Consider the following 55,336-nt stretch of genomic DNA (forward strand, 5'->3'; position numbering starts at 1 on the left):
CTGCGCAAGGTGCTGCGCAACATCGACCTCGCCGCCGAACTGGGCGCGCAGACCTTCGTCATGTGGGGCGGCCGGGAAGGCTCCGAGTACGACGTCGCCAAGGACGTTCAGGCCGCGCTGGAGCGTTACCGCGAGGCGGTGGACCTGCTCTGCCAGTACGTCATCGACCGCGGCTACGACCTGCGCTTCGCCCTGGAGCCCAAGCCGAACGAGCCGCGCGGCGACATCCTGCTGCCCACCGTCGGGCACGCCCTGGCGTTCATCTCCACCCTCGCCCACCCGGAGCGGGTCGGGCTGAACCCGGAGGTCGGCCACGAGCAGATGGCCGGGCTGAACTTCGCCCACGGCATCGCCCAGGCGCTCTGGCAGGGCAAGCTGTTCCACATCGACCTCAACGGCCAGCGCGGCGTCAAGTACGACCAGGACCTGGTCTTCGGCCACGGCGACCTGCTCAACGCCTTCGCCCTGGTCGACCTGCTGGAGAACGGTGGTACGGCCGGTGGCCCCGGCTACGACGGCCCCCGCCACTTCGACTACAAGCCGTCCCGCACCGAGGACATCGACGGGGTGTGGGCCTCGGCAGCCGCGAACATGAGCACCTACCTGCTGCTCAAGGAGCGGGTCGCGGCGTTCCGGGCCGACCCGGAGGTGGCCGAGGCGCTGGCCGCGAGCAAGGTCGCCGAACTGGGTGTACCGACTCTCGGCGAGGGTGAGGGCTACGCCGAGCTGCTCGCCGACACCACCGCGTTCGAGGAGTTCGACGTCGACGCGGTCGCCGCCAAGGGCTTCGGGTTCGTCCGGCTCAACCAGCTCGCCGTCGAGCACCTGCTCGGCGCGCGCTGAGGCGGTCGGCATGCCGCTCGTCGCCGGGGTGGACTCCTCCACCCAGTCCTGCAAGGTGGTCGTCCGGGACGCGGAGACCGGTGCCCTGGTCCGGCAGGGCCGGGCGCCGCACCCGGACGGCACCGAGGTCGACCCGTCGGCCTGGTGGTCCGCCCTTCAGGCGGCCATCGAGGCCGCGGGCGGGCTGGCCGACGTCGCCGCGGTCTCCGTCGCCGGCCAGCAGCACGGCATGGTCTGCCTGGACGAGGCGGGGCAGGTGATCCGGCCGGCCCTGCTGTGGAACGACACCCGCTCGGCCGACGCCGCCGCGGAACTGGTGGCGGAGGCCGGCGGCGGGCGGTTCTGGGCCGATGCCGTGGGCAGTGTGCCGGTGGCCAGCTTCACCGTCACCAAACTGCGCTGGCTGGCCCGGCATGAGCCGGCCAACGCCGACCGGGTGGCCGCGGTGTGCCTGCCACACGACTGGCTGACCTGGCGGCTGGCCGGTGCGCCCGGCCTGGACGCGCTGCGCACCGACCGCAGCGACGCCAGCGGCACCGGCTACTGGTCGCCGGCCACCGGCGAGTACCGCTTCGACCTGCTGGAGCAGGCCTTCGGTCGGCGACTGCGGGTGCCGACGGTGCTCGGCCCGGCCGAGGCCGCCGGTCACCTCGACCTGACGGCCTTGCCGGGTGCTGGCGCGGTGCCGGGCGCCTCGGGCGGAGCGCTGCTCGGGCCGGGCGCCGGTGACAACGCCGCCGCCGGATTCGGGGTCGGTGCGCGGCCGGGCGACGTGGTGGTCTCGATCGGCACCTCCGGCACCGTGTTCAGCGTCGCGGACACCCCGGCGGCCGACCCGAGTGGCATCGTCGCCGGCTTCGCCGACGTGACCGGTCGGTTCCTGCCGCTGGTCTGCACGCTCAACGCGGCCCGGGTGCTCGACGCCGCGGCCGCGATGCTCGGGGTCGACCTGGACAAGCTGGCCGACCTCGCGCTCTCCGCGCCGGCCGGGGCGGACGGGCTGGTCCTGGTGCCGTACCTGGAGGGTGAGCGCACCCCGAACCTGCCGCTGGCCACCGGGGCGGTGCACGGGCTGACCCTGGGCACCTCGACCCCGGCGCACCTCGCCCGGGCCGCCGTCGAGGGCATGCTCTGCGCCCTCGCCGACGGGCTCGACGCGTTGGCCGCCCACGGTGCGGTGGTGCGTCGGGTGATCCTGGTCGGCGGCGGGGCCCGCTCCGCGGCCGTACGCCGGATCGCGGCGCAGGTCTTCGGCTGCCCGGTGGTCGTCCCGCCGCCCGGCGAGTACGTCGCCGACGGCGCCGCCCGCCAGGCCGCCTGGTTGGCGTTGGGCGGGGCCGAGCCGCCGTCCTGGACGCCGGCCGGCACCGAGGAACACCCGGCCGAACCGGTTCCCGCCATCCGGGAGCGTTACGCCCAGGCCCGGGAGCGCCACCTGGACCGGCTGCCCCAGAGCTGATCAACTTCGGTTCCGGGTCGCCACGTGCTGCGCTAGAGCTGGTGGTGCGGCGGGCGGTGGCACTTCGTGTGGTGGTCGTGATTGCACACCGAAATATTTATTTCAGTGTGCAATCACGACCACCCGAGGTATTGCTTCTGGCCCCGCCTCGGTTGCGGTAGGTGACCCGGTGATCGGCGCGAATGCCGGCCCTGGTTGGCTGCCCGCATGACCTCGAGCACGGGCGGCACCGCGCGGGTGTGGGGCGGAAACGCGGCACACCGGCTGTACAGCGTCGTGGTCTTCGTGCTACTCGCCTCGCTGGACAATGTCGCGATCGGGCTGGTGCCGCCGCTCTACGGCGCGATCGCGGAGTCCTTCGCGGTGCCGCAACGGCTGCTCGGGCTGGTCACCGCGGTCAGCTTCCTGGTCAGCGCGGTGGCGGCGGTCGGCTGGGCGTACTTCGGTGACCGCACGAACCGTAAGCCGCTGCTGATGATCGGTACGCTGATCTGGGCCGTCGGCACCGGCGGCAGCGGGCTGGCCGGGAACTATCCCACCTTCCTGGCCGCGCAGTTGCTCGCCGCGGTGGGCCTGGGTGCGGTCGGCTCGGTCGGTTTCTCGGTGGTCACCGACCTGATCTCGCCTCGTCGGCGGGGCCTGGTGATGAGCTTCTGGGGGCTATCCCAGGGCGCCGGCACGTTGGCCGGCACGTTGGTCGGCGGGTTGCTCGGCGCGACCGACTGGCGCCGGCCGTTCCTGTTGCTCACCGTCGTCGGCCTGGCCGCCACGGCGGCGTACCTGTTCACCTACGACATCCGGCGGGGCCAGAGCGAGCCGCAGCTGGCCGGCGCACTGGCCACCGGCGCCGACTACGACTACCGGATCAGCCGGGCGGACCTGCCCACCGTGCTGGGCCGGCGGACCAACCGCTGGCTCATCCTCCAGGGGCTGACCGCGCAGGCCGCCTTCGGGTCGCTGGTGTGGCTGCCGGTGCTGTTCGCCGAGCGGGCTCAGGACCAGGGCTACTCGATGGCGACCGCGATCGTGGTGGGCAGCGTCTTCGCCACCCTGTTCCAGCTCGGCGGGGTGCTCTCCATCGTCGGCGGCCTGGTCGGCGACGCGCTGCAACGGCGTACGCCGTCGGGCCGGGCCCGGGTCGCCGCGGTCGGCGTGCTGGCCGCGCTGCCGTTCTACCTGGTGCTGTTCTTCGTGCCGATCCGGATCGACGTGCCCGACGGCGCCGGCACCGGTGCGGTGGTGCGGGCCGTGTTGGGCAGCGTCTTCACCGAGCCGACCGTCGGGCTGAGCCTGCTCACCGCGCTGCTCGCGTTGGCGCTGACCTCGGCGAACTCGCCGAACTGGTTCGCGTTGATCGCCGACGCGAACCCGCCCGAGCACCGTGGCACGGTCTACAGCCTGGGCAACCTGGTCAACGGGGTGGGGCGGGCCGCCGGCAACGGCCTGGTCGGGGTGGCCTTCCACGCCCTGCGGGCGGCCTTCCCACCACCGTTGAACTACGCGGTCGGGTTGGCCGCGTTCCAGCTCTTCTTCATCCCGACCGGCATCATGTACTGGCTGGCCGCCCGCAGTTCGGCCAAGGACATCGCCGACGTACGCGACCTCCTCCAGTCCCGCGCCGAGAAGCTGTAGGGAGTAGGGAGGGGCGCCTACCCCTCGACCCAGACGGTGACGTCGGTGGGCACGCGGCCGGACTCGTCGAGCGGCCCGCTGCTGTGCAGCAGCCTTCCGGCGGGCACGTCGACGGGGGCGGCGCCGAAGTTGGTCAGCACCACCACGTCGCCGTTGCGGAAGGTCAGCACCTCGTCGCCGGAGCCGAGCCACCGCAACGTGCCCCGCCCCAGCCCGTGCGTACGCCGCAGCCGCAGCGCCGTCCGGTACATCTCGTACGTGGAGCCGGGCACCTCGCGCTGACGGTCCAGGGCGTACTCCGCCCAGATCGGCGGCTGCGGCAGCCAGCTCGCGTCGGTCGGCCCGAAACCGTACGAGGGTGCGTCGGCCTCCCACGGGATCGGCACCCGGCAGCCGTCCCGGCCCCGTTGGGTACGGGCGCTGCGCTCCCAGGTCGGGTCCTGGCGGGCCTCGTCGGGCATCGTGGTGTGCTCCGGCAGGCCGAGTTCCTCGCCCTGGTACAGGTAGGCCGAGCCGGGCAGCGCGAGCATCAGCAGGGTGGCCGCCCGGGCCCGGCGCAGGCCAGTGGCCGCGTCGGGCTGCTCGTCGCCGATGCCGATGCCGTTGGGACGGGGGGCGCCGATCGGCAGCCCGAGCCGGGAGGCGTGCCGCACCACGTCGTGGTTGGACAGGACCCAGGTGGTAGGGGCGCCGACCGCGTCGGTGGCTGCCAGCGAGCGGGTGATCACCGCGTACTGGGCCGGGGCGGTCCACGCGGCCAGCAGGTACTCGAAGTTGAACGCCTGGTGCATCTCGTCGGGCCGGACGTAGCGGGCCAGCCGCTCGGCCGGCTCCACCCAGGCCTCGGCCACCAGGATCCGCTCGCCGGGGTAGCCGTCCAGCAGCTGCCGCCACTGCCGGTAGACCTCGTGCACGCCGTCCTGGTCCCACATCGGCGGGCGGGGCTTGTCCGCCTCCCGCCCGGAGAGGATCTCCTGCGGCTCCTGCCAGTCGGCCAGGTCGGCCTGCTTGATCAGGCCGTGTGCCACGTCCACCCGGAACCCGTCCACCCCACGGTCCAGCCAGAACCGGAGCACGTCCAGGAACTCCGCCCGGACCTCGGGGTTGTCCCAGTTCAGGTCGGGCTGGGCGGAGTCGAACAGGTGCAGGTACCACTCCCCGTCGGGGAGCCGGGTCCAGGCCGGTCCACCGAAGACGCTCTGCCAGTCGTTCGGCGGTTCGGCGCCGCCCGGTCCCCGACCGTCGCGGAAGACGTAGCGTTGCCGCTCGGCGCTGCCCGGCGCGGCGGCCAGCGCCGCCTGGAACCACCGGTGGGCCGACGAGGTGTGGTTCGGCACCAGGTCGACGATCACCCGCAGCCCACGCGCGTGCGCCTGCTCGATGAGCTGGTCGGCGTCGGCCAGCGTGCCGAACAGCGGCTCGACGTCCCGGTAGTCCGCCACGTCGTACCCGGCGTCGGCCTGCGGCGACGGGTAGAACGGCGAGAGCCAGATCGCGTCGACGCCCAACTCCTGCAGGTGACCCAGGCGGGCGGTGATGCCCGGCAGGTCACCGATGCCGTCGCCGCCGGAGTCGGCGAACGAGCGCGGGTAGATCTGGTAGATCACCGCCTCGGTCCACCAGGCGGTGGTGGTGGAGGCGGCGGGCGGGGCCTGGGGGGTCGGGTTGTCGTTCAGGGTGTACTCCCGTGGTCCGAACCGGGTAGGGCGGCGGGCGACGCTGCTCGCACGTTTTCTCAGTTTGCCCGCGGCGGTGCGGTCGAGTCCCGCACGACCAGCCGAGTGGGCAGGATCACCGGTGATCCGGGGTCGGTCAGGGTGCTCGCTCCGGCCGCCCCTTCGAGCGGGTCGAGCAGCAGTTTCGCGGCCAGCCGGCCCTGTTCCGTCGCGGGCTGGGCGATGGTGCTCAGGCCGAGTACGCCGGAGAGCGCGTGGTCGTCGACCCCGATCAGGCTGACGTCCTGAGGTACGCGCAGGCCAGCGTCGCGCAGCGCGGTCAACGCGCCCATCGCCATCTCGTCGCAGGCGGCGAAGATGGCCGTCGGCGCGTCTCCGCGGCGCAGCAGTTCCTCGGTGGCCCGGGTGCCGCCAGCGATGTCGAACGTGGACTCGACGTCGAGGCTCGGGTCGGGGCGCAACCCGGCCGCCCGGATCGCCTCCTGGTAGCCGCGGCGCCGGTGCAGGTGCGCGGTGAAGGCGAGTTCGTCGTCGGGGTCGCCGGAGATGTGTGCGATCCGCCGATGGCCGAGGTCGAGCAGGTGCCGGGTGGCGGTCCGGGCCGCGGCCAGGTCGTCGATGCGTATGCAGGGCCAGCCCGGCACGTTCGTGCCGGAACTGACGGTCACCCCCGGCAGCCCCAGGGCGGCCAGGGTGCTCAGGTCGGCCGGCCGCAACGGGGTGGCGACCAGCATGACCGCGTCCACCCGCTTGTTCAGGTTCGCGGCGCGCAGCAGGCGCTGCCGGTTCTGCTCCCGCCCGCCGAGGTTGTGCAGCAGCAGGTCGTAGCCGGCCTGGTGGACGAAGTCCTCGACGGCCTCGACGACCACGCCGAAGAACCACCGGGTGATCCGGGGGACCACCACGGCGATCGTGCCGGTGCGCCCGCCGGCCAGGCGCGACGCGTTCGGCGAGACGGCGTACTGCAACTGCTCGGCTGCGGCGAGCACCCGTCGGCGGGTCGCCGCCGACACGGTCGGCAGGCCGCGCAACGCCCGGGAGACGGTGGCCGTGGAGACTCCGGCCAGCCGGGCGACATCGTCGATCCTGGTCACGCCCAACCCCGCTCACGATCCGCGTGGTGCCGCCGCCAGCGGCGGCGGCACCACGGCCGGATCAGCCCTTGACGCTGCCGGCGAGCAGCCCACGAACGAAGTAGCGCTGCAACGACAGGAACACCAGCAGCGGTACGACGATCGAGACGAACGCTCCGGCGGTCAACCGTTGCCATTCGTTGCCCCGGGTACCGGCCAGTTCGGCCAGCCGCACGGTGAGCGGCGCGGTGACATCGCTGCCCCCGGCGAAGATCAGTGCGACCAGCAGGTCGTTCCAGACCCAGAGGAACTGGAAGATGGCGAACGCGGCCAGGGCGGGTGCGACCAGCGGCAGGACGATGCTGCGGAAGATCTTGGGGTGGGTGGCCCCGTCGACCCGGGCCGCCTCCATCAGATCCTTGGGCAGTTGCGAGATGAAGTTGTGCAGCAGGAACACCGCGAACGGCAGCGCGAAGCAGGTGTGGGCGAACCACACCTGGGCGAAGTTCTGTGCGCCGTCGAGGTTCCAGGCGGGCATCAGGGTGACCCCGCCCAGGCTGACTCCGCGAGAGAAGAAGCTGAGCAGCGGCACCAGGGCCATCTGCAACGGCACGATCTGGAGCGCGAAGATGCCGATGTAGAGCCAGTCCCGGCCGCGGAAGTTGATCCAGGCCAGCGCGTACGCGGCCAGGGCGGCGAACGCGAGCGGGAACAGCACCGACGGCAGGGTGATCACCAGCGAGTTGATGAAGTAGTTCGCGAGCTGCCCGGATGAGGCGGACTGCCCGAACAAGACGTCCTGGTAGTTCTGCAGGGTGAACTGCGGATCCCGGAAGGCCGTCCACCAACCGGTGGTCTTCAACTCGGGTTCCGGCCGGAACGAGGAGATGAACAGGCCGAAGGTCGGGATGGTCCAGACCACCGCGATGACGATCGCGACCAGGGTGGCGGTACGGCTGTTCAGCCGCTTGCGTACCCGCGACGCCCGGGTCGATCGCCCGCTGGTGTCCTGGCTGCCGGCGGCGACCGGGGGAGTGGTGGTGGTCATCTCAGCCCTCCCGTCGCTGCTGACGCAGGTTACGGATCTGGAAGATCACGATTGGTACCACCAGGACGAAGAGGAAGACCGCCAGTGCGGAGCCCTGCCCGTTCTGGCCGTACCGGAACGCCTGGTTGTACATCTCGTTGGCGATCACGCTGGTGTCGTAGTTGCCGTTGGTCGTCGTACGCACGATGTCGAAGACCTTCAGCGTGGCGATCGAGATGGTGACCACCACCACGATCAGTGCGGGTCGGATGCTGGGCAGGGTGATCTGCCAGAACATCTGCCAGGGGCTGACCCCGTCGAGGCGGGCCGCCTCCACGATGTCCGCCGGGATGGACTTGATCGCCGCGGAGAGCACCACCATGGCGAAACCGGCCTGGATCCACACCATGATCACGATGAGCAGCAGCGTGTTCAGCGGTGAGTCGAGCAGCCATTGCCGGGGTTCACCGCCGAGGCTGACCACGATCTGGTTGAGCAGACCGATCTGCTCCTGGTCCTCGCCCCGATAGGCGTAGACGAACCGCCAGATGATGCTGGCGCCGACGAACGAGATCGCCATCGGCATGAAGATCAGTGACTTGGCCACCGCCTCCATCCGGGCCTTGTCCACCAGTACGGCGTAGATCAGGCCGATCGCGGTGGCCACCAACGGGACCAGCGTCACCCAGACCAGGGTGTTGAGCAGGACCCGCAGGATCGCCTCCTCGGCGAACATCCAGCGGTAGTTGTCCAGCCCGACCCAGTTCTGGCTGCTGCCGTCCATGAACGACAGCAGGGTGGTCCGGATCGCCGGAACGACCAGACCGATCAGCAGCAGCAGCACCGTGGGCAGCAGGAAGAACAGCGCGAACAACCCGTCACGGGGCTTCGTCCGGCGGGGTAGTGGGGCCCCGTTGGCGGCGGCCAGGACGAGCTGTGCCTCGCGGCGCCGGGCGAAGTGCGCCGGTACGGCGTCGAGAACGAAGAGCAGGCCGCCGACCACCACTGCGAAGGCAACCAACCCCCACAGCAACATCATGAGTTTCGGCGCCTGGTCGGCGAAGTCGAAGTTCATCAACCCTCCCAGGGGTTCTCAAGAGAGCCGGTGGGCCGGCCCGCGGCTGCGGACCGGCCCACCGTTGGAATCACTTCCAGCTGTTCTCGATGCCCTGGAGGACGGTGGCGGTGTCCCGCCCGTTGATCCAGTCGACCATGCCCTTCCAGAAGGTCCCTTGGCCGACGGCCGCGGGCATCAGGTCGGAACCGTCGAACCGGAAGACCGAGCTGTCGTCCTGGAGGATCTCCACGGAGAGCTTGTCGATCGGGTTGCTGACGTTGGCCAGGTCGAGCTTGTTGTTCGCCGACACCCAGTCGCCGATCTTCGCGCGGCTGTTGGCGTGCTCACCGGAGGCCAGGTAGGTCTGCACCGCCTGCACCTCGGGACGGTCGGCGAAGGCCACGACGAACTCGCCGCCACCCAGCACCGGCTTGCCCCGGGCCGGGTCGATGGCCGGGAAGTAGAAGGCGAACACGTCGCCGTCCTCGGCCACCCGGGTGCCCTGCGGCCACTGGTTGGCGTAGAACGACGCCTGCCGGTGCATCGCGCACTTGCCGGCCGTGATCGGCACGCCGGCCTCCTGGAACGCGGTGGTGGCGATGCTGCGCACGCCGCCGAAGCCGCCGTTGACGTACTTCTCGTTCTTCAGGATGGTGCCGGCGCGGTCGAGCGCCTCGGCGACCCGCGGGTCGTTGAACGGGATCTCGTGCGTGGTCCACTGGTCGTAGACCTCGGGGGTCTGCGTACGCAGCATGACGTCTTCGATCCAGTCCGTGGCCGGCCAGCCGGTGGCCTCACCGGACTCGATGCCGGCGCACCACGGCTTGGTGCCGCTGTCGGCGATGGTGTCGCTGAGCTTGATCATCTCGTCCCAGGTGGTCGGGACGGCCCAGCCCTTCTCCTCGAACATCTTCGGGGAGTACCAGACGAACGACTTGACGTTCGAGCCGAGCGGCGCGCCGTAGAAGTTGCCACCCACGGTGCTGTACTTCAGCCAGTCGGCCGGGTAGTTCTGCTCGGCCATCGCCTTGGTGTCGGCGCTGGCGGCCTTGATCTGACCCCGCTCGGCGAACCGCTCGATCAGACCGGGCTGCGGGATGAACGCGATGTCGGGGGCGTTGCCACCGTCGGCACGGACGGGCAGCTGCGCCTCGAACTCACCACTGCCCTCGTGGTCGATGTCGATGCCGGTGCACTCTTCGAACTGCTTCCACGACTCGTCGAGGCGGTCGGCCTCGATGTCCCGGATGGACGAGTAAATACTCACCTTCTTGCCGTCGTGTCCCTGGTACTTCTCGTACGGGGCACATTCGGCCGAATCGGCGTTGTTGTTACCGCTGTTGCTGCTGCTTCCGGTGCCGCACGCGGTGGCGCTGAGCGCCAATCCGATAGCGCCAGCAATCGCGAGGGCCTGGCGTGGCCTGGCAAAGATCGCCATGCCCGTCCTCCTTCCTAGCCGGCGCACCCGTGTTCCTGGCGCCGGTCCGATGGGCGTTTTCACATGTAAGCGCTTGCATCCGGCTGGGTCCACCCCTAGGACGGACACGACCGAGTAACAATCCGGAAACTTGACCGACCGCGATTGGGTGCGCTCCCAGCGCGACACTTGTCGGCGTCGATAAGCAGGGACTTTCCGCCGGAGAGTCGCCGGCGGAAAGAAGAACGTCAGAATCGGAAGCGCTGGATGTGCCGCCCCGAGTCGGTCGGCGCCGCCCACGCCACCCCTGGACCGGCCGGTCCGTGGGTCAGCCGTTCAGCCGCCAGATCGAGAAGTTGAGGGTGGCGGCGAAGGTCACCCAGGCCCAGTAGGGCAGCAGCAGTACCGCCGCGAGCGTGCTGACCCGTCGGAACAGCAGCACCGTCCCGCCGATCGCCAGCCACAGCAGAGTCACCTCGGTGAACGCCAGCCCGTACCAGCCGGCGCCGAAGAAGAGCGGGGTCCAGGCGGCGTTGAGCACCAGTTGCACCACCCAGGCGACCAGCGCCGGGCCGAACCCCGCCCGGCGCCAGGCCAACCAGCCGGTCAGCGCGATCATCACGTAGAGCGCGGTCCAGACCGGCCCGAACAGCCAGGACGGCGGCGCCCAGCCGGGCCGGTCGAGGGTCGCGTACTCGGTCGCGGCACCGGAAACGGCGAGGCTGCCGAGGGCGGCTGCGGCGAACACCGCCGCCGCGAAGCCGGCCAAGGCCCACCACTGCCGAGGGCCGTCGGTGGGCCGGCGGGTCTGCGCCGTGGTCGTCCGCATGAGGGCAGCATCTCCGCCCGCGGGGGTGGGCAAACCTGCACCGCACTGTCGAACCGGCCAGGGCCGGCGGATCGCCGGCCACCATGACAGAGCCGACCATGACGCGCGCAGAGTCGACCCGACGCGCGCAGAGCCGACCATGACGCACGCGGAGCCGACCCGACGCGCGCAGAGTCGACCACGACGCACGCCGGGGTCGCCGCGCCCGGTGGCTCCGGTCGGGAGGACGGAGTTCCGGTCACGACGACCCCGGCGGGTCTGGTTCGGGCGACGCCCTGCGCCGCCACGTCAACTGAAGATGCTGACACCACCCGGGCCGACCAGCAGCCCGACCACGATGAGGACGATGCCCCAGAGGATCTGCCGGCGGAACAGCGCGAGGATGCCGGAGACCACCAGTACCACTGCGAGAATCCAGAGAATCAGCTCCATGGTTGCTGAGTACCCCTTGCCCCGACTGTGGAAACCTGGGTCTGATCGAGGTGATCGCCCAGATAGAAGATGCTGTACGCCTGCTTGATCACCGGGTGGGCCACGTTGCGTACCCGGATGCCGCCCGGGGTGACGCCGCGTTCCGAGCCATGGTGGGCGTGTCCGTGCAGGGCCAGCGCGGTGGGGGCGGTGTCGATCGCCTGCCCCAGCTGGTAGCTGCCGAGAAACGGGTAGATCTCCAACGGCTCGCCGGCGAGCGTGTCCGGCACCGGCGAGTAGTGGGTCAGCGCCACCAGCACGTCGCAGTCCAGCGAACGCAGCGCCGCCGCCAGCCGGTCGGAGCTCTCCGTCGTGGTGCGGACGAACGCCTTCATCTCCGGCTCGCCGAAGTCGCTGGCGCACCGGCCGGCGAAGCCGCCGCCGAAGCCCTTGACCCCGGCCACCCCCAACCGGCCGCCCGGGCAGTCCAGCACCACGCCGTTGCCTTCGAGCACGGTGATGCCCGCATCCTCCAGGGTCCCGATCACCTGGGGTACCTGATCGCACTGGTGGTCGTGGTTGCCGAGCACGGCGATCACCGGTATGCCCAGTCCGCCGAACTCCTGCGCCACGCAGCGCGCCTCTGCCTCGGTGCCGTGCCGGGTCAGGTCGCCGGCGAGTAGCAGGGCGTCGGCCCGGTCGGGCAGTTCCTCCAGCGCCGGCCGGAACCGGCCGACCACGTCCTCGTCCAGATGTACGTCGCCCACGGCGGCGATCCGGATAACCATCGAACCTCCCTCAGGGCAGTTGCTCGATCTCCGTGGGCGCCTGCGTGCGGATCACCCCGATGTCGCTGGTGATCGGCACGTCCGGAAACCGTCCGGCGACCCGGCGCAGGATCTCGTCCCGCCGGTGCGCGCTCTCCACCTCGCCGTAGAGCACGAGGCCGCGTTCCGTGTGCGCCACGGTGATTCCCTGCTCGGCGACGGCCGGATCCTCGGTGAGCAGCCGGTGGATCTCCGCCTCGACGTACTCCTCGGGTGGCCCGGTGCCGGAGTCGCGGTACACGGTCACGGTGTTCCCCTCCCGTCGGCCGTGCCGGCGTACGGCACGACGTCCAGCCTGTCCAGCAGCACCAGGAACGACTCGGCGTACGGCGAGTGCTGCGTGTCCTTGCGTACCCGTTCCCAGTCGATCTGCTCCCGCAACGACCGGGCCAGCGGCAGCCCGCGGGCGAAGTCGCAGTAGTGCTGGGAGAAGCTGAGCAGCTTGTGCACCATCAACTGGGTCGCCGACAGCACCGGCATGTGGATGGCGTCGACCGGCCGCACCACCGTGTCGGCGAAGGTCTCCTCGGTGACGGGCGTCTCGATCGGGCGGTGGATGAGATCCACCATCCGCCCACCGTCGTAGACCTTGACCAGCCAGTCCTCCGGCGGCCGCTCGGCGGTGAAACCGGCGGCCACCAACGCCTCCAGGGCCGCCTCGACGTCCGGCTCGCGGATCAGGAAGTCGACGTCGTGCTCGCTGGAGTGCCCGCCGTGGGCGTAGACCGCGAAGCTGCCGCCGAGCGCGAACGGGATGTCGGCCTGCTTGAGCACGGCGGCGACCTTCTTCAAGGTGTGTAGAAGAGTCTCGTCGTCGCGCTCGGCCATCTCGGCTCTCCTGTCGAGTCGTCGGTGCACCGGTGGGATCCCCGATCGGTACCCGGCATTCCGGTCGTCCACACCTGCCCGACTCGCGGAAGGTCGCGGACAGTAATCAACCCGGACAGAGCGGGCATTGGGGCGGCGCGGGTCGGATAACCTGTGCAAGGTGGCCAGATCGACGGGAGTCCCTCGACCAGCACGGCCGAGTCGAGCAGCCGTGAGCCGTCGTCCCCGACTCCGCACCATCGCCCTGGTGGGCATCGACGGATCGGGCAAGACCACCCAGGCGCAGCGGCTCGCCGCGACACTCACCGAGGCCGGGCGACCGGCCAGGTACCACCGCAACGCCGGTGGCCGGCGCTGGTTGGGACGGGCCGCCCAACGGCTGGGGCGGCCGGATGCCCAGCGGCTGCTCGGGCGCGACGCGATGCTGGTGACGGAGTCCGTGTTGCGGTGGCTGGCCATCGCACTGGCGCTGCTCGGCTGCCTACTGTCCGGCCGGGTGGCGGTGATGGACCGTTACGCCGTCTGCCAGTACGCGAGCCTGCGCGCACACGGTGGGCAGCGCTGGGAGCGCCTGGTGCGGGCCGGGTACCGGCTCTTTCCCCGACCTCAGGTGACCTTCCTGCTGACCGTGGACCCGGCGGAGGCGTACCGGCGGATCGAGCAACGCGGCACCGACCACGAGAGCCTGGAGTACCTGGCCGCGGCCGATCTCGCCTACCACGCGGTGCCGGAGTACCCGACCTTCGTGCCGGTGCGCGCGGACCGGCCGCCGGAGGAGGTGGCTCGGGAGATCCGGGGACACCTGGCCGGCTGGCTTGCCGCCGAGGGCGACCCGGCCGACCGGGACAGCGGGTGCGGCGAGGTGCGGGCCGTGCCGGGCGCGACCGCACTGATCCCGGCCCGCGCCCTGCCATAGACCGGCTCAGGCTCGGCCGTGGACCGGCTCAGGCTCGGCCGTGGACCGGCTCAGGCTCGGCCGTGGACCGGCTCAGGCTCGGCCGTAGACGGGCACGGCCGCACCGCTGGTGGGGGCGGAGTCGTCCGAGGCGAGGAAGCGGATCACCGAGGCGATCTCGGTGGGCGCGACCCAGCGCGAGTGGTCGGCCCCGGGCATGGCGGCCCGGTTGGTCGGCGTGTCGATGACGCTCGGCAGCACGGTGTTGCAGCGCACCCCGACCGCTTTGTACTCCGTGGCCACGGCGGAGGCGAAGGCGAGCACCGCGGCCTTCGCGGTCACATAGCCGGCGACGCCCGGGAAGGGCGCGAGCGCCGCGCGGGCCGCCACGCAGACCACCGCCCCGCCACCGGCGTCGATCAGGTGCGGCAGCGCGGCCCGGGTGACCAGGTGGGTGGGGCGGAGGTTGAGGGCGAGCATGCGGTCGAACTCCTCGACCGGGGTCTCGTGCACCAGGCCGCCGCTGGCGTACCCGCCGACCAGGTTGACCACGGCCCGTAGCGGAGCTGCGGGGTCGCCGGCGGCCACCTGCGTCGCTCGGGCCGCGTCCTGCGGGTCGGTCAGGTCCGCGACCAGCCGGACCGGCGCGTCGGCACCCGGCGGCGCGACCGGGGTCGGCTGCTGCCGCTGCGTGGCGACCACCCGCCAGCCCGCTTCGACGAACGCGGTGGTCACCGCCGCGCCGAGCCCGCCAGTGCTTCCGGTGACCAGCACACTGCGATCCGCCATGTCCACACGCTAGTGCCGCCGTCCGGTCGGTGGGCAGCCGACCCCACCGGACGGGTCCGACCCGGCCCCGCGGAGGAGGTGGCGACGCGGACCGGGTGGCAGGCTGTGCGCATCGTGACCGGAGTGGGTCGGGGAACCCGGTGCAACGGTGCCGTGTTGACGCTGCCCGACTCATGAAAGTAACTTTCATCTGTGGCGATTCGTCCGAATCTTTCCGTGAATCACGAGCCGGGTGGACTGATCGTCCACATCGGCGGGCTGCTTCCGTCGCTGTCGCCGGCCGAGCAGCGGGTGGCCCGGCTGGTGGTCGCCGATCCCGCCGACGCGGCCCGCCGGACCATCACGGACCTCGCCACAGCCGCCGGGACATCGGAGGCGACGGTGATCAGGTTCTGCCGTTCGGTCGGCATGGACGGCTACCCACAGTTGCGGATCCGGCTCGCGGCGGAGGCGGCCCGGCGGGTCGTGCCGCCGGACGCGCGGGTGGTCGGCGGAGACATTCCGGCCGGCGCCGACCTGGCCCAGATCATCGCGACCATCGCGTTCAGCGACGCGCGAGCGGTGGAGGAGACGGCCCAGCAGCTCGATCCGGCGGTCTGCGGGAAGGTGGTGGACGCGATCGTCGGCGCCGGTCGGATCGACGTCTACGGCGCCGGGGCGAGCGGCCTCGTGGCCGCCGACTTCCAGCAGAAGCTGCACCGGATCGGCCGGACCGCCTTCTGCTTCCCGGACGTGCACGCCGCCCTGGCCTCGGCGGCGCTGTCAGGCCGCGGTGACCTCGCCATCGGCATCTCGCACACCGGCGCCACCGCCGAGGTGGTCGAGGTGTTGGCGCAGGCGCGGGCGCGGGGTGCGACGACAGCGGTGCTGACCAACTTCCCCCGCTCGCCGGTGACCGCGTTCGCCGACCACGTGCTCACCACGGCGGCCCGCGAGACCACCTACCGCTCGGGCCCGACCGTCAGCCGGGTCGCCCAGCTCACCGTGGTCGACTGCCTCTTCGTCGCGGTGGCGGCGCGAAACCGTCCCCGGGCCCGCAAGGCCCTGGAGGCCACCGCCGAGGCGATCCGGTCCCGTCGGACCGGCTCCGCTCGAAGGCGGCCATGACGGACGGTTCCGCGCGAACCTGATGACCGAGGTCCGATCCGCTCGGCAGCGGGGGTACCCCGGCGGGCAAGCGGGGGTGCCGCAGCGGGCATAGGACCGGCGCGCGGATTGTTCACCAGGGCGTGGGGTAATACCACCGGCGTGGATGAACCAAGCGGTCCGCGTACGCGTATCTGGCAGTGACCAGGATCGCAGCACGGTGGTGACCCGGGTCGCTGTGCGTAGTGGTCAGGCAGTGTTGCCATGGACCGGGACGGACGGCGATTCGTCGATCCGTCGACCTCACGGGGTGCCTGCCGGTGCGAACCGCAGGCAGGGTGCTGACAGCAAACATGGACCGTGCTCTCAGCTGATTATCAGGCATTCGTGACACTTTCGACCCACGACATGGAATCCCCGACGCGTCTCATCTGTTGTGTAGGTGTCAGCACCGGTGGGCACAGCGGAGGTTACCGGGGAGGGGCTGATGAGCGTGGGGATGGCAAGGAACCGGGCAACCGGCGCGAGCGAGGGGACCGTGGGCAACGTGGACAAGAACATCGGTATGCGAACCGACGAGGTCGCCGAGGAGCGCGACCTGGTCGGAGTCTACCTGCACGAGATCTCCCGGACGCCACTGCTGGACGCCGCCCGGGAGGTCGATCTCTCCAAGGCCATCGAGGCGGGCCTCTACGCCGAGCACCTGCTCGGTGCGGACCGTCTGCCCGACGGGGTGACCCGGGAGGAACTGGGGCAGCTGGTCGCCGACGGTGAGCGGGCCAAGGACCTGTTCATCCGGGCCAACCTGCGGCTGGTGGTGTCGATCGCCCGACGCTACGTCCGTTCCGGGATGCCCATGCTGGACCTGATCCAGGAGGGCAACACCGGCCTGGTCCGGGCGGTAGAGAAGTTCGACTACGAGCGTGGCTACAAGTTCTCCACCTACGCCACCTGGTGGATCCGGCAGGCGATCAGCCGAGCCATCGCCCAGCAGGAGCGCACCGTGCGGCTGCCGGTGCACCTGGTGGAGGACGTCAACCGGATGCGCAACGTGGCTCGCCAGCTCACCCGTGAGCTGGGCGGCGACCCGGAGCCGGAGCAGATCGCGGCGGCCCTCGGAGTCACCGTCGAGCGGGTCAACGAGCTGGTCCGCTGGTCGCAGGACACCGTGTCGCTGGACACGCCGGTCGGCGACGACGGCGACACCAACCTCGGCGACCTGGTCGCCGACAGCGACGCCCCGTCGCCGGAGGAGATCGTCCTCACCGGCCTGGAGCGGCAGCGCATCGAGGGGCTGCTCAACCACCTGGACGACCGGTCCGCCGGCATCATGCGGGCCCGGTACGGGCTCGAGGACGGCCGGGAGCACTCGCTGACCGAGGTGGCCTCGCGGTTCTCGTTGTCCCGCGAGCGGATCCGGCAGCTGGAGATCCAGGCGCTCGGCCGGCTCCGTGAGCTGGCCCGCGCGGAGGGGCTGCAGGCGGCCTGACCTGGTAGGAATGACGACGAACGGCCGGCGTCCGATAGGGGGACGCCGGCCGTTCGCGGCTTCGGCCCGGTGTCGGGCCCCGGGTCAGCGCACCCGGCCGTAGCCGTACGGCGGCATCAGGTCGACGCTGCGCTTCTCCACGTTCCGTCCGAAGGTCGGCGCGTGGATCACCTGCCCGTCGCCCACGTAGATCGCCATGTGCCCCAGACTGCGGTAGAAGACCAGGTCACCCGGGCGCAGTTCGCTCCGGCTGATGTGGGCCACCACCCCCCACTGCATCCGGGTGTTGTGCGGCAGCGACTTGCCCGCCGCCCGCCATGCCGCCGAGGTCAGGCCGGAGCAGTCGTAGTCGTTCGGGCCGGACTGGCCCCAGGCGTACGGCTTGCCGAGGGCGCCGTAGGCGTACCGGACGGCGACCCCGGCCTGGCCGGAGACGGCGGGGGCGTTGTCGGCGTTGCCCGACCGGTTGGCCGGTGCCTCGGTGGCCCGGCCGTACGCCTGCCGGCGCAGCTCGTACAGCTTGTCCAGGTCACGTTCGATGCGCCGCTTCGCGTTGCTCAGTTCCCGGGACTGCGCCGCCTGCTGGCTCAGCGTCACGTCCAGCCGGGTCTTCTCGCCGAGCAGCCGCCGCTGGTCCGCGGTGTGCGCGGCGATGGTCGCCTGGCGTTGCCGGGTCAGCTGGTCCAGCGTGCCGAGCCGGTCGAACACCAGCGCGGAGTCACCGTCGTACAGCAGCGCGTCGATGGTGCCCAGGTTTCCGGTCTTGTACGCGGTGGCGGCCATCTCGCCCACGTCGGCGCGGCTCTGCGCGGCCTGTTGCTCCAGTGGCCCGATGCGCTCCCGGAGCCGCGCCACGGCGGCCTGGTTCTGCTTGATCTTCTCGCGTAGCTCGTTGTGCGCCTCGACCACGCCTTCCAACTCGGCTGACGACTTCTCGATCCGCCGGGTCAACTCGGCGGGGGACGGTTCGGCCCGAGCCACCGTGGCCGGTGCGATCAGCACCAGCGAGAAGGCGGTGACGGTGACGGCGCGCAGCGTGTGTATCAGGGGCGACAAGAGCTCGATGCTCCTCTCCCAGGGCCGGCGCGGGGCTGCTGACGCCGCGCGGACGGCACCGACCCGGTGCCGTCCGGCTGGACGGCGGCCGACCGGGCCGACCCGCCCAAGGTAGTACGGGACAGGAGTCGACCGCAGAGAAAGCCGGGACCAGTGTTGATGCTGAGGCGTGGTCACGTTGGCTACTGGCGGTGAGGGTCCGGCTATATCGGTAGATGCCGGACTGGTCGCTCTCGGCATATGACGCCGGTTGGCTCGGCGTTATAACCGATAAGACGGACTTGGTGCCCTCTTTCCGGCGTGCCCCGTGCCCGGTCGGCGCTACCGGCGGCGCAATCGAGCAGCCCAACTGGCGAGACCGGCACACAATGAGTCGCACAGCCGGGATTCCTGTCGCCCCCGGTCGGCGGGGCGGGCCGGTCGGGCCGACCCGGCACCACCAGCGGTGGGAGGAGGGGCCGTGAATCGTGAGGATGCGACCACCCGACCGCTGCGGTCAGCGCGCGGCGTCGGCGGCGAGCCCAGGCTGCTCTACGCCCGGCCCGGGATCATCGTCACCGTCGACCGGTTCACGGTCGGCAACACCAGCTGGCGGGTGGCCGAGCTGACCCACCTGCACACCACCCGTGGCCCGCACGACCGGGTCGCCCTCCGGGCCGCCCTGGTCTCCGCCGTGGTGATCGGTGGCATCGGGCTGTCGCTCGGGTTCACCGGCGGGTTGCAGCGGCTCACCGCCGGGGCGTACCTCCTGCTCGGTGCCGTGTTCCTGGTGCCGGTGCTGCTCGCCGCCGCCGGGGACCGGTGGCGTCCACCGGCGTACGAGCTGTGGGGGCGGCGCGACGGGGTGGAGGAGCTGCTCTTCAGTAGCGACAACGAGCAGCAGTTCGGCCAGGTGAGCCGGGCGGTGCGCCGGGCACGGGAGAGCCACGGCCAGGGCGGCTGGGAGGATCCGCTGGCCACCGCGCGGGTGTGGCGTCCCCGGCGAGGCAGCTAGCCGGCGACCGGCTCCGGTGCCGGTTCCCGCTGCTGCTGCTCGGCGAGCACCAGGGCACTCACCCGGCGTTCGGCCCAGAAGGAGAGGAACGGAACGGTGCCGGCCAGCATCACCAGGACCATCCGCTTGAGCGGCCAGTTGGCTCGCCGGGACAGGTCGAAGGTGGCGACCAGGTAGAGCATGTACAGGAAGCCGTGCGCCTGGCCGACGGTCTCCACCACGATCGGCTCGCCGAAGCCGTACTTCAGGGGCATCCCGATCACGACCAGCAGGATCAGCACCACACCGACGATCCAGGCGATCACGCGGTAACGGGTGAGGGCAGCACGCACTTCTTCTCGTCCGTCCTTCTGGGCCGGCTCAGCCGGGATAGTCGCCGGGCTTCGCACCCGGATTGGCGTTCAACCATGACAGGTAGCGGTTGTATGCGGCCAGCTCGGCGTCGTCCTCGCCGGATCCGCCGGTGACCCGGGCGACCCGGACCGGTCGGCGGATGCCGGAGCGCGGTCGGTCCGTGCCCACGGGCCCGGCGACGCGGGCCGGCTCGGTGCCGTCGGTCGGCTGGGCGGGAACGTCACCCGATGCCGACCCGCCACTGGCCGAGACCGGCTGCGCCGACACCGTGGCCGGTGCCGCCGATCCGGTGGTGGCCGAAGCGGGTCCGGCGGTGGCCGCCGACGGAGATCCGCGCAGCGTGTGCCGGACCTCCCGCCACCAGACGAAGACGACGAACCCCGCGAAGATCGGCCACTCCACCGCGTAGCCCCAGCTGATGGCGTTGCCCGCGGCGGCGCGGCTGACCTGCCACCAGCCCAGCCCCAGGAAGGTCGTCACCAGCACGACCATGGCCACGTGGCGGGCGATCCACGCCGGGGTCCAGAGCCGCTTCATGCCACGAGGGTACCGAAAGTGGCCTGGCTCTCCGACGCGGCGTCGTAGTCGCGGCGGTGGTTTGGCGGCGGTCGGCCTGGGCATCCGTACAGACGCCAGCTCATGACGGACGAGGGGGCGCGAGATGACGGCATCGGGACGACCGGACGGATTCCCCACCGGCGGCACGGAGGTGAGCCCCGAGCAGCGGATCCCGGAGTGGGGCGACGACCGGGTGGCCACCCCGGCCCTCGACGCCGACCTGCCGGGCATCGATCCGGCCGAACTCGCCGACGAGGACCTCGTCCGCGAGATGCAGAGCCTGCACCGCACCCGGCTGGACACGCTGCGGCACGCCACCGACTCGGCACTCGCCAACCACCTGCGGCGTACGGCCGAACTGGAGACCGAGTACCTCGCCCGGCATCCCGGGCGGGAGGTCGACCCGAGCCGGCTGCGGGACGCGTGATGGCGTACGCGGAGCGCGGCGTCTCCGCGCCACCGGAGGTCGTCTTCAACACGGCGACCGACCCCGACCGGACCGCCGCCTGGCTGCCCGAGCCGCTGCTGTCCGCGTCGCGGGTCGGCGAACCGGACGGGTTCCGGGCCCGGTGGGACGCGCGGGACACGGACTGGTCGGCGGAGCTGCAGGTGGAGCCGGAGGATGCCGGCGGGGCCCGGGTCCGGCTCGACCTGACCGGCGACGGCTCGGCCAGCCGGCTGGCCGACGAGGCACTGGTCAACCTCGCCCGCGAGGTGGCCGACAACCTGCAGGCCGGCTGACCCACCCCCGACCTGGGCGACGGATCGCGGCGTGACCCCGAAGGAGTTCCGGTTGAGCGAGTTGAAGCAGAAGGTGACCCGGCTGCGTCAGGCGTACGCCCCGCACGAGCACCGCCCACTCGGCGGCTACCTGGCGGCGATGGGCGCCTACGCCGGCGTGACCGGGGCGATCGCCGCGCTGGTGAAGGCCACCGGACGTACCGTGCCGGACCGTCCCGCCACCTCCGACGTGGTGCTGTTGTCCATCGCCACGCACAAGCTCAGCCGGCTGCTGAGCAAGGACGCGGTGACCAGCCCGCTTCGCGCCCCCTTCACCCGGTACGACCGCCCGATCGGCAGCGGCGAGGTGATGGAACAGGTGCGCGACTCGGGCAGCCCCACCCGGCACGCCATCGGCGAGCTGCTTAGCTGCCCGTTCTGCCTGGCGGTCTGGGTGGCCACCGGACTGACCGGGGGACTGGTGCTGGCGCCGCGGCTGACCCGGCTGGTCGCCACCGCGTTGACCGCGGTCGCCGCGTCCGACTTCCTCCAGATGGCGTACGCGATGGCCCAGCAGGGCGCGGAGGGCGGCCACCGCAAGGAGGAGTGAGCCTCAGGTACCGCCGACTGGCTCGGCAAGGTCGAGAACAACCGGATCGACGCCGCCGCCCGAGCTGTCGGGCGGCGGCGTCGGCCGTGCTGGGTGGGGGATCAGCGCTGCATGCCGGACCAGCCGCGCGGCGACTCCGGCTCCCGCTCGTCCTGGTCGGCACCGGTCAGGATGTCGTCGTCGACGGCGGTACGTTCGTGTTCGTTGGCGAAGTCCGGCTCGGGCAGCGTGTCCCCGTCCTCCGGAGGTTGGGCGAGCGCGGGCAACCGCTCGTGCTTGTCCTTCTCGGGCTGCGACATCGGGTTCCTCTCCTGGTCGCCGCTGGCGATGCGGTCCCCGCCCGCGCCGGGGCGGGACGGCGGGCTGCCGGCCGGTGCGGGTGGGCGGGTCAGCCAACCGAGCCACCCAGCAGGTCGGTGACCTCGTCCACCGCGTACTCACCCTGTGGCAGCGCGTTCAGCCGGGCGAGCAGCTGCGCCGGCAACTCCGCCGCGACCGCCCGGCGGTAGATGTCGACCTGGCTGATCCGCTCCTGACCGTGGTAGAGGTCGTCGAGCAGTTCGTCCAGCGGCCGGGTGTCCACCTCGTCGACCTGCACCTCGTCCGGTACGGCGGCGACCGTACCGGGCAGGTCGGTGGTGGGCGGGTCGAGCGCGGCGGTGTCCACCACCGGCACATCGGCCAGGATGGCCTCCGGCAGGCGCGCCTGCGTCGTCGGCGCCGTGGGTGTCCCGGTCACGGGTACGTCGTCGGTCACGCCCGTCAGCTACCCGCCGGCCCTGCCACCAAACTCGCACCCCGTCCACGATCCCCCGGGTGCCGCCACAGCCCCCGGCCCCGCGGTGGTGCGGGCCGAGGGCGGGGACCGACGCGGCGGGTGGTCAGGCGGGGGTGGGCAGGGGGTGGGGGTGGGCGGCGCGGCGGGTACGTACGGCGGTGGCGAGGTGAGCGAGGACCTCCTCGGTGGTGTCCCAGCCGATGCACGCGTCGGTGATCGACTGCCCGTAGGTCAGCTCACGGGTGGGGTCGAGGTCCTGCCGCCCGGGTACCAGGAAGCTCTCCAGCATGATCCCGACGATGCCCCGCTGCCCGGCGGCGATCTGCGCGGCCACGTCGGCGGCCACCGTGGGCTGGTTGCGGTGGTCCTTGCCGCTGTTCGCGTGGCTCGCGTCCACCACCAGCCGCTCCGGCAGCCCGGCCGCGCGCACCTGCGTCAGCGCGGCGGCGACCGAGGCCGCGTCGTAGTTGGGTCGCCCGCCGCCGCCGCGCAGCACCAGGTGACCGTCGGCGTTGCCGCGGGTGTGCATGATCGCCGGAGTGCCGGAGACATCGATGCCGGGGAAGACGTGCGGTACGCCGGCCGCCCGGATCGCGTCCACCGCGGTGGCGATGCTGCCGTCGGGGCGGTTCTTCATGCCGATCGGCATGGACAGGCCGGAGGCGAGTTGGCGGTGTACCTGGCTCTCCACGGTGCGTGCCCCGATCGCACCCCAGGCCACCGTGTCCGCGATGTACTGCGGCGTGATCGGGTCGAGGAACTCGCAGCCCACCGGCAGGCCGAGGCGCAGCACGTCGAGCAGCAGCGCGCGGGCCGTGCGCAACCCGGCGTTGACGTCGCCGGAACCGTCCAGCCCGGGGTCGTTGATCAGGCCCTTCCAGCCCACCGTGGAGCGCGGCTTCTCGAAGTAGACCCGCATCACCACCAGCAGGTCGTCGGCGACCCGGGCGGCTGCCTCGCGCAGCCGGTGCGCGTACTCCAGGGCGGCGGCCGGGTCGTGCACCGAGCAGGGGCCGACCACCACCAACAACCGGTCGTCGGCGCGGTCCAGCACCTGGCCGACGGCGCGTCGACCGGCCAGCACGGTCGAGGTCAGCTCGTCGTCCAGGGGCAGCTCGTGGTGCAGCAGGGCCGGGGTGGTCAGCGGTACGACACGGTCGATCCGCTGATCGATGACCCGGTGATTGTCCGGGGTCGGCACGGTGGGCATCCTTCCGCCGACCGCACCCGGGGCCGGTGCCCGGGTCGAGCCGGCTGCTCGTACGCGAAAGGGCAGGAACGAAAGCTCCTGCCCGGCCGGCTCGTGAACGGTGACGTCAGATCATGGTGAAGTCACCGGCTTGCGAGCCGGCTGCCTAAACCATCGATACGACCGCGTCACGTCGGTAAGCGTACCCGACGGTGGGGCGGTGCTCACCCCCTTGTCGGCGACGCCTCGCCCTACGTTCATCTTCATCGATGAAGCTGGCGGTCCGTCCAGCGCCACCGAACATTCTTCTCGCAGCGCGGCACCTCGGGATCGTCCTCCGGTGGCATCACCTACGAGGTGCGCGGCCCGTTCCGCTCCTGAGCGGGTCCGTCGTTTCGCGCGTGCGGGGGAGGCGGTGGGGGTATGGAAGCGGCATGAGCGACGCGAAGAGCGACCAGGAGCGGATCGAGTCCCGGGCCCACCTGCTGCCGGAGGAGGCGGCCGTCGGCAGCGAGGATTCCGAGGCGCAGGCCGACGCGATTCTGACCGAGTCGGACCTGCGGGCGGCCGACCACAACGCCGCACCGGACACGGTGCTGGAGCGGCGTAGCTCGGCGGAGACGGTGACCCCGATCGAGCCGCCGGACTGATCCCCGCCGACGTGCTGGCCGGCACCGGCCGCGTCCCGGCCGTGTCAGCCGCCGGAGATCGGATAGCGTCGGTGCCATGCCCGACAGTGGTTACCCCTGGCCCATCTCGACGACCCGACTGGACAACGGCCTGCGCGTGGTGGTGAGCGAGGACCGCACCGCCCCGGCGGTCGCCGTGAACCTCTGGTACGACGTCGGCTCCCGGCACGAGCCGGCCGGTCAGACCGGCTTCGCCCACCTGTTCGAGCACCTGATGTTCGAGGGCTCGGTGAACGTGGCGAAGACCGAACACATGAAGCTGGTGCAAGGGGCGGGTGGCTCCCTGAACGCCACCACCAACCCGGACCGGACGAACTACTTCGAGACGGTCCCGGCCGAGCACCTGGAGTTGGCGCTCTGGCTGGAGGCCGACCGGATGGGTGGCCTGGTGCCGGCGCTGACCCAGGAGACGCTGGACAACCAGCGTGACGTGGTGAAGAACGAACGCCGCCAGCGGTACGAGAACGTGCCGTACGGCGACGCGTGGCTGCGGCTGCTGCCGCTGCTCTATCCGCCGGGCCACCCGTACCACCACGCCACCATCGGCTCGATGGCCGACCTGAACGCCGCCGACCTGGCCACCTTCCAGGCGTTCCACCAGACCTACTACGCACCGAACAACGCGGTGCTCACCGTGGTCGGTGACACCGGGGTCGAGGAGGTCGTCGCGCTGGCCGAGAAGTACTTCGGCGCCATCCCGGCCCGCGCCGAGATCCCGGTCGCCCCCGACGGTCGGGTGGTCCCGGCCACCGGCGTGCCGACCGAGGAGACGGTGGTCACCGACGTGCCGGCCCCCCGGGTGTACGTCGCGCACCGCACCTACCCGTTCGGTACGCCGAACCACGACGTGGTGACCGTACTGGCCACGGTGCTCGGCAGCGGCCGGGGCAGCCGTCTCTACCAGCGGCTCGCCGACGGCGAGCGGATCGCGCAGCCGGATCTGGTCGGCGCGTACGGGGTGGACCTGGCGCACGCGCCGGCACCGCTGATCGCCACCGCCACGGCCCGGCCCGGGGTGAGCGGGCAACGGCTGGCCGAAGGGTTGGCGGAGGTGGTCGACGAGTTGGCCACCGTGCCGGTCACTCCGACCGAGCTGGACCGGGCCAAGGCGCTGCTGACCACCGCCTGGTGGCGCCAGATGTCGACTGTGGACGGACGGGCGGACGCGCTGGGCCGGTACGCTACCCAGTTCGGCGACCCGGCCACCGTGGCCGACCGGCTGCCGGGCTGGCTCGCGGTCACCGCCGACCAGATCGCCGAGGTGGCCGCCGAGGTACTCACCGCTGCCGACCGGGTGACCCTGACCTACCGCCCCGAGGAGACCCCGTGAGCGCGAGGAGTGAGCGGCGCGGCCCGTTGGGGTGCCGCGACTTGGCAGCGGCGAGCCCCGCAGTCGCGAACGAAAGGTTGGCTCGGTGAGCGCGAGGAGTGAGCGGCGCGGCCCGTTGGGGTGCCGCGACCTGGCAGCAGCGAGCCCCGCAGTCGCGAACGAAAGGTTGGCCCAGTGACTCTCATCGCCGAACGTCCCGGTCCGGGCGCGGCTCGCCCGTACCGGTTTCCGCAGGTGGTCCGCCGGGTCGTGGCGGGCGGCCAGGTGGTCGCCGCGCACCTGCCCGGGCAGAACCTCGCCGTGGCGTTGCTGTTGCTCGACGCGGGCGCCGGCCGGGAGCCGGTGGGCAAGGAGGGGCTCGGCGGAGTGCTCGCCAAGGCGCTGGAGGAGGGCACCGGCCAGCGCGACGCCACCGCCTACGCCCTGGCCATCGAGGCGCTCGGCACCGAGCTGGTGACCGGGCTGGACTGGGACACCTTCCAGGCCAGCGTGCAGGTGCCGGTGGACCGGCTGGGTGCGGCCGTGGAGCTGCTCGCCGAGGCGGTGCGTACGCCGAGACTGGACCCGGACGACGTGCGGCGGGTACGCGACGACGAGGCGACCGCGCTGCGGATGGACTGGGCGAACCCCGGCCCGCGCGCCGACGCGGTGCTGCGGGCCGACCTGTTCGGCGCCGACAACCGGTGGGGCCGCCCGATGTACGGCGACCCGGATTCGGTCGCCGGCCTGGACGTGGAGGACGTCACCGTCTTCCACTCGGAGTGGTTCATCCGCCCCGGCACCCTGGTGGTCGCCGGTGACCTGGACCGGATCGACCTGGACGGGCTCGCCGCGGCGGCCTTCGCCGGTACCGGTGGTGGTCCGGTGGACCGGGGTACGCCGATCGAGGTGCCGCGACACGACAGGCGCCGGATCATCCTGGTGGACCGGCCCGGTTCGGTGCAGTCCACGTTGCGGCTCGGGCACCCGGCGCCGCACCGCGCCCACCCGGACCACGTGCCGATCGCGTTGGCCGGCACGGTGCTCGGCGGCGCGTTCACCTCCCGGCTGAACCATCTGATCCGCGAGGTACGCGGCTACACGTACGGCATCCGGGGCGAGTTCGCCTCGTCTCGCCGGTTCGGCCGGTTCGCGGTCAGTTCCGGGGTGCAGACCGCGGTCACCGCGCCCGCGCTGGTGGAGTCGGTCGGTGAGATCGCCCGGACCCGGGCCGGTGGGGTGACCGAGGACGAGTTGGCGGTGGCCCGCTCCTGGCGGGCCGGCCAGCTTTCGGTCGAACTGCAGAGCCCGCGGGCGATCGCCGGGGCGTTGACCACGCTGGTGGTGCACGACCTGCCGGACGACTACCACGCCCGGCTGCGCGAGTCGCTGCTCGCCGCCGACGTGGCGCAGGTCTCGGCCGCCGCCGCCACCCACCTGCACCCGGAGTCGCTGACCCTGGTGGTGGAGGGAGACGCCGCGCTGATCCGGGACGAACTCGTCGCCACCGGTCTGGGTGAGGTCGTCGACCATCCGGTGGGCTGATCCGCCGGTCGACCGGGGCTATCCCGCCCCGGTCGACCGGGGCCAGCGGGAGCCGACCGCGGTCAGGCAGACCAGCACCGACAGTACGGCGACCGGTGCGCCGGTGCCGTGCGCGGGGATGACCGCCGGGACGTACCGGTCGAAGAAGAGGCTCGCCTCGTCGTACCGCAGGGCCAGCGCCACGGCGGAGCCGGCGGCGGCGAGCCCGGCCAGTGCGCTGAGCACGATCACCGGCCGTCGCCGCTGCGGTGCGGCCAGCAGGGCCCAGAGCGCGGCGGCGTACAGCACGGCGACGGCGGTGGCGTGCCAGGGCCAGCCGGGGAACCGGTCGAGCCCCATCGTCAGCGCGCCGTAGTGGGCCCAGGGCAGCAGCACGATCGCCAGCAGGTTGCCGGCGGCGGCCACGAGCACGGCGGCACCGGCGAGAGTGACCCGGACGCTCGATTCCATGGCGGGTCGCAGTCTACTGAATCGGGGACGGCGGCGCGGTTCCGGACCGGGCCGCCGATGTGATGTCGGTCGCCGTGCCGGTGGGGCCGGGCTGAGATGTTGCGGCCGGGGAAGGCGCGGCGGCGTCGATCTTCCGGGTCGACGGCCGGTTCGCCGGGCGGCTGTCCCGGCGCGGGGCGGCGCGGACCTCGCCGCGACCACCCCGAGCGGTGGGAAAGCGTTCCCGTTCGACCCGTTCGGCTCGGTAGCCTCGCGGGCATGAGGATCGGCATTGTGGGCGCGACCGGCCAGGTCGGTGGCGTCATGCGGCAGGTGTTGGCGGACCGGGAGTTCCCGGCCGAGCAGGTGCGGTTCTTCGCGTCGGCGCGTTCGGCCGGGCGTACGCTGCCGTGGCGCGGCGAGGAGGTCACCGTCGAGGACGCGGCCACCGCCGACTACTCGGGGCTGGACATCGTGCTCTTCTCCGCCGGCAAGGGCAGCGCGAAGGAGCTGGCGCCACGGGTGGCCGCCGCCGGTGCGGTGGTCATCGACAACTCGTCGGCCTTCCGGATGGACCCGGCGGTGCCGCTGGTCGTCGCCGAGGTCAACCCGCACGCCGCCGCGCGCCGTCCGCGGGGCATCATCGCCAACCCGAACTGCACGACGATGGCCGCGATGCCGGTGTTGCGGCCGTTGCACGCCGAGGCGGAACTGGTCGGCCTGGTCGTCTCGACGTACCAGGCGGTCTCGGGTGCCGGGCTGTCCGGCGTCGCCGAGCTGGACGAGCAGGTACGCAAGGTGGCCGAGGACGCGGCCGGGCTCACCTTCGACGGTGCCGCGGTGGAGTTCCCCGCCCCCCGCTCGTTCGCCCGGCCCATCGCGTTCAACGTGCTCCCGCTGGCCGGTTCGATCGTCGACGATGGTTCGGCGGAGACCGACGAGGAGCAGAAGCTGCGCAACGAGAGCCGTAAGATCCTGGAGATCCCGGGTCTGAAGGTCTCCGGCACCTGCGTCCGGGTGCCGGTCTTCACCGGGCACTCGTTGCAGATCAACGCCCGGTTCGCCCGGCCGATCAGCCCGCAGCGGGCACACCAACTGCTCGACGGCGCCCCGGGCGTGGCGTTGACTGACGTGCCGACGCCGTTGCAGGCCGCCGGGCAGGATCCGACGTACGTGGGCCGGATCCGCGCCGACGAGACCGTCGAGCACGGCCTGGCCCTGTTCTGCTCCAACGACAACCTGCGCAAGGGCGCGGCACTCAACGCGGTGCAGCTCGCCGAGCTGGTGGCCGCCGAACGCTGACCCGGGAGGATCTCGTGACCGACGACCAGAACCGATCGGCGCTGCTCGACCTCGTCGCCGACCGTTCCCTCGGGGTGCTGGCCACCCTGAAGCGGGACGGCCGACCGCAACTGTCCAATGTGATCTACGGCTTCGACCGAGCCGACGAGCTGATCCGCGTGTCGGTGACCGACGGCCGGGCGAAGACCGCGAACCTGCGCCGCGACCCACGCGCCAGCCTCCACGTCAGCAGCGCGGACGGCTGGGCGTACGCGGTGGTGGAGGGGCAGGCCGAGCTGACCCCGGTGGCGGTGGAACCGGACGACCCGACCGTTTCCGAACTGGTCGAGCTGTACCGGTCGATCCGGGGTGCGGAACACCCGGACTGGGACGACTACCGCCGGGCCATGGTGGCCGACCGCCGGGTGGTGCTGCGGCTGCCCGTGGAGCGGGTCTACGGCCTCCCAGCACAGGGCTGACCCGCGCCCCGCGGCCGGGGTGCCCACCGGTCGGCCGGCGTCACCGGTCGGGTCGGGCGGCTCGGCGTTACTGGTCGGAGCCGTCGGGTAGACACGTGGTTGCCCTACACCGAGAGGGAGGCACCATGACAACGGTCGGAGAGTTCATGACGACCCGGTTGGTGACCATGGACGGCAACGACACCCTCGTCGCGGCGGCCCAGGAGATGCGTGACTCCGCGATCGGCGACGTGGTGGTGACCGACGGCGACAACGTGGTCGGCATCCTCACGGACCGGGACATCACGGTCCGCGGGGTGGCGGGGAACCTGGACCCGAACACCACCCGGCTCAACCAGCTCACCACCAAGGACGTGATCACCGTCAGTCAGTACGACGACGCGGTGGCCGCCGCCGACCTGATGCGGACGTACGCCGTGCGGCGGTTGCCGGTGATCGAGGACGGCCGGCTGATCGGCCTGGTGTCCATGGGTGACCTGGCCGTCGAGCGGGAGCCGCAGTCGGTGCTCGCCGACATCAGCGCCGACAACCCGAACAACTGATCCACCCGGCGGAGGCCGGCTTCCCGGGAGACGGGGAGCCGGCCTCCGCGCGTCCGTGGTCGGGCGCGGGACCACGGTCCGCTCACCCGATCCAGGCGAGGTTGACCGCCTGGCGGGTGGGGATCCTGCTCGGACGCGAAGGCCGGTCGGAGAGCGGACGTACGCCTCCGGTGGGCCGGGACCGGATCGACGGGAGGGGAGGGCCCGATGGCGGACGCGACCACTCGGTTCTTCGAGGATCTCGACCATCGGGGGTACGACCCCCTGCTGGCGAAGCTGTCCGGAACCCTGCGCTTCGACCTGCACGAGGGACCGCAGACCATGCACTGGCTGGTGCGCATCGAGCGGGGCGAGATCCAGGTCAGCCGGCAGGACATGGAGGCGGACACGGTCATCGGCACCAGCCCGGCGATGTTCGAGGAACTGGTCACCGGGCGCGAGAACGGGCTGGCGGCGCTGCTGCGGGGGGACATGACGGTCACCGGCGACGCGCGGCTGATCGTGCAGCTGGAACGCATCTTTCCCGGGCCGCCGTACACCGAGGGCCCCCGTCGCTACCGTAAGGAGGTGCGCTGATGGCGCCGAGCCACACCGTACGGATCCTGGACGGCAACACCTTCGTCGTGTCCGAGGCCACCGGGGACATCGAGGCGACCCCGACCGAGCCGACCGGACTGTTCTCCATCGACACCCGCTTCCTGTCCAAGTGGGTGCTCACGGTCAACGGAGAGCGGCTCAACGCGCTCTCCTACGACGACCTCCAGTACTACGAGTCGCGCTTCTTCCTGGTGCCGGGCCTGGCCACGCACTACGTCGACGCGAAGCTGTCGATCATCCGGGAGCGGGCGGTCGGCGGGAGCTTCCGGGAGAGCATCACCATCCTCAACCACGACGAGAAGGCGGTCGACCTGGAGATCCGGATGGAGGCCGCCGCCGACTTCGCCGACCTGTTCGAGGTCAAGGACGAGATCCTGAACAAGAAGGGCGAGGTGTACGCCGAGGCGGACGCCGACCAGCTCCGGCTCGGCTACCGGCGGGGCAACTTCCGGCGGGAGACCCTCATCTCGTCCTCCGAGCCGGCCCGGTACGACCGCAACGGCTTCTCCTACACCGTCCACCTCGAACCGAACGAGCAGTGGGACACCAACATCGACGTACACACCCAGGCGCTCGGCCCCGGCGGACGGGACCTGCGTATCGGGCTGCGGGTGCACGGCACCGAGCGGCTCGCGCTGCAGCACGACCTGGAGGAGTGGATCGCCAAGGCACCGAAGGTGAACAGCGAGCACGACCAGGTGGCGGCGACCTACCGGCAGTGCATCGTGGACCTGGCCGCCCTGCGCTTCGCGCCGCTGTCGCTCGGCGGTCAGACGCTGCCTGCCGCCGGCCTGCCCTGGTTCATGACCATGTTCGGCCGGGACAGCATCCTCACCTGCCTGCAGACGCTGCCGTTCACCCCCGAGCTGAGCGCGACCACGCTGCGGATCCTCGGCGCCCTACAGGGCACCCGGTTCGACGACTTCCGCGAGGAGGACCCGGGCCGGATCCTGCACGAGATGCGCTACGGCGAGAGCGCCGCGTTCGAGGAGCAGCCGCACTCGCCGTACTACGGCTCGGTGGACGCCACCCCGCTGTTCGTGGTGCTGCTCGACGAGTACGAGCGGTGGAGCGGTGACGCCGCCCTGGTCAAGGAGTTGGAGCAGGAGTGCCGTCGGGCGCTGCGCTGGATCGACGACTACGCCGACCTGGTCGGTAACGGCTACATCTGGTACGAGCGGCGCAACACCGACACCGGCCTGGAGAACCAGTGCTGGAAGGACTCCTGGGACTCCATCTCGTACGCCGACGGCGCCCTGCCGCCGTTCCCGCGGGCCACCTGCGAGGTACAGGGGTACGCGTACGACGCGAAGGTCCGCGCGGCGCGGCTGGCCCGCGAGTTCTGGGACGACCCCGGGTACGCCGACCAGTTGGAGCGGGAGGCAGCCGAGCTGAAGGAGCGGTTCAACCGGGACTGGTGGGTCGCCGACCGGGGCTTCTACGCGCTCGCGCTCGACCCGGACGGGCGGCAGTGCGACGTGCTCAGCTCCAACATCGGGCACCTGCTGTGGAGCGGGATCGTCGCCGACGACCGGGCCGAGCAGATCGCCGCGCACCTGGTGGGGGACCGGCTCTTCACCGGCTGGGGGGTGCGGACCCTGGCCGAGGGCGAGGTCAGGTACAACCCCATCGGGTACCACAACGGCACGGTCTGGCCCTTCGACACCTCCTTCTGTGCCTGGGGGCTGCGCAGGTACGGCTTCGCCGAGGAGGCGGCCACGGTGGCGAACGGAATCCTGGAGGCCGCGCGGTACTTCGACGGGCGGCTGCCGGAGGCGTTCGGCGGCTATCCGCGGGAGCAGACGAAGTTCCCGGTGGAGTATCCGACGGCGTGCAGCCCGCAGGCCTGGTCGACCGGGGCGCCGCTGCTGTTGCTGCGGACGATGCTGGGCCTGGAACCGCACGAGGGGCACCTGGCGGTGGAGCCGCGGCTGCCGGTGGGCATGGGCCGGATCGAGGTGTTGGACATCCCGGGCCGCTGGGGTCGGGTGGACGCCTTCGCCCGTGGCCGGCTCGACCTGCACAAACTCGCCGAGTGACGGCCGACGCACACGCCCCTACTGGCGCGTAACCTACTCGGGGTAAAGTTGCCGGATGCCGGAACTCGTGTATCCGCCCGTGATCGCCGCCGCCAGGACGATGTTCCGGGTTCTCGACCTGAAGCTCGCCGTCGAGGGCTCCCACCACGTACCGCGTACCGGCGGTGCGGTGCTGGCCAGCAACCACGTCAGCTACCTGGACTTCATCTTCTGTGGGCTCGGGGCGTTGGAGTCCCGGCGGCGGGTCCGGTTCATGGCGAAGGACGCGGTGTTCCGGCACCGGGTGTCGGGGCCGCTGATGCGCGGGATGCGGCACATCCCGGTGGACCGGGCCGCCGGTGCCCAGTCGTACGCCGCCGCAGTGACCGCGTTGCGGGCCGGCGAGGTGGTCGGGGTCTTCCCGGAGGCGACCATCAGCCGTTCCTTCACCGTGAAGGAACTCAAGAGTGGCAGCACCCGGATGGCCCGCGAGGCGGGCGTCCCGGTGCTGCCGGTGGCGCTCTGGGGTACCCAACGGCTGTGGACCAAGGGCCGGCCGCGCACCCTCACCCGGCGGCACACGCCGATCACCATCCTGGTCGGGGAGCCGATGGAGCCGGCCGACTATCCGGACGCCAACGCGATGAGCGGCGAGCTGAAGTCGCGGTTGCAGGCGCTGGTCGACCGGGCCCAGCGGCAGTACCCGGACCAGCCCACCGACCCGGCGGACCGGTGGTGGCTGCCGGCCCACCTCGGCGGCGACGCACCGACCCCGGAGCAGGCCGTCGCGCTCGACGCCGCGGACCGCCGCACCCACACCGGGTGACGGCGCGGTGGCCCCTACCGCTGGCCGGAGACCGCGCCGTAGGGCGGCTCGTCGGCGTGCCGGGGCCGGTAGTAGTCGTCGCGGGAGTGGAACTCGACCGGCAGCGACCCGGGCAGCACCACCCGCCCCGGGCCGGGGCCCGGCGCCACGAGGGCGAGCCGCGACAGCGCGTCCCGCTCCGGCGGGGACAAGTCCACCAGTTCGGGTCGGGTCAGCCGGAACGTGGCCACGGCCCGACGGATCTCCTGGGCCAGCTGCTCGATCTGCCCGGCCGGGCCGAGCAGCGCGAGCGCCGGTTGTTGGATGGTGCGCAGCGCGTCGCAGACCACCAGCAGCCGCGCGGGACCGCCCTCGGTGGCCGGCGACAACTCCAGCCGGGACGGCCACTGCCACCTGATCTGCCCGCTCACCAACGCCGACGTCCGGCTGTTGCGGCGGTGGCGGGCGCCGACGAGGGCCAGCTGGGAGCCGGTGCCGACGTACGCCAGCCGGTGGTCGGTGACGGTCAACGTGACCGCCGCGGGCAGCGCCCACCGGTGCCGGGCCTCGGTCGGCCCGAGCAGGTAGCCCGCCACGTCCAGGCGGTGCCGGCCGAGTGTCCGCTCGCCGCTCTCCGGCACCAGTTCGTGCCGCCGGTCCAGGACCGGGCCGCCGTCGTCCTCCACCGCGTCGAACCGATGCGGGGCGATGAAGAACGGGGACGCGTCATCGTGCATCGTCACGAACCTCCGGTGCAGACGGCATCTGCGTACGAGCGTCGCCCAGCCGGACCCGTGGTGTCATGACGCCCGTTAGGGGGTCGGCCAATCGGCCGACGCGTGCGACCGGTAGATACCGATCTCCTCCGGTCGGATGAGACCGTCCTCGATCGCCCGGGCGAGCAGCGCCGCCTTCGTGGCGGCCGGCCGACCCGCCCGGCTGTACTTGATCCTCGCCCGGTCGACGTACTGCTTCACGGTGTGCTCGCTGATCCGCATCCGCCGCGCCACCGACGCCTTGGACATCGACTGGAACCACAACAGCAGCGCCTCACGTTCCTTGTCGGACAACATCGGCCGATCCGGCCGGGAGTCACCGACCATCGCACCGGCCAACGCCGGCGCCACGTACGGGCGGTCACTCGCCGCCTCCAACACGGTCGCCACGCAGTGTTCCCGACCCTCGTGTTTGGCCAGGAACGCCACCGCGCCGGCGTCCAGCGCGGCGAGGATCGTCGGCGGATCCGAATGCTCCGAGTAGACCACCACCCGACGCCCGGCGGCACTCAACTCGGCCAGCTTGTCCAGTACGACCCGACCGTGCAGGCGCAGGTCGAGCAGGACCACGTCGGCGTGCGGGGCGGCCCGCAGCACCGTGTCGGGGTCGTCCCCGGTGGCCAGTACGGTCAACCGCGGCTCGGTGGCCAGCCAGGCACGCACCCCGTCGATGACCACCGGATGGTCGTCCACGATCGCCACACCGATGGGCCGGGCCGGCCTCATCGATGCCAGCGCGTCTGCGTCCATCTGATCTTCCCGTCCCGTTCGTCGAGGTGCTCCACCTGCCCGTCACGGCCCTCCGCGGGCGGCCCGACCACCTCCGGACCTGTCCGGTCGGGGGTGACCAGGCTGATCACCACCTCGTCCGGGCCGGCGACGATGGTCAGCCGAGCCCAGTCCCGCGCGTCGGCGAGGGTGGCGGTGAGCGGATCGGCCAGGCCCCGGCGGATCTGCACCGGCAGCGGTGGCGGTGTGCCAATTGTGACCAGGTCGATCGGCAGGCCGTTGCGCTCGGCCAGGTCGGCCGCGGCCCGCAGTTCGTGCAGCAGCGGATGCGGCACGTCGTCGGATTCGGCGATCAACCGGCGCAGCCGCGTCGCGGCGCGTACGCACCGCCGCTGTACCTCCGGATCGGCCGGGTCGGCCCGCCCCTGCGCCAGTTCGGTGAGCACGTCGGTGGCGGCCCCGCTGACCAGGGCGAGCCGGTCATGCCGCTCGCTGCGGGCGCGCTCGGCGGCCTCCCGCTCGGCCAGCATGGCGTTGGCCGCCGCGGCGCTGGCGGCCCGGTCCCGCGACGACACCGCCAGCGCCAGCGCCCCGGTGAAGACCGCCACCGGCAGCGACGACGTGCCGTAGAGGGCCATCCCGGCGCGGGCCAGGTCGGCGGCACCGGTCGCCCCGTACAGCGCGACGGCGGTCAGCGCGATGCCCGCGTGCGCGGCCAGCAGCGCGAGTAGCCAGCGCACCGGCCGACCCCAGAGCACCACCAGGAAGAACCACGCCAGGGTGCCCCAGACCCAGTTGGCGGGGCTGAACAACTGCGGTCGGCCCACCGCGGCGAAGACCGCCACGTCGACCGCCAGCAGCAGCCCGGCCATCGGCAGCGCCGGCAGCGCGGTGTCCCGCAGCAGCCGTACCCCGGCGAACGCCCCGACGGCTGCCACCAGCAGCCAACCGCCGATCACCACCTGCGGTACGGCCAGCTCCGTGCGGTAGCCCAGCACGGCCGGTAGGCCGATCGCCAGGTGCCAGACCAGCGCGATGGTGACCGCCACGATCCGGGCGCCTCGGTCCGAGATGCGTGCCACCGCGGCCGCCGCCCGGCCGGCGCGGACCTCCGCGGTCGCCGCTCGGCCGGCGCGGACCTCCGCGGTCGCCGCTCGGCCGGTGTCCGTCCGTGGGGTGGGGACGATGCCGCGCGAGGTCGGTAACCGGGGCAGGTGGGTGAGTTCCGGTTCAGCCGACATCCGACCACTCCAACCGGATCCGGGTGCCGTGTCCGGGCGCGGAGTCCACCTCGGCCCGCCCGGCGACCGCCGCCATCCGGCCGTGGATCGACTCGCGTAGGCCGTACCGGTGCTCGGGGACGGTGGCCGGGTCGAAGCCGGGACCGTCGTCGCGCACCTCGACCACGACGCTGCCGCGTGTGATCCGCAGGCGCAGCGTGGTGGTGGCGCCGGGTGCGTGCCGGGCGACGTTGGACAGTGCCGCGTGGGCGCTCTCCGCGATCGCCTCGGCCACCGGCGCCGGGACCACGCCAGGCGGCAGGTCGGCGTTGACGGGCAGGGCGGGCAGCCGGGCCAACACCTCCCGCAGCCGCTCGTCCAGCCGCACGGAGGTGTCGGTCGGCATCGACCGGGCCTCGGCCAGGACCGCGAGGGTACGCAGGTCGGCGGCGCAGCGCTCGCGTAATGCCGTCGACGGGCCGGCGACCGCGCCCTGCCCGACCATGGTCAGCGTGGCCAACACCGTGTCGTGCAGGTCGCGGTTCTGTTGCCGCTCCGCCGCCCGGGCGGTCCGGGCGACCAATGCCGCGCGGGAGGCGCGTTGGTTCGCCAGGAAGGCGGCATCGGCCCGCGCCATGCGGCGGCGCATCACCGCGGTCATCATCGCCGTGCAGGCGGTCTGCGCCAGCAGGGTCGCGGCGTGGGCGCTCGCCTCGGCGGGGTGCCCGGCCGTGTGGGCACCGACGGCGTAGGCGGCGGTGACCAGCAACCCCGCCGGGATGGACCAGCGTGCCGGGGCGGTGGCCTGCGCGTTGATCACGGTGGTGCTGGCCAGTACCGCGATCCAACTGGCCTCGCCGGGCAGTACCTCCGGCGCCACCAGGACCGGGATCGCCAGGCAGGTGACGCCGGTGAGCAGTACGTCCCCGATGACCAGCGCGGCGCCGATGCCGTGCCGCCAGGCGCGCAGCGCGTACCAGACGGACCACGCGGTCAGCACCGCGACCGCCGGTACCAGCAGCTCGGTGCGTACCGGCGGGGTACGCACGGCGAGCGCCACCCCCGCGCCGACCAGCCCGCAGGAGATCCGCAGCAGCGCCGGCAGCCGGGTGAAGATGAACGCGAACGCCCCGGCCGCCGGCCGTTCCACCGCGCCGCTCGGCGACACGGTCAGGGTGGGCAGGGCCAGCATCGGGAACGCGTCCTTTGTGACAAACGACCCGATCCGGGTACGCGCTGGGAAATCGACGTCGGAGAATAACATGAGCAGCGGCCGCCGGTTACGTTCGGTGCCGGGCGCGTTGCCGCCGGGCGCGCCGGATCCGGCTCGCGAGTGTCGCCGGGGCTCGTCGACCGCAGCCGTACCGGCCGCCGCGCCGAAGCCTTGCCGGCCCTTCTGAGCAGCGGATTCGCTGTCTACGTGCGGCGGCGCGTCCGACTCTCGTCGGCCCGGCTCGGGCGGCTGCCCGGGTGCTTCGCCATCGTGCGACTCGGACGGATCGCCGCTACCGACAGGGGTCGCCGCCTCCCGCTCGTGGTGGTCGACCTGGGCCGCCCAGTGGTTCCCGCCGGTCGCAAGTGGGCCGGGAATGCCGTAACATAGATCGATCGATGTCGATTTAATGGGAGGTGGCATGAGGATCCGACTCGCGATCGGAGTCGCACTCACCGCCGGTCTGGTCGCCGGCAGCGTCGGCCTCGGCGGACTCGCCGGTGCGGTGCCGAACGCCGAACGCCAGCCCGGTGGTGCCGGGAACGCGGCACCCGGACCGCTGGCCGTGGGCGACTTCGACTTCACCCGGCCGGAGACCGTCGCCACCGGGCTCCAGGTCCCGTGGGGGATGGACTTCCTGCCCGACGGCAGCGCCCTGGTGGCCCAACGGCCCACCGGTCAGGTCGTCCGGGTCCGCCCGGGACAGCAGCCCGAAACGGTCGCCCAGATCTCCGGCGTGACCCCCACCAGCGAAGGTGGTCTGCTCGGCCTCGCCGTCTCACCGAGCTACGCCCAGGACGGCTGGATCTACGTCTACTTCACCACCGCGACCGACAACCGCATCGCCCGGTTCCGGCTCACCGCCCCGCAGACCCAGCAACCGATCCTCACCGGGCTGACCCGAGCGGCCATCCACAACGGAGGCCGGATCGCCTTCGGCCCAGACGGGCTGCTCTACGTCGGCGTCGGCGACGCCGGACAGACCGCCACGGCACAGGATCCGCAGAGCCGCAGCGGCAAGATCCTGCGGATCCGGCCGGACGGCACCGTGCCACCGGACAACCCGATCGCGGGCTCACCGGTCTACAGCCTCGGCCACCGACACGTGCAGGGGTTGGCCTGGGACGCCCAGGGCCGACTATATGCCACCGAGTTCGGACAGAACACCTGGGACGAGGTCAACCTGATCGTCGCAGGCGGCAACTACGGCTGGCCCACCGTGGAGGGACGCGCCGGTGACCCCCGCTTCCGCGATCCGCTGCTCACCTGGACCCCCGCCGAGGCATCACCGAGCGGCGCCACCATCGCCGGCGACCGACTCTTCGTGGCCAGCCTGCGCGGCAACCGACTGTGGAACGTGCCGCTGACCGGCACCGGGGCGGTGGGCACCCCGACCGCCGAACTCGTCGGCGCGTACGGCCGGCTGCGCACCGTGGAGTACGGCCCGGACGGCTGGCTCTGGGTAGCCACCAGCAACCGCGACGGTCGGGGCACGCCCGCCGCCGCCGACGACCGCATCCTGCGCTTCCCGCCCCGCGACGCCAACACGCCGCCTCCCACCACGCCGCCTCCCACCAGCCCGCCTCCCACCAGCCCGCCGCCCACCGCTGGCCCGGCGGCCTGCACGGTGAACTGGACGGCCAACCAGTGGAACACCGGCTTCACCGCCGAGGTGGGCGTCACCAATGGCGGTGCCCCGTTGAACGGCTGGACCCTGACCTGGTCGTTCGGCGGTAACCAGCAGGTCACCGGCGGCTGGAACGCACAGGTCACTCAGTCCGGGCGGACCGTGACCGCGCGCAACGCCGCCTGGAACGCCGCCCTACCGACCAACGGCACGGCCAGCTTCGGCTTCCAGGCCACCTACTCCGGCACCAACAACCGCCCCACCGACTTCCGCCTCAACAACATCCCCTGCCAAACCGCCGTCTGACCCGCGACCCGCCCCCAATCCTGGCCGGTTCCCGTTCGATGAAAGCTGTTCGATGAAAGCGGGAACCGGCCAAGCTCGACGCGCTGCGGCACCCGGTAGGCCGGGCAGCGGCCGTGACCCCGGTCGAGTCGCGGGGTGGGAGTTCGGCACCGTGAGTGATGTGTCCGAGGTCTGTTGTCTCCAGGACGGTGATTTCATGCTGAAATAAAAATTTCAGCATGAAATCACGCCAAACCGAGGACCTGTCTCCGGCACGGCTCACGAGGATCCAGCAGGCGATCGTCGAGCGTGGCAGGCAGCACGAACAGCCCTACCGAGGCAGCCAGGAGAGGGAAAGTGGATGTGCGCCCGGCAGGATTCGAACCTGCGGCCTTGGGATTAGAAGTCCCCTGCTCTATCCGCTGAGCTACGGGCGCAACGTGGTATCGCGCGAGAAGGGTACCGCCGCCCGGGCCTCGCGCGACGGAATGGGTGGCCGGGTCAGCGTCGCACGCGGCGTCGATGTCGTGCACCCGGTTACTCGGGGCTGTCGGCCGTGTTCAGGCGGTCGCGTCGGCCGCCTCGGGGTTGGCCGCCGGTGCGCCGTGAGCCGGGCGGCGGGCGGCGGGTACGGCCAGGTTGGTGGGTGCGGCCGGGTTGGTGGGTGCGGCCGGGTTGGTGGGTGCGGCCGGGTTGGTGGGTGCGGCCGGGTCGGTGGGGGTCGGTCCGGCGCCGAGGAAGGCGTCCGCCCAGCGCCCCACCTCGGTGAAGACCCTCTCCCGTACGCCGGGGCCGGAGAGCGTCAGATCGTGCAGGCCGCCGTCGAAGCGGGTCACCGTGACGTGCTGACCGAGGCGGGGCGCCCAGCGGACCATGTGCTCCACGTCGAGTACGGCGTCGGCGAGGGCCGCCGATTCGTGCCATCGGGTGCCCCGGAAAGACCGGGTTGAGCAGGCGAGCAGCACCGGCACCGGGATGTCCAGCCCGGCCCGCAGCCGCCGCTGGCCGGTGCGGACGGCGTCCAGCCAGCCGGCCCGTACCGGGAAGCCGGCGAGCGGTTTCCAGGCCAGGTCGTACGTCCATTCGCCGCGATGGTCGGCGTGGATGCTCTCGCCGTACACCGTGCCCAGCCCGAACGGCAGGACGCGGTGCGGCGCCCGACGGCCCAGGCGCGCGACGGCGGCCGCGAGGGGTCGTCGGACGAACCAGGGGGCGTTGAGGTCGAAGAAGGGGCTGTTGAGGAAGATGCCGTCGACCAGGCCGGCGTCGCGCCGGGCGTGTGCCCAGAGCGAGACGATCAGGCCGCCGGTTGAGTGCCCCATGGCCAGCAGCGTGTCGTGTCCGTCCTCGGCGCGGACGAGCTGCGCGGCGGCGTCCAACTCGGGAAAGTAGTCACCGAGGTCGCGGCAGAAGTTGGGGGTCTGGTGCGGCAGCAGGCTCCGGCCGTACTTGCGTAGATCCAGCGCGTAGAAGTCCCAGCCGCGGGCGGCGAAGAAGTCGGCCAGATGGGTCTGGAAGAAGTAGTCGACGAAGCCGTGCACGTACAGCACGGCCCGCCGGCTCGGGCGTTCGGCCCGGCGGCGGACCAGGGTGGCCACCACCTGGCCCTCGTCGTCGCTGCCCAGGTCGATGGTGTGCCGCTCGTACGGCGAGCCCAGCAGGTCCGGTTCCACGTCGCCGACGGTACGCCGCCAAGCTACCGCAGGGTAGCCCCCGCCTGACTGAGGGACGGGGGCCACCGCGCGGCAGGTCAGTCGCCGTGGGCGTCGCGGTCGGTCGGCTCGTGCGAGGTCGCGGCCCGGCCTCGATCCGGACCGTACGGGGAGATCTGGTCGACCGGTACCGTGCGGTGCTCCTGCTTGGTCGAGGAGCCGCCACCCGGGACCGGACCGTCGCTGTCCTGGACCAGCCGGGTCTCGCCGCTGCGACGCATCTCCGGTTGCTGCACGTTCGGCATGCCGATCACCTCTCGTCGGTCGTGGCGGCGGCCAGCTCCTCGACCGAGGCCGACTCGCCGGGCGGGGTGGTGACCCGCAGGTGCTTGTTGTTGCGCGGCTCCTGGCGGGTCTTCGAGTCGTTGAGCTTGCGGCGCATGTCGTCCCGGGCGTCGTGGAGCGCCGCGCGTAGGTCCTCCTCTGCCGAGGTGGTGACGATCTTCTGCCGACCGGCGATCCAGCACTCCAGGGTGACGCGTTGACCGCGCGACTCCCGGTCCTTCACCGACAGTTCGAGTTCGGTGGAGTCGGCGTCGAAGGTCGCCAGGCGGGCGTCGAGGGTGGCGAACTGGGCCACGATCCAGTCCCAGTCGGCCTGCGCGAAGCCGGCACCGAGTCGCAGACACTTCGCCACGGTGGCCGGGTTCTCGCTCATCGCCGCACCTGACCGGGGACGCGGGCGGAACAAGCGATGCTCATCATCATGATCGCTGACCTTTCGTTCGACGTCACAGGTGCGGTTGACGAATCCGTACCCAGGTGGGCCGGCCCGGAACCTGACGGTTTCCTGTGCGTACCGATCGTCCGACGGCGGGCGTGGCGGGGGCAGGGCCGGTCGGCCTAGCACACCGGGACCTTGATCAGGCGTTCGTCCACAGGCCGTCCGGTTGTCCACAGGTACGGCCGACGGGGCGGCCCGAGCCGGCCGACGGAGCGGAGGCTGGGCGGCGAGTCGGCTCAGGTAGCTGCCCGGATTCCCACTGGAGGAACGATGTTCGATACCTACGTGACGATTGTCGGCAACGTGCTGACCGCGCCGGAGTGGCGGCGCACCACGCAGAGCAACACCCTGGTGGCCAACTTCAAGGTCGCCTCGACCGCCCGGCGGCTCGACCGGGACAGCGGCCGCTGGGTGGACGGGAACAGCCTGCGGGTGCGCGTGAACTGCTGGCGCAAGCTCGCCGAGGGGGTGGCCGCCTCGGTGATGGTCGGTGACCCGGTGGTGGTCTGCGGGCGCCTCTACACCCGGGACTGGACCGACGACGCCGGCAACCACCGCACCCTCTACGAACTGGAGGCGGTCGCGGTCGGCCACGACCTGTCCCGGGGCCGCGGCCGGTTCCTGCGCAACCGGCCGAGCATGAGCACCAGCGCCGTCTCCGACCCCGAGGCCGAGCAGCGGGTGCACGGCGAGCCGACCGAGGCGGTGCCGGACGACGAGGCGCCCGCCCGGCCCGACCACGGTGGGCTCGACGACGACTTCGAGTTGCCCGGCTTCGCCCCGGCGCGGGGTGGCCTGGGGTCGGACCTGCTCCCACCGGACCCGTTCGACGACGGCACCGACCCGGGCTCGGATGAGCTTGCCCCGGTGCGGGACGAGTTCGACGCCCTCGACGCGGCGGCGTCGGCGCCCGGCGAGGAGCCGTCGAGTCTGCCAGATGAGCCGTCGGGGCCGGATGGGTCGTCGGGGCTGTCGGGTGAGTCGTCGGGGCGTCCGGAGGTATCGGGGGCGGGCGCCGGGGCGACCGGACCGGGCCGTCGGCGGGGTCGCCCGCGGCTGCCCCAGCCGGCCTGACCGGCCGTGACACGTACCGCACCACACCACCACCGGCCTCGGCCGGCGCGCCGGTCGAGGTGCCGGGCTCCGCTAGGCTGCCGGCCGGAGGTGGTGTGGTGCGGTACGCGGGTGCGGCAGCGAACGCGGCGGGACTCGTCGCCGGGTACGCGCTGGACGTGTGGCTCGGCGATCCGCGCCGTGGGCACCCGGTCGCCGGCTTCGGCCGGGCCGCCACCGCCCTGGAACGCCGCCTCTACCGACCCGACCGGCTGGCCGGAGCCGCCTTCACCACGCTCGCCGTCGGCGGGCCGGTGCTGGTCGGGGCCGCCGCCGCGTTCGGTACCCGGCGTCGGCCGCTGGCCCGCGCGGCGCTGGTCGCCGCCGGCACCTGGGCGGTGCTCGGCGGACGCAGCCTGCGCCACGAGGCGAAGGTGATGGGTGCGACGCTGCGTGCCGGTGACCTACCGGCCGCCCGCCAGCGGCTCGGGCACCTCTGCGGACGCGACCCGTCGACGCTGGACGAGACCGAGTTGGCCCGGGCGACGGTGGAGTCGGTCGCGGAGAACACCTCGGACGCGGTGGTCGCCCCGCTGTTCTGGGGTGCGGTCGCCGGGCTGCCCGGGCTGCTGGGCTACCGCGCGGTGAACACCCTCGACGCGATGGTGGGCCACCGGTCGGCCCGCTACGCCCGGTTCGGCACCCCGGCCGCCCGCCTCGACGACCTGCTCAACCTGGTACCGGCGCGGCTGACCGGCCTGTTGACCGTCGCCGTCGCTCCGGTCGGTCGCGGCGACCGGGCCCGGGCCTGGCGGGTGTGGCGGCGCGACCGGGCCGACCATCCCAGCCCCAACGCCGGGCAGTGCGAGGCGGCGATGGCCGGGGCGCTCGGGGTGCGGCTCGGTGGGCACAACGTCTACTTCGGCCGCTCGGAGGTACGCCCGTTCCTCGGCGATGGGCCCCGCCCCGAGGCGCGCCACCTCGGCCGGGCCGCCAAGATCTCCGGTGCCGTCGGGCTGGCGGCGCTCGGGCTCGCGGCGCTTCACCCGCTGACCGTCGGCCGGCTGGCCGGCGCCGTCGCCCGTCGGGCCACCCGGGCCGCCGTCGCCCGTCGGGCCACCCGGACGATCCCGGCCCGGAGCGTCACCGGACCGGTCGTGGTCGCGGGTACCACCCGGCCGAACGCCCGGCCCACCGGCGGGCGCGAATGATCGGCGACCGGCGATGACCGGTGGTCTGCTGGTCGCCGGCACCACCTCGGACGCCGGCAAGAGCGTGCTCACCGCCGGCATCTGCCGCTGGCTGCACCGTCAGGGCGTGAAGGTGGCGCCGTTCAAGGCGCAGAACATGTCCAACAACTCCGCCGTCGTCGTCGGCGCCGACGGCCGGGGTGGCGAGATCGGCCGCGCCCAGGCGATGCAGGCGGCGGCCTGCGGACTCGCCCCGGAGCTGCGGTTCAACCCGGTGCTGCTCAAGCCGGGCAGCGACCTGAGCAGTCAGGTGGTGTTGCTGGGCGAGGCGGTCGACACGATGACCGCCGACACGTTCCGGTCGTTGCGGCCCCGGCTGGCCGAGACTGCCTACGCCGCGTTGGCGGAGCTGCGTGCCGCGTACGACGTGGTGATCTGTGAAGGCGCCGGCAGCCCCGCGGAGATCAACCTGCGCGACGGCGACTACGTGAACATGGGCCTGGCCCGGCACGCCGGGCTGCCGACGATCGTGGTCGGTGACATCGACCGGGGCGGCGTGTTCGCCGCCATGTTCGGCACCCTGGCCCTGCTCGACCCCGCCGACCAGGCGCTGATCGCCGGCTTCGTGGTGAACAAGTTCCGCGGTGACCGCCGGCTGCTCGATCCGGGGTTGGCGGCGTTGCACCAGCTCACCGGCCGCCAGACGTACGGCGTGCTGCCCTGGGCGCTGGACCTGTGGCTGGACGCCGAGGACTCGCTGGCGTACGGCCGGGTGCTCGGCCGACCCGCCGCCCCGCACGGCACCGAGTGGCTCGACGTGGCGGTGGTCCGGCTGCCCCGGATCAGCAACGCCACCGACGTGGAGGCGCTCGCCACCGAACCGGGGGTGCGGGTGCGGCTGACCGTCGAACCCGCCGAGTTGGCCGCCGCCGACCTGATCGTGCTGCCCGGTTCCAAGTCGACCGTGGCCGACCTGGCCTGGCTGCGGGAGACCGGCCTGGCCGACGCGATCACCAGCCATGTGGCGCGGGGCCGACCCCTGCTCGGCATCTGCGGCGGCTTCCAGATGCTGGCCCGCGCCGTCCACGACCCGGTGGAGAGCCGTCGCGGCACCGTACCCGGCCTCGGACTGCTCCCCGTGGAGATCACCTTCGCGGCGCGCAAGACCGTCCGGTCGGCGACCGGCACGGCCGAGGGTGACGTGCCGGTGCACGGCTACGAGATCCACCACGGGTACGTGTCGACCGCCGACCCGCGGCTGCCCCCGCTGCTGCGGTACCTCGACGGTGCCGCGGAGGGCGCGATGCACGGGGTGGTGCACGGCACCCACTGGCATGGCGCGTTCGAGTCCGACGAGTTCCGACGCCGGTTCCTCACCCGGACGGCCGCGCTGGCCGGGCGTACCGGCTTCCGGGTCGCGCCGGGCACGTCCTTCGCCGCCGCCCGTGAACGTACCCTCGACCTGCTCGGTGACCTGGTCGAGGAGCACCTCGACACGGCGGCGCTGTGGCGGCTGATCGAGTCCGGTCCGCCGGTCGGCCTGCCGTTCGTCCCACCCGGCGTCGCACCGGGTTGACCGGTACGCCCGGCGCCGGGGTTCAGCGGCGGACGTCCGCCGGCTGGTCGGTGAAGGGCAGTCCCGCCGACCGCCACGCCTCCACCCCGCCGATCATGTCGGTGGCCCGGTGCAGCCCGAGGGCGCGCAGGCTCGCCGCGGCGAGGCTGGAACTGTAGCCCTGGCGGCACACCACGACGACCTCGATGTCGTACCCGGTGGCCTCGGGGATGCGCCAGTCGCTGGCCGGGTCGAGCCGCCACTCCAGCACCGTGCGGTCGATCACGATCACGCCGGGCAGTTCGCCCTGCTCCCGTCGCTGCACGTCGGTGCGGGTGTCGATGACCAGCGCACCCCGGGTGGCGGCCTGCACCGTCTCCTGTGGGGTCAACCGGGTCATGCCCGCACGGGCTTGTTCCAGCAACGCCTCGACGCCGGGACTCATCACGGAATGGGACACGGCCCGATCATGCCGCCCGGGCCGGGTGCCCACGGCCGGAAGCGGTGCGGGACAACCCGATCGGTAACGTGGGTGTCCGTGGTGGCGGTCTTCGAGGCGTACGCCGAGCTGGCGCGCCGGGTGCTGAGCCGGCCGGCCCGGCTGGGGCGTACCCGCCTGGTGGCGGTCGACGGCCCGAGCGGCGCCGGCAAGACCGCCTTCGCCGCGCGGCTGGCCGACGCCTTCGTCACTGTGGGTGCCGGTCGTCCGCCGGTGGTGCACACCGACGACCTGCTCGACGGTTGGGATGACCAGTTCACCTTCTGGACCCGTCTGGAGTCCTCGGTGCTGGCCCCGGTACGCGCCGGCCGGGCCGGCGCCTACCACCGCTACAGCTGGGTGCGACGTCGCTTCCTGCCCGCCCCGGTGCCGGTGCCGGTGTCGCCGGTGCTGATCGTGGAGGGGGTCAGCACCGCGCGCGCCGCGGCCGGACCCGACCTGACCCTGGCGGTCTTCGTCACCGCCCCGCCGCCGCTGCGGCTGACCCGGGCGGTGGCCCGCGACGGCCCGGCGATCCTGCCCGCGCTGCGCCGCTGGCACGCCGCCGAGGCGGAACACTTCACCGCCGACGGCACCGCCGCCCGGGTCGACCTGGTGGTGGACGGGGCGCCGACGCTGCCGCACGACCCCGCGCACTACTACCTGCGCTCGTCCGGAGTCGGTGGTGCCGATGTCGGCCCTGGGTAAGGCCGGAATACGATGCCGGTCATGACCACACCGATCATGACCGAGGCCGAGCTGCGGGCCGCCGTCGAGCGGGAACTACCGGGCGTCCGGGCCGACCTGGAGCGCCTCGTCCGCATCCCCGGCATCGCCTTCGAGGGCTTCGACCACGCGCACGTGGAGCGCTCCGCCGAGGCGGTGGCCGAGCTGCTGCGGGGCTGTGGTCTCGACGTGGAGATCGTGCGCGCGGGCGGTCAGCCGGCGGTGATCGGCCGGAAGCCGGCGCCACCCGGCGCGCCCACGGTCATGCTCTACGCCCACCACGACGTGCAGCCGGTGGGCGACCGGTCGCTGTGGGAGTCCGACCCGTTCGAGCCCGTCGAGCGCGACGGGCGGCTGTACGGGCGGGGCGCCGCCGACGACAAGGCCGGCATCATGGCGCACGTCGCCGCGCTGCGTGCCTTCGGCGACCGGCTGCCGGTCGGCGTGGTGCTCTTCGTCGAGGGGGAGGAGGAGTACGGCTCCGACTCGCTGGAGCGGCTGCTCGTCGAACACCGAGACAAGATCGCCTCGGACGTGATCGTGATCGCCGACTCGGCCAACTGGGACGTCGGCGTACCGGCGCTGACCACGTCGCTGCGCGGCATCGTCAACTGCTTCGTGCGGGTGCGCACCCTGGAGCACGCGGTGCACAGCGGGATGTTCGGCGGTGCGGTGCCCGACGCGCTGACCACCCTGGTCCGGCTGCTCGCCACGTTGCACGACGACGCCGGGGACGTCGCGGTGGCGGGACTGGTCGGCCGGGAGGCGGCCAGCGTCGACTACCCGCAGGACCGGTTCCGCGCCGAGGCCGGGCTGGCCGAGGGGGTCCAGCTGATCGGTACCGGCCGGATCACCGACCGGCTCTGGACCAAGCCGGCGCTGGCCGTGCTCGGCATCGACGCCCCGGCCACCGGCGAGGCGCCGAACGCGCTGGTCCCGACCGCGAAGGCCAAGCTGAGCGTACGGCTGGCGCCGGGCGACGACCCGAAGCGGGCGTACGCGGCGCTGCGCGAGCACCTGGAGCGGTACGCGCCCTGGGGATCCCAGGTCGAGGTCACCTTCGAACACGACGGCGCCCCGTGCGTCATCGACGCGACCGGGCCGGTGTTCGACGCGGCCCGGTCGGCCTTCCGGGCCGCCTGGGACGGCACCGAGCCGGTGGACATCGGGGTCGGCGGTTCGATTCCGTTCATCGCCACCTTCCAGGAGATGTTCCCGCAGGCGGCGATCCTGGTGACCGGGGTGGAGGATCCGCACGCCCGGGCGCACGGGCCGAACGAGAGCCTGCACCTCGGCGAGTTCGCCCGGGTCTGCCTGGCCGAGGCGTTGTTGCTGGCCAGGGTGGCCGAGGTCGGTCGCGGATGAACCCGTAACTTCGCGCGAATGGTGGCCGTTTCCGGTGTGTCGGACGCGGGGCTGTTGTAGCCTCTCGAACATGCGTACGAACGAGGAGATGGCCCGCCTGGAGGCCGCCGTCAGCGCTCTGGGAGACATCGACGTCTCCGCGTGGCCCGAGGACACGCTCAAGGCACAGCTCGGTGAGCTGTCCGCCGCCCTGGTCGCCCTGGACACGTCGCTGTCCCGCATCGCCGAGGGCGTTCGCGCCCGCGGTCTGCGCGTCGAGGAACCGGTCCCGGCCTGACGCCGGCCATCCGCGTCCGGCGTGCGTTGTCGGAGGTGGCTGGCAGGATTGGGCCGTGCGATTCCTCGACCTGGCGGCCACCTCCGCGGCCGTCGGCGCCACCGGCGGCCGGCGGGCCAAGGTCGAGCTGCTCGCCGACGCGCTGCGCCGGCTCGAACCGGCCGAGGTCGCGGCGGGTGCCGGCTGGCTCGCCGGTGAGCTGCGCCAACGGCAGACCGGCGTCGGCTGGGCGAGCCTGCGTGAGTTGCCGCCACCGGCGAGCGAGCCGACCCTGACGGTCGGTGCCGTCGACGCGGCGATCGACGAGATCGCCGCGGTGGGCGGTGCCGGGTCGCAGGCCCGCCGCCGGGCCCTGGTGCACCGCCTCTACGCCGCCGCGACCGCCGACGAGCAGCACCTGCTGACCGGGCTCTTCCTCGGCGAGTTGCGGCACGGCGCCCAGGCGGGGCTGCTGGCCGACGCGATCGCCCGGGCCGCCGGGGTGCCGGTCGCCGCGGTCCGTCGGGCGTTGCTGCTCGCCGGTGACCTGCGGCAGGTGGCGGTGGCCGGGCTTGCCGGTGGGGCCGCCGCGCTGGCCGAGTTCGGGCTACGGGTCGGTCGACCGTTGGCGCCGATGCTGGCGCAGAGCGCGTCGACGGTCGACGAGGCGCTGGCCGCCACGGGCATCCCGGCGGTGGTCGACGTCAAGCTCGACGGCATCCGCATCCAGGTGCACCGCAGCGGAGCCGACGTCGCCGTGTTCACCCGCAGCCTGGACGACATCACCGCGCGGCTGCCCGCGGTGGTCGCCGCGGTGCGCGCCCTGCCGGCCCGCGAGTTGGTCCTCGACGGCGAGGCCATCGGGCTGGACGAGACCGGGCGTCCCCTGCCCTTCCAACAGACGTCCAGCGCCGCCGCCCGGCGCGGCGGGTCGAGCCGCGCCGGTCCGGCCGCTGCCGGCGTGCCCGCGCTCGCCCCGGCGGTACGCGCCGCCGCCGCTCGCCCCGGCGAGACGGTGCTCGCGCCGTACTTCTTCGACCTGCTGCACCTCGACGGGACGGATCTGATCGACCTGCCCGGACGGCAGCGGTGGGCGGCGCTCGGCGACACCGTCGACGCCGCCCTGCTGGTGGGGCGGATGGAGGCGGACGGGCCGGAGCGGGCCGGCGAGGCGTTCGCCGCCGCCCTCGACGCCGGCCAGGAGGGCGTGGTGGTCAAGGATCCCGACGCCCCGTACGACGCGGGTCGACGCGGCGCGGCCTGGGTGAAGGTGAAGCCCCGGCACACCCTCGACCTGGTGGTGCTCGCCGTGGAGTGGGGCAGCGGCCGGCGTACCGGTTGGCTCTCCAACCTGCACCTGGGGGCGCGTGACCCGGGTACCGGTGGTTTCGTGATGCTCGGCAAGACCTTCAAGGGGCTCACCGACGAGCTGCTGCGCTGGCAGACCGAACGCTTCCTCGGCCTCGCGGTGCAGCGCGGCGACCGGGTGGTGCGGGTCCGGCCCGAGCAGGTGGTCGAGATCGCGTTCGACGGGGTGCAGACCAGCTCGCGCTATCCCGGTGGGGTGGCGCTGCGCTTCGCGCGGGTGGTGCGCTACCGCGAGGACAAGTCCGCCGTCGAGGCCGACACCATCGACACCGTCCGCACCATCCACGCCGGTCGCCCGCCGGGCTAACCCGGTCTTCTCGGCCGGTGCGGGGCGGGCGCGGTCAGGCGGGGGAGGGGTCGGCGGCCCGGTCGCGGGGACGGTCGTCGGTCAGCCCGGCCCGGCGGCGGGCCTCCCGGCGGGCGACCCAGCCGTACCCGAACAGCGTCATCGCCCCGAAGATCCACCACTGGACCACGTAGCCCAGGTTCTGCCAGTTGTTGGTGTGGCCCACCGGCACCGCCTTGAACACCGGGTCGGCCGCCGGGGTCTGCTCGTCGAGCAGCACGTACGCCCCGTGCACCGGGTACGGCAGTTGCGGGGCGAGCTGGGGTAGGGCGACCCGGCGGCTCTCCAACCGGCCCTCGCGTCGGGACACCTTGGCGTCGCCACTCTCGCTGGCGTGCACCCGGCCCTCGACGGTCACCTCACCGGTCGGCGTCGCCGGCACGTCCGGCTGGGCCAGCGCGCCGCCGGGCGCCGGTGGAATCCAGCCCCGGTCCACCAGGACCGCCGTGCCGTCGGCCAGCACCAGCGGGGTGAGCACCTCGAAGCCGACCTTGCTCTCCACCGTGCGGCCCCGGACCAGGACGATGTTGTCGGTGTCGTACCGGCCGGTCACGGTGACCCGGGTGAAGGTCCGCTCCTCGGCCGGCGCCGGCCCGACCGTGCCGGCGCCACCGGTCGGGGTGGGCAGCGCCTCACGCAGCGGCACCGGGTCCATCCGCAGGCCGGCGTCGATCCGTTCGTTGACCGCGGTACGACCGTGGTAGCGGTCCAACTGCCAGTTGCCGAGCAGCACCATCACCATGGCGGCGAGCAGAGTCAGTGCGAAGATGCCCAGCCAGCGCGGCGTCAGCAGGAACCGGTACACGCCACGAGGCTACCCGGTCGACCGTCGCCACTGCCCCGCGGTGCGTCGGCGTCGGTGGCGGGTCGCCCCGCTCGCCGGGGGGCCGTCGGTGGCGCAGCGTACGCACGTCGGGGCGGTCCGCACCGGCGCGCCCGGGCCGGGCTGGAACGGGTACCGGGCGGTGCGTGCCGGTCGTTCGGTTCGGCTATCGTCACGCGGGCGGAGCGCGCCGACGGTCGGCACGCCGTCCGCTCGCGAGGAGTCGATGATGACCGTCGTGCCGCGTCTGGTGCTCAGCGCCCCCTCCTCCGGGCACGGCAAGAACGCGTTGGCGATCGGCCTGCTCGCCGCGTTCGCCGACCGGGGTCTCGACGTGGCCGGTTTCAAGGTCGGTCCGGACCAGGTCGACGCGGCGTACCTCGGCCTCGCCGCCGGCCGACCCGGGCGCAGCCTGGACCCGCGGCTGCTGGGCACCGAGCGGCTCGCCCCGCTGTTGCAGCACGGCGCGGCCGGCGCCGGCCTCGCCGTGGTGCAGGGCAGCATGGGCCTGTACGACAGCCTCACCGGTCGCTGCGAGACCGAGTCGACCGCCGCGGTGGCCACCGCGCTGCGCAGCCCGGTGGTGCTCGTGGTCGACGTGGCGGCGATGGGTCAGTCGGTGGCCGCGCTGGTGCACGGCTTCCGGGCGTACGACGAGCAGCTGTGGATCGGTGGGGTGATCCTCAACCGGGTCGCCTCCTCCCGGCACGAGGCGCTGCTGCGCGAGGCGCTCGACGACATCGGCGTGCCGGTGTACGGCGCGCTGCGGCGCCAGGACCTGCCGGCCGTGCTGCCGTCCCGGCGGCACGGGGTGGTGCCCGTGCTCGCCGGCTCCGCCGAGGCCACCCGCGCGGTCCGCCGGCTGGGTGAGGCGGTCACCGCCACCGTCGACCTGGAGCGGCTGCTCGGGCTGGCCCGTTCCGCACCGGCGTTGGACGTGGCGCCGTGGTCGCCGCAGCCGGTGGTGGGTGCCGACGGTGCCGGGCCGCTGCCGCCGGGTGCGGTCCGGCCGGTGGTCGCGGTGGCCGGTGGGCCGGGCGGCAGCTTCAGCCACGTCGAGACCATCGAGTTGCTGCGGGCCGCCGGTGCGGAGGTGGTGACGTTCGATCCGCTCGCCGACGAGGCGCTGCCGGCCGGCACCCGGGCGTTGGTGGTCGGCGGGGCGCTACCCGAGTCGTACGTCGAGCAGCTCTCCGCCAACCGGCGGCTCTGCATCGCCGTCGCCGAGCTGGCCCGGACCGGCCGCCCGGTGGTCGCCGAGGGCGCCGGCCTGCTCTGGCTGGCCCGGGAGGTGGACGGGCTGCCGATGTGTGGGGTGCTCGACGCCATCGGCAGCCTCCGGGACGGGCTGGTCGTCGGTTACCGGGAGGCGACCGCCGAGAGCGACAGTGTGGTCGCAGTCCGGGGCGAGGTGGTCACCGGGCACAAGGAGCACCGGGCGGTGCTCACTCCCCGGGGTGGGCCGCGCCCGGCCTGGAACTGGCCGGGCGGGGCACCCGAGGGCTTCGTCTGGCGCGGGGTGCACGCCTCGCAGTTGGTTCCGCACTGGGCCGCGTACCCACAGATCGCGGCGCGCCTGGTGGCGGCCGCGGCGGCCGGACCCGCCGCCGGGTCGGTCGCCACCGCGGGCGGGGTGGGAACGGTCTCGACCGGGCCGGGACCGGGGTCGGGCGTCCCGGTGGCGGCCGAGGGGCCGGCAGCCGACGTGCCGGTGGCCGGTCCGGCCGGCACCGGTCCCGCCTGAACGGGCCCGCCGGCCCGTCCGGTGTCAGCGGACGGACCGGCGGTTCGGCGACCTCGGGCCGGTGGCGGCGGTGCGCCGCCGGTCAGCCGACTATCCGGTCCGAGGGTGGGATGAAGTCCCGGACGGGTTTGCCCTTGAGGGCGTCGCGGAGGGTGTTCGAGACCGCGGCGATCGGGATCTGCGACTGGCCGTCGCCGACCGCGTTGAACGGGTTGTCGGGGTCGGAGATGAAGCTCGCCGCCGCGAGTTCCGGGGTGTAGCCGACGAACCAGGCCGACCGGGTGCTGTCCGTGGTACCGGTCTTGCCGGCCACCGGGCGGCCCACCGTGCCGCGTACGCTGTCCGCCGTCGACCAGCCACCGCAGCCGCCCTTGGCCGGGGTGTCGCCGGTGGGGCAGCGGGCGGCGTCGGTCGCGGCCCGGGCGGCGTCGGCGCTGACCACCTGGCGGCAGCGCGGCTTGGCGACCTCCCGTTCGATGCCGCCCGGGGTCTTGAAGGTCGCCGGGGTGCCGTCCCGGTTGTAGATCGCGGCGACCGGCATCGCCTCGCAGTACCGGCCGTCGGCGGCGATCGCGGCGTACGCGTTGGCCATCTCCAGCGGGGTGGCGTCGGAGACGCCCAGGGTGAACGCGCCCCACTTGTTGGCCTTCGCCGGTGAGGCGTGGTCCCGGTCCACGTCGGTACGCCAGCGCAGCCCCAGCTGCTCGGCGAGCCGGACGGCCTTCTCCGCCCCGACCTGCTCCTCCAACCAGACGAAGTAGGTGTTCACCGACTTGCCGAAGCCGGACCACATGGTCTGCATGCCGCTCATCGCGCCGCTGGCGTTGGAGGGCTGCCAGCCGTCGTAGATCTCCGACCGGTAGGAGTGCGGTGCGTTGAAGGTGGTGTTCAGCGTCATGCCGGCGTCCAGGGCGGCCAGCATCGGGAACATCTTGAACGTCGATCCGGCCTGGTAACCGGGCAGGTCGCCGCCGCCCATCAGGGGCGCCACCGTGTTCGGGTAGTTGGCCCGTACGTTCGGCCCGGCCTCCGGGTTGGAGCTGAGCGGGTTCTCGTTGACCTGTAGGGAGTAGGTCCGGTTGACCGCCATCGCCTTCACCCGTCCGGTGCCGGGCTCGGAGACCACGATCCCGTTGGCGAACGGGCTGCCGGTGTTGCCCTTGGTGCCGACGTTCTCCTCGGCCGCCGCCTGGATCTTCGGGTCCATGCTGAGCACGATCCGGTAGCCGCCCCGGCGCAGCTTGTCCAGCCGTTCCAGGCGGTTGTCGCCGAAGGCGGGTTGGGCGCTCCACCAGTTCTTCAGGTAGTCGCAGAGGAAGCCCCAGCTGTTCCACTTCTCCGGCACCGAGGCGCAGTCGTTCGGCGGGTAGGTCAACCGCAGCCGGATCGGCTCGGTCTTCGCCGCCGCGACCGAGTCCGGTGACAGATAGCCGAGCCGGGTCATGTTGTCCAGCACGTAGTTGCGTCGGGCGGTGGCCTCCTTCTGGTCCGAGCTGGCCGGGTCGTACTGGGAGGGGGACTTCACCAGGCCGGCGAGGGTGGCCGCCTCGACCGGGGTGAGTTCCTTCGGGGTCTTGGAGAAGAAGATCTCGCTGGCGGCGTAGATGCCGTACGCCCGGTGCCCGAAGTACGCCGAGTTGAGGTAGCGCTCCAGCACCTCCTCCTTGCTCAGCTCCTTCTCCAGGTCGACCGCCATCCGCATCTCCTTCACCTTGCGGATCGGGGTCTGCGCGGTGGCCTCCTGTACCTCCTTCGGGGTGGTGGCGCTGTCCCGCAGCGCCATCCGGACGTACTGCATGGTGAGCGTGGAGGCGCCCTGCGAGACGCCGCTGGACCGGGCGTTGGCCACGAAGGCGCGGGCGACGCCCTTCGGGTCCACACCGTGGTGCTGGTAGAAGCGGTTGTCCTCGGCGGCGACGATTGCCTGCTGCATGTTCGGCGAGATGTCCGACAGCTTGGTGTACTGCCGGTACTCCTCGAAGAACATGGTCAGCACGGTCTTGCCGTCGGGCGCGTACAGGTAGGAGGTCTCGGCGGGCAGGGCGGTGGCGAGCAGCCGGGTCTTGCTCTCCACGGCGTGCGCGGTGGCCTTGGCGCCGATGCCGGTCACGGCGACCACGGGGTACGCCACGGCGGCGACCACGATCCCGGCGATCAGTCCGGCACGCAGGAGAGGAACGAGACGACCAGCGGCAGCAAGGGGTTTGGTACTCACCATGTTAAGTTATGACATTTCCGATTCGTCCATGAGAAATACTCATGAAGTGATCGGTGGTGATGCGGGCCACCCCGCGGGCGACTGTCCCCCGCGCCGCCTTCCCGGCAGGATCGCGGTCATGCATGCTCCGCCGACCGTCGGCGCGTCGCCGGCCCCGGACCGGAGGCGCGCACCAGCCACCGAGCCGGACCTCACCCATCACGGTGACGCGGAGGTCGGCGCGGGGCTGGTCGACCTCGCCGTCAACGTGCGGCGCGCCCCGATGCCCGATTGGCTCGCCGAACCGATCACGGCGGCGCTGACCGACCTGGCGGCGTACCCGGATCCCGCGCCGGCCCGGGCCGCCGTCGCCGCCCGGCACGGCCGCCCACCGGGCGAGGTGCTGCTGACCGCCGGTGCCGCCGAAGGGTTCGTGCTGCTCGCCCAGGCGCTGCGCGGGGCCCACCGACCGGTGGTGGTGCACCCGCAGTTCACCGAGCCGGAGGCGGCGCTGCGGGCCGCCGGACACCCGGTGCAACGGGTGCTGCTCGACGCGGCCGACGACTTCCGGCTGCGCCCGGACCGGATACCCGCCGACGCCGACCTGGTCATGATCGGCAACCCGACCAACCCCACCTCGGTGCTGCACCCCGCCGCC

55 protein-coding genes, 1 tRNA gene and 2 pseudogenes (2 of these 58 running past the window's edge) are annotated in these 55,336 nt (G+C 72.5%); 29 read left to right on the forward strand and 29 right to left on the reverse strand.

The features are described 5' to 3' along the window. The 3 genes from xylA to D2L64_RS19210 all read left to right on the forward strand — a co-directional run. Positions 1 to 843 carry the 3' portion of a xylose isomerase gene (gene xylA, locus D2L64_RS19200; protein WP_119578494.1) on the forward strand. The gene continues 345 nt to the left of window position 1, outside the view, so 843 of the gene's 1,188 nt are visible here — the last part of the coding sequence; its start codon lies off the left edge, out of view; the stop codon is at positions 841 to 843. Between the two features lie 10 nt (positions 844 to 853). Next, a complete protein-coding gene (gene xylB / locus D2L64_RS19205; RefSeq protein ID WP_119578496.1) occupies positions 854 to 2,302 on the forward strand; it encodes a xylulokinase in 1,449 nt (482 codons plus the stop codon). A gap of 207 nt (positions 2,303 to 2,509) precedes the next feature. Further along, positions 2,510 to 3,934, forward strand: coding sequence for an MFS transporter (locus D2L64_RS19210; RefSeq protein ID WP_119578498.1), 1,425 nt, complete (start codon positions 2,510 to 2,512; stop codon positions 3,932 to 3,934). Positions 3,935 to 3,951: 17 nt separating this feature from the next. Here the strand turns inward: D2L64_RS19210 and D2L64_RS19215 are convergent, their stop codons facing one another. From D2L64_RS19215 to D2L64_RS19255, 10 genes are all read right to left on the reverse strand, one after another. Next, a complete protein-coding gene (locus D2L64_RS19215; RefSeq protein ID WP_119578596.1) occupies positions 3,952 to 5,610 on the reverse strand; it encodes a glycoside hydrolase family 13 protein in 1,659 nt (552 codons plus the stop codon). A 59-nt stretch (positions 5,611 to 5,669) separates the two neighbouring features. Beyond that, on the reverse strand, positions 5,670 to 6,704 hold the full coding sequence (locus tag D2L64_RS19220) for a LacI family DNA-binding transcriptional regulator (RefSeq protein WP_119578500.1): 1,035 nt from the start codon (positions 6,702 to 6,704) through the stop codon (positions 5,670 to 5,672). A 61-nt stretch (positions 6,705 to 6,765) separates the two neighbouring features. Continuing rightward, positions 6,766 to 7,731: a carbohydrate ABC transporter permease gene (locus D2L64_RS19225; protein WP_119578502.1), complete on the reverse strand. Its 966-nt coding sequence runs from the start codon at positions 7,729 to 7,731 to the stop codon at positions 6,766 to 6,768. A 1-nt stretch (position 7,732) separates the two neighbouring features. Beyond that, positions 7,733 to 8,785: a carbohydrate ABC transporter permease gene (locus D2L64_RS19230; protein WP_119578504.1), complete on the reverse strand. Its 1,053-nt coding sequence runs from the start codon at positions 8,783 to 8,785 to the stop codon at positions 7,733 to 7,735. Between the two features lie 70 nt (positions 8,786 to 8,855). Further along, positions 8,856 to 10,205, reverse strand: coding sequence for an ABC transporter substrate-binding protein (locus D2L64_RS19235; RefSeq protein ID WP_119578506.1), 1,350 nt, complete (start codon positions 10,203 to 10,205; stop codon positions 8,856 to 8,858). Positions 10,206 to 10,512: 307 nt separating this feature from the next. Then, on the reverse strand, positions 10,513 to 11,013 hold the full coding sequence (locus D2L64_RS19240; protein WP_119578508.1) for a TspO/MBR family protein: 501 nt from the start codon (positions 11,011 to 11,013) through the stop codon (positions 10,513 to 10,515). Positions 11,014 to 11,301: 288 nt separating this feature from the next. Then, on the reverse strand, positions 11,302 to 11,445 hold the full coding sequence (locus tag D2L64_RS27615) for a GPGG-motif small membrane protein (protein ID WP_162854360.1): 144 nt from the start codon (positions 11,443 to 11,445) through the stop codon (positions 11,302 to 11,304). Next, positions 11,436 to 12,212, reverse strand: coding sequence for a metallophosphoesterase family protein (locus tag D2L64_RS19245; RefSeq protein WP_119578510.1), 777 nt, complete (start codon positions 12,210 to 12,212; stop codon positions 11,436 to 11,438). The genes D2L64_RS27615 and D2L64_RS19245 overlap by 10 nt, the downstream gene beginning before the upstream one ends. Before the next feature lie 10 nt (positions 12,213 to 12,222). Then, a complete protein-coding gene (locus D2L64_RS19250) occupies positions 12,223 to 12,498 on the reverse strand; it encodes a hypothetical protein (RefSeq protein WP_407663141.1) in 276 nt (91 codons plus the stop codon). Further along, a complete protein-coding gene (locus tag D2L64_RS19255) occupies positions 12,495 to 13,334 on the reverse strand; it encodes a nucleotidyltransferase family protein (protein ID WP_325049918.1) in 840 nt (279 codons plus the stop codon). Before D2L64_RS19255 ends, D2L64_RS19250 begins: the two co-directional genes overlap by 4 nt. Between D2L64_RS19255 and D2L64_RS19260 the strand changes: the two genes are divergently transcribed. After that, entirely contained in the window at positions 13,291 to 13,995 is a 705-nt protein-coding gene (locus D2L64_RS19260; protein ID WP_233559041.1) for a dTMP kinase, read from the forward strand. The genes D2L64_RS19255 and D2L64_RS19260 overlap by 44 nt on opposite strands. 72 nt (positions 13,996 to 14,067) lie before the next feature. On the opposite strand, the gene D2L64_RS19265 is transcribed toward D2L64_RS19260, so the two are convergent. Next, entirely contained in the window at positions 14,068 to 14,763 is a 696-nt protein-coding gene (locus D2L64_RS19265; RefSeq protein WP_119578602.1) for an SDR family NAD(P)-dependent oxidoreductase, read from the reverse strand. A 216-nt stretch (positions 14,764 to 14,979) separates the two neighbouring features. Between D2L64_RS19265 and D2L64_RS19270 the strand changes: the two genes are divergently transcribed. Further along, complete coding sequence (locus tag D2L64_RS19270; RefSeq protein WP_407663142.1) at positions 14,980 to 15,870, forward strand: MurR/RpiR family transcriptional regulator; 891 nt, start codon at positions 14,980 to 14,982, stop codon at positions 15,868 to 15,870. A gap of 478 nt (positions 15,871 to 16,348) precedes the next feature. Further along, entirely contained in the window at positions 16,349 to 17,338 is a 990-nt protein-coding gene (locus D2L64_RS19275; RefSeq protein ID WP_199714637.1) for a sigma-70 family RNA polymerase sigma factor, read from the forward strand. Between the two features lie 84 nt (positions 17,339 to 17,422). On the opposite strand, the gene D2L64_RS19280 is transcribed toward D2L64_RS19275, so the two are convergent. Continuing rightward, positions 17,423 to 18,394 carry a C40 family peptidase gene (locus tag D2L64_RS19280; RefSeq protein ID WP_119578518.1) on the reverse strand — a complete coding sequence of 324 codons (972 nt, stop codon included), beginning with the start codon at positions 18,392 to 18,394 and terminating at the stop codon, positions 17,423 to 17,425. Between the two features lie 460 nt (positions 18,395 to 18,854). On the opposite strand from D2L64_RS19280, the gene D2L64_RS19285 reads away from it, so the two are divergent. Next, complete coding sequence (locus D2L64_RS19285; RefSeq protein ID WP_199714623.1) at positions 18,855 to 19,388, forward strand: DUF6232 family protein; 534 nt, start codon at positions 18,855 to 18,857, stop codon at positions 19,386 to 19,388. Here D2L64_RS19285 and D2L64_RS19290 read toward each other — a convergent pair. Both D2L64_RS19290 and D2L64_RS19295 read right to left on the reverse strand, forming a co-directional pair. Continuing rightward, a complete protein-coding gene (locus D2L64_RS19290) occupies positions 19,385 to 19,720 on the reverse strand; it encodes a DUF3817 domain-containing protein (RefSeq protein ID WP_119578520.1) in 336 nt (111 codons plus the stop codon). The genes D2L64_RS19285 and D2L64_RS19290 overlap by 4 nt on opposite strands. A 28-nt stretch (positions 19,721 to 19,748) precedes the next feature. Then, positions 19,749 to 20,279: a hypothetical protein gene (locus tag D2L64_RS19295; protein ID WP_119578522.1), complete on the reverse strand. Its 531-nt coding sequence runs from the start codon at positions 20,277 to 20,279 to the stop codon at positions 19,749 to 19,751. 124 nt (positions 20,280 to 20,403) lie between these two features. On the opposite strand from D2L64_RS19295, the gene D2L64_RS19300 reads away from it, so the two are divergent. Genes D2L64_RS19300 through D2L64_RS19310 form a run of 3 tightly spaced genes read left to right on the forward strand, consistent with a single transcriptional unit; the run spans position 20,404 to position 21,630 of the window. Beyond that, positions 20,404 to 20,727 carry a DUF6158 family protein gene (locus tag D2L64_RS19300; RefSeq protein ID WP_119578524.1) on the forward strand — a complete coding sequence of 108 codons (324 nt, stop codon included), beginning with the start codon at positions 20,404 to 20,406 and terminating at the stop codon, positions 20,725 to 20,727. Beyond that, a complete protein-coding gene (locus D2L64_RS19305) occupies positions 20,727 to 21,041 on the forward strand; it encodes an SRPBCC family protein (RefSeq protein WP_119578526.1) in 315 nt (104 codons plus the stop codon). The genes D2L64_RS19300 and D2L64_RS19305 overlap by 1 nt, the downstream gene beginning before the upstream one ends. 52 nt (positions 21,042 to 21,093) lie before the next feature. Next, positions 21,094 to 21,630, forward strand: coding sequence for a DUF1360 domain-containing protein (locus D2L64_RS19310; RefSeq protein WP_119578606.1), 537 nt, complete (start codon positions 21,094 to 21,096; stop codon positions 21,628 to 21,630). 101 nt (positions 21,631 to 21,731) lie between these two features. Here the strand turns inward: D2L64_RS19310 and D2L64_RS19315 are convergent, their stop codons facing one another. From D2L64_RS19315 to D2L64_RS19325, 3 genes are all read right to left on the reverse strand, one after another. Continuing rightward, positions 21,732 to 21,929 carry a glycosyltransferase family protein gene (locus tag D2L64_RS19315; RefSeq protein WP_119578528.1) on the reverse strand — a complete coding sequence of 66 codons (198 nt, stop codon included), beginning with the start codon at positions 21,927 to 21,929 and terminating at the stop codon, positions 21,732 to 21,734. Positions 21,930 to 22,018: 89 nt separating this feature from the next. Then, positions 22,019 to 22,261: a hypothetical protein gene (locus D2L64_RS19320; protein ID WP_119578608.1), complete on the reverse strand. Its 243-nt coding sequence runs from the start codon at positions 22,259 to 22,261 to the stop codon at positions 22,019 to 22,021. 250 nt (positions 22,262 to 22,511) lie between these two features. Continuing rightward, on the reverse strand, positions 22,512 to 23,618 hold the full coding sequence (locus D2L64_RS19325; RefSeq protein WP_119578530.1) for a 3-deoxy-7-phosphoheptulonate synthase: 1,107 nt from the start codon (positions 23,616 to 23,618) through the stop codon (positions 22,512 to 22,514). A 413-nt stretch (positions 23,619 to 24,031) separates the two neighbouring features. Between D2L64_RS19325 and D2L64_RS19330 the strand changes: the two genes are divergently transcribed. The 3 genes from D2L64_RS19330 to D2L64_RS19340 all read left to right on the forward strand — a co-directional run bounded on the left by D2L64_RS19330 (position 24,032) and on the right by D2L64_RS19340 (position 27,140). Then, positions 24,032 to 24,247 carry a hypothetical protein gene (locus tag D2L64_RS19330; protein ID WP_119578532.1) on the forward strand — a complete coding sequence of 72 codons (216 nt, stop codon included), beginning with the start codon at positions 24,032 to 24,034 and terminating at the stop codon, positions 24,245 to 24,247. Positions 24,248 to 24,323: 76 nt separating this feature from the next. Continuing rightward, complete coding sequence (locus D2L64_RS19335) at positions 24,324 to 25,616, forward strand: M16 family metallopeptidase (protein WP_119578534.1); 1,293 nt, start codon at positions 24,324 to 24,326, stop codon at positions 25,614 to 25,616. 174 nt (positions 25,617 to 25,790) lie between these two features. Then, complete coding sequence (locus D2L64_RS19340; protein ID WP_119578536.1) at positions 25,791 to 27,140, forward strand: M16 family metallopeptidase; 1,350 nt, start codon at positions 25,791 to 25,793, stop codon at positions 27,138 to 27,140. A gap of 18 nt (positions 27,141 to 27,158) precedes the next feature. Here D2L64_RS19340 and D2L64_RS19345 read toward each other — a convergent pair whose 3' ends face one another. Further along, entirely contained in the window at positions 27,159 to 27,590 is a 432-nt protein-coding gene (locus D2L64_RS19345; RefSeq protein WP_119578538.1) for a hypothetical protein, read from the reverse strand. Between the two features lie 258 nt (positions 27,591 to 27,848). On the opposite strand from D2L64_RS19345, the gene D2L64_RS19350 reads away from it, so the two are divergent. The 6 genes from D2L64_RS19350 to D2L64_RS19375 all read left to right on the forward strand — a co-directional run bounded on the left by D2L64_RS19350 (position 27,849) and on the right by D2L64_RS19375 (position 33,312). Continuing rightward, a complete protein-coding gene (locus tag D2L64_RS19350; RefSeq protein WP_119578540.1) occupies positions 27,849 to 28,871 on the forward strand; it encodes an aspartate-semialdehyde dehydrogenase in 1,023 nt (340 codons plus the stop codon). A gap of 14 nt (positions 28,872 to 28,885) precedes the next feature. Next, entirely contained in the window at positions 28,886 to 29,329 is a 444-nt protein-coding gene (locus D2L64_RS19355) for a PPOX class F420-dependent oxidoreductase (protein WP_119578542.1), read from the forward strand. A gap of 125 nt (positions 29,330 to 29,454) precedes the next feature. Continuing rightward, on the forward strand, positions 29,455 to 29,871 hold the full coding sequence (locus D2L64_RS19360; RefSeq protein WP_119578544.1) for a CBS domain-containing protein: 417 nt from the start codon (positions 29,455 to 29,457) through the stop codon (positions 29,869 to 29,871). Between the two features lie 207 nt (positions 29,872 to 30,078). Next, positions 30,079 to 30,447, forward strand: a complete 369-nt coding sequence (locus D2L64_RS19365) for an SCP2 sterol-binding domain-containing protein (RefSeq protein ID WP_119578546.1) — start codon at positions 30,079 to 30,081, stop codon at positions 30,445 to 30,447. After that, the gene (locus D2L64_RS19370) at positions 30,447 to 32,507 is read left to right on the forward strand and encodes an amylo-alpha-1,6-glucosidase (RefSeq protein WP_119578548.1); all 2,061 of its coding nucleotides are present in this window, start codon (positions 30,447 to 30,449) and stop codon (positions 32,505 to 32,507) included. The genes D2L64_RS19365 and D2L64_RS19370 overlap by 1 nt, the downstream gene beginning before the upstream one ends. A gap of 55 nt (positions 32,508 to 32,562) precedes the next feature. After that, positions 32,563 to 33,312 carry a lysophospholipid acyltransferase family protein gene (locus D2L64_RS19375; RefSeq protein ID WP_119578550.1) on the forward strand — a complete coding sequence of 250 codons (750 nt, stop codon included), beginning with the start codon at positions 32,563 to 32,565 and terminating at the stop codon, positions 33,310 to 33,312. Positions 33,313 to 33,326: 14 nt separating this feature from the next. Here the strand turns inward: D2L64_RS19375 and D2L64_RS19380 are convergent, their stop codons facing one another. From D2L64_RS19380 to D2L64_RS19395, 4 genes are all read right to left on the reverse strand, one after another. Further along, a complete protein-coding gene (locus tag D2L64_RS19380) occupies positions 33,327 to 34,028 on the reverse strand; it encodes a hypothetical protein (RefSeq protein ID WP_119578552.1) in 702 nt (233 codons plus the stop codon). A gap of 75 nt (positions 34,029 to 34,103) precedes the next feature. Beyond that, a complete protein-coding gene (locus D2L64_RS19385) occupies positions 34,104 to 34,817 on the reverse strand; it encodes a response regulator (protein WP_119578554.1) in 714 nt (237 codons plus the stop codon). Then, on the reverse strand, positions 34,790 to 36,037 hold the full coding sequence (locus D2L64_RS19390; protein ID WP_233559042.1) for a hypothetical protein: 1,248 nt from the start codon (positions 36,035 to 36,037) through the stop codon (positions 34,790 to 34,792). Before D2L64_RS19390 ends, D2L64_RS19385 begins: the two co-directional genes overlap by 28 nt. Then, a complete protein-coding gene (locus D2L64_RS19395) occupies positions 36,027 to 37,208 on the reverse strand; it encodes a sensor histidine kinase (protein ID WP_119578556.1) in 1,182 nt (393 codons plus the stop codon). The genes D2L64_RS19390 and D2L64_RS19395 overlap by 11 nt, the downstream gene beginning before the upstream one ends. Positions 37,209 to 37,650: 442 nt before the next feature. On the opposite strand from D2L64_RS19395, the gene D2L64_RS19400 reads away from it, so the two are divergent. Beyond that, positions 37,651 to 39,162 carry a PQQ-dependent sugar dehydrogenase gene (locus D2L64_RS19400; RefSeq protein ID WP_199714625.1) on the forward strand — a complete coding sequence of 504 codons (1,512 nt, stop codon included), beginning with the start codon at positions 37,651 to 37,653 and terminating at the stop codon, positions 39,160 to 39,162. 343 nt (positions 39,163 to 39,505) lie between these two features. Here the strand turns inward: D2L64_RS19400 and D2L64_RS19405 are convergent. The 4 genes and pseudogenes from D2L64_RS19405 to D2L64_RS19420 form a co-directional block, all read right to left on the reverse strand. After that, positions 39,506 to 39,578: transfer RNA gene (locus tag D2L64_RS19405), tRNA-Arg, on the reverse strand. A gap of 210 nt (positions 39,579 to 39,788) precedes the next feature. Then, positions 39,789 to 40,814 (reverse strand): annotated as a pseudogene (locus D2L64_RS19410) (alpha/beta hydrolase); the annotation flags it as partial. Between the two features lie 77 nt (positions 40,815 to 40,891). After that, positions 40,892 to 41,098, reverse strand: coding sequence for a hypothetical protein (locus tag D2L64_RS19415; RefSeq protein ID WP_147376264.1), 207 nt, complete (start codon positions 41,096 to 41,098; stop codon positions 40,892 to 40,894). A gap of 5 nt (positions 41,099 to 41,103) precedes the next feature. After that, the gene (locus D2L64_RS19420; RefSeq protein WP_119578560.1) at positions 41,104 to 41,511 is read right to left on the reverse strand and encodes an HPF/RaiA family ribosome-associated protein; all 408 of its coding nucleotides are present in this window, start codon (positions 41,509 to 41,511) and stop codon (positions 41,104 to 41,106) included. Positions 41,512 to 41,847: 336 nt separating this feature from the next. Here D2L64_RS19420 and ssb point away from each other — a divergent pair, with 336 nt between their 5' ends. The 3 genes from ssb to D2L64_RS19435 all read left to right on the forward strand — a co-directional run bounded on the left by ssb (position 41,848) and on the right by D2L64_RS19435 (position 45,396). Continuing rightward, entirely contained in the window at positions 41,848 to 42,651 is an 804-nt protein-coding gene (gene ssb / locus D2L64_RS19425; RefSeq protein ID WP_119578562.1) for a single-stranded DNA-binding protein, read from the forward strand. Positions 42,652 to 42,749: 98 nt separating this feature from the next. Next, positions 42,750 to 43,841, forward strand: a complete 1,092-nt coding sequence (locus D2L64_RS19430; RefSeq protein WP_119578614.1) for a cobalamin biosynthesis protein — start codon at positions 42,750 to 42,752, stop codon at positions 43,839 to 43,841. 13 nt (positions 43,842 to 43,854) lie between these two features. After that, a complete protein-coding gene (locus D2L64_RS19435) occupies positions 43,855 to 45,396 on the forward strand; it encodes a cobyric acid synthase (RefSeq protein ID WP_119578564.1) in 1,542 nt (513 codons plus the stop codon). A 22-nt stretch (positions 45,397 to 45,418) separates the two neighbouring features. Here the strand turns inward: D2L64_RS19435 and D2L64_RS19440 are convergent, their stop codons facing one another. After that, positions 45,419 to 45,820, reverse strand: a complete 402-nt coding sequence (locus D2L64_RS19440; protein ID WP_119578566.1) for a rhodanese-like domain-containing protein — start codon at positions 45,818 to 45,820, stop codon at positions 45,419 to 45,421. A gap of 6 nt (positions 45,821 to 45,826) precedes the next feature. On the opposite strand from D2L64_RS19440, the pseudogene D2L64_RS19445 reads away from it, so the two are divergent. The 4 genes and pseudogenes from D2L64_RS19445 to D2L64_RS19460 form a co-directional block, all read left to right on the forward strand. Beyond that, positions 45,827 to 46,605, forward strand: a pseudogene (locus tag D2L64_RS19445) (uridine kinase family protein); the annotation flags it as partial. After that, complete coding sequence (locus tag D2L64_RS19450) at positions 46,598 to 47,944, forward strand: dipeptidase (protein WP_199714638.1); 1,347 nt, start codon at positions 46,598 to 46,600, stop codon at positions 47,942 to 47,944. The pseudogene D2L64_RS19445 and the gene D2L64_RS19450, both read left to right, overlap by 8 nt. Before the next feature lie 70 nt (positions 47,945 to 48,014). Beyond that, the gene (locus D2L64_RS19455; protein ID WP_119578570.1) at positions 48,015 to 48,221 is read left to right on the forward strand and encodes a hypothetical protein; all 207 of its coding nucleotides are present in this window, start codon (positions 48,015 to 48,017) and stop codon (positions 48,219 to 48,221) included. Between the two features lie 55 nt (positions 48,222 to 48,276). Continuing rightward, complete coding sequence (locus D2L64_RS19460) at positions 48,277 to 49,875, forward strand: ATP-dependent DNA ligase (protein ID WP_119578572.1); 1,599 nt, start codon at positions 48,277 to 48,279, stop codon at positions 49,873 to 49,875. 34 nt (positions 49,876 to 49,909) lie between these two features. Here the strand turns inward: D2L64_RS19460 and D2L64_RS19465 are convergent, their stop codons facing one another. Further along, positions 49,910 to 50,719, reverse strand: a complete 810-nt coding sequence (locus tag D2L64_RS19465) for an SURF1 family cytochrome oxidase biogenesis protein (protein ID WP_119578574.1) — start codon at positions 50,717 to 50,719, stop codon at positions 49,910 to 49,912. Positions 50,720 to 50,966: 247 nt separating this feature from the next. Between D2L64_RS19465 and D2L64_RS19470 the strand changes: the two genes are divergently transcribed. Then, complete coding sequence (locus D2L64_RS19470; RefSeq protein ID WP_119578618.1) at positions 50,967 to 52,481, forward strand: cobyrinate a,c-diamide synthase; 1,515 nt, start codon at positions 50,967 to 50,969, stop codon at positions 52,479 to 52,481. Between the two features lie 82 nt (positions 52,482 to 52,563). Here the strand turns inward: D2L64_RS19470 and D2L64_RS19475 are convergent, their stop codons facing one another. Beyond that, a complete protein-coding gene (locus tag D2L64_RS19475; RefSeq protein WP_119578620.1) occupies positions 52,564 to 54,696 on the reverse strand; it encodes a transglycosylase domain-containing protein in 2,133 nt (710 codons plus the stop codon). Between the two features lie 121 nt (positions 54,697 to 54,817). Between D2L64_RS19475 and cobC the strand changes: the two genes are divergently transcribed. Beyond that, positions 54,818 to 55,336, forward strand: the start of a protein-coding gene (gene cobC / locus D2L64_RS19480; protein WP_119578576.1) for an Rv2231c family pyridoxal phosphate-dependent protein CobC. The gene runs 588 nt beyond the window's last position; only the first 519 of its 1,107 coding nucleotides appear in the window; its start codon is at positions 54,818 to 54,820; its stop codon lies off the right edge, out of view.

The organism is Micromonospora radicis (assembly GCF_003583405.1).
Taxonomy (GTDB): Bacteria; Actinomycetota; Actinomycetes; order Mycobacteriales; family Micromonosporaceae; genus Micromonospora; species Micromonospora radicis.

Excerpts from the sequence above, each read along its gene's own strand:
- D2L64_RS19235 (WP_119578506.1), bottom strand. The coding sequence starts at position 10,205 with ATGGCGATCTTTGCCAGGCCACGCCAGGCCCTCGCGATTGCTGGCGCT.
- D2L64_RS19385 (WP_119578554.1), bottom strand. The coding sequence starts at position 34,817 with ATGGACGCAGACGCGCTGGCATCGATGAGGCCGGCCCGGCCCATCGGT.
- D2L64_RS19390 (WP_233559042.1), bottom strand. The coding sequence starts at position 36,037 with ATGTCGGCTGAACCGGAACTCACCCACCTGCCCCGGTTACCGACCTCG.
- D2L64_RS19360 (WP_119578544.1), top strand. The coding sequence starts at position 29,455 with ATGACAACGGTCGGAGAGTTCATGACGACCCGGTTGGTGACCATGGAC.
- D2L64_RS19305 (WP_119578526.1), top strand. The coding sequence starts at position 20,727 with ATGGCGTACGCGGAGCGCGGCGTCTCCGCGCCACCGGAGGTCGTCTTC.
- D2L64_RS19450 (WP_199714638.1), top strand. The coding sequence starts at position 46,598 with ATGACCGAGGCCGAGCTGCGGGCCGCCGTCGAGCGGGAACTACCGGGC.
- D2L64_RS19365 (WP_119578546.1), top strand. The coding sequence starts at position 30,079 with ATGGCGGACGCGACCACTCGGTTCTTCGAGGATCTCGACCATCGGGGG.
- D2L64_RS19255 (WP_325049918.1), bottom strand. The coding sequence starts at position 13,334 with ATGCCCACCAGGGCGATGGTGCGGAGTCGGGGACGACGGCTCACGGCT.
- D2L64_RS19335 (WP_119578534.1), top strand. The coding sequence starts at position 24,324 with ATGCCCGACAGTGGTTACCCCTGGCCCATCTCGACGACCCGACTGGAC.
- D2L64_RS19295 (WP_119578522.1), bottom strand. The coding sequence starts at position 20,279 with ATGAAGCGGCTCTGGACCCCGGCGTGGATCGCCCGCCACGTGGCCATG.
- D2L64_RS19240 (WP_119578508.1), bottom strand. The coding sequence starts at position 11,013 with ATGCGGACGACCACGGCGCAGACCCGCCGGCCCACCGACGGCCCTCGG.
- D2L64_RS19275 (WP_199714637.1), top strand. The coding sequence starts at position 16,349 with ATGGCAAGGAACCGGGCAACCGGCGCGAGCGAGGGGACCGTGGGCAAC.
- D2L64_RS19230 (WP_119578504.1), bottom strand. The coding sequence starts at position 8,785 with ATGAACTTCGACTTCGCCGACCAGGCGCCGAAACTCATGATGTTGCTG.
- D2L64_RS19225 (WP_119578502.1), bottom strand. The coding sequence starts at position 7,731 with ATGACCACCACCACTCCCCCGGTCGCCGCCGGCAGCCAGGACACCAGC.
- D2L64_RS19350 (WP_119578540.1), top strand. The coding sequence starts at position 27,849 with ATGAGGATCGGCATTGTGGGCGCGACCGGCCAGGTCGGTGGCGTCATG.
- xylB (WP_119578496.1), top strand. The coding sequence starts at position 854 with ATGCCGCTCGTCGCCGGGGTGGACTCCTCCACCCAGTCCTGCAAGGTG.
- D2L64_RS19380 (WP_119578552.1), bottom strand. The coding sequence starts at position 34,028 with ATGCACGATGACGCGTCCCCGTTCTTCATCGCCCCGCATCGGTTCGAC.
- D2L64_RS19420 (WP_119578560.1), bottom strand. The coding sequence starts at position 41,511 with ATGAGCGAGAACCCGGCCACCGTGGCGAAGTGTCTGCGACTCGGTGCC.
- D2L64_RS27615 (WP_162854360.1), bottom strand. The coding sequence starts at position 11,445 with ATGGAGCTGATTCTCTGGATTCTCGCAGTGGTACTGGTGGTCTCCGGC.
- D2L64_RS19370 (WP_119578548.1), top strand. The coding sequence starts at position 30,447 with ATGGCGCCGAGCCACACCGTACGGATCCTGGACGGCAACACCTTCGTC.
- D2L64_RS19435 (WP_119578564.1), top strand. The coding sequence starts at position 43,855 with ATGACCGGTGGTCTGCTGGTCGCCGGCACCACCTCGGACGCCGGCAAG.
- ssb (WP_119578562.1), top strand. The coding sequence starts at position 41,848 with ATGTTCGATACCTACGTGACGATTGTCGGCAACGTGCTGACCGCGCCG.
- D2L64_RS19325 (WP_119578530.1), bottom strand. The coding sequence starts at position 23,618 with ATGCCCACCGTGCCGACCCCGGACAATCACCGGGTCATCGATCAGCGG.
- D2L64_RS19400 (WP_199714625.1), top strand. The coding sequence starts at position 37,651 with ATGAGGATCCGACTCGCGATCGGAGTCGCACTCACCGCCGGTCTGGTC.
- D2L64_RS19265 (WP_119578602.1), bottom strand. The coding sequence starts at position 14,763 with ATGGCGGATCGCAGTGTGCTGGTCACCGGAAGCACTGGCGGGCTCGGC.
- D2L64_RS19315 (WP_119578528.1), bottom strand. The coding sequence starts at position 21,929 with ATGTCGCAGCCCGAGAAGGACAAGCACGAGCGGTTGCCCGCGCTCGCC.
- D2L64_RS19330 (WP_119578532.1), top strand. The coding sequence starts at position 24,032 with ATGAGCGACGCGAAGAGCGACCAGGAGCGGATCGAGTCCCGGGCCCAC.
- D2L64_RS19210 (WP_119578498.1), top strand. The coding sequence starts at position 2,510 with ATGACCTCGAGCACGGGCGGCACCGCGCGGGTGTGGGGCGGAAACGCG.
- D2L64_RS19245 (WP_119578510.1), bottom strand. The coding sequence starts at position 12,212 with ATGGTTATCCGGATCGCCGCCGTGGGCGACGTACATCTGGACGAGGAC.
- D2L64_RS19300 (WP_119578524.1), top strand. The coding sequence starts at position 20,404 with ATGACGGCATCGGGACGACCGGACGGATTCCCCACCGGCGGCACGGAG.
- D2L64_RS19375 (WP_119578550.1), top strand. The coding sequence starts at position 32,563 with ATGCCGGAACTCGTGTATCCGCCCGTGATCGCCGCCGCCAGGACGATG.
- D2L64_RS19455 (WP_119578570.1), top strand. The coding sequence starts at position 48,015 with ATGCGTACGAACGAGGAGATGGCCCGCCTGGAGGCCGCCGTCAGCGCT.
- D2L64_RS19440 (WP_119578566.1), bottom strand. The coding sequence starts at position 45,820 with ATGAGTCCCGGCGTCGAGGCGTTGCTGGAACAAGCCCGTGCGGGCATG.
- D2L64_RS19415 (WP_147376264.1), bottom strand. The coding sequence starts at position 41,098 with ATGCCGAACGTGCAGCAACCGGAGATGCGTCGCAGCGGCGAGACCCGG.
- D2L64_RS19395 (WP_119578556.1), bottom strand. The coding sequence starts at position 37,208 with ATGCTGGCCCTGCCCACCCTGACCGTGTCGCCGAGCGGCGCGGTGGAA.
- D2L64_RS19470 (WP_119578618.1), top strand. The coding sequence starts at position 50,967 with ATGACCGTCGTGCCGCGTCTGGTGCTCAGCGCCCCCTCCTCCGGGCAC.
- D2L64_RS19345 (WP_119578538.1), bottom strand. The coding sequence starts at position 27,590 with ATGGAATCGAGCGTCCGGGTCACTCTCGCCGGTGCCGCCGTGCTCGTG.